We start from the raw sequence: 57173 nt of genomic DNA, 5'->3' as shown, positions 1-57173 counted from the left end.
CTTGCGGATGTCGGGCACCAGGCGGCCCAGCATTTCGCCGGCCTCCTGAGCGGCTGTCACGGTATCGCTCGACATGGCGCTGATTTCGGCGGCGGCCGACTGGCTGCGTTCGGCAAGCTTGCGCACCTCCGAGGCCACCACCGCAAAACCCTTGCCGTGTTCGCCGGCGCGTGCTGCTTCCACCGCCGCATTAAGGGCAAGCAGATCGGTCTGACGGGCGATTTCCTGCACGATGCCGATCTTCTGGGCGATCGTGCGCATGGCGTCGACGGCGCGCGTCACCGCCTCGCCGCTGGCTTCCGCATCCTTTGCAGACTGCCGGGCGATCTTTTCCGTCTGCGCGGCATTGTCGGCATTCTGCTTGATGTTCGAGGCCATCTCTTCCATCGAGGCCGACGCCTCTTCGGCCGACGCGGCCTGCTCGGTGGCGCCTTGCGACACCTGTTCGGAACTTGCCGAAAGCTCCTGGCTGCCGGCCGAAACATTTTCGGCGGCCGAAATCGCGTCTGCGACCACGCCGCGCAACCGCTCAACCATCTGCTCCAGCGCAAGGCCCAGTGCATCCTTGTCGGAGAGCGGCTTCGGAGACACAGTGAGATCGCCATTGGCGATCTGGTTGGCAATCCCCGCCGTGGTCCTCAGATTGGCGATCATGCTCTGCATCGCAATCCCGAGCGCGTCCTTGTCCGAGAGAGGCTTGGCATCGGTGGTCAGATCGCCCATGGCGATCTGGTCGGCAAGGGCGGCGGTCGATCGCAGATTGGCGGTCATGGTGTTGACCGTATCGATGAGGTCCTTGATCTCGTCATTGGTCCTGACGTCGACTTTCTGATTGAGATCGCCGATTGCCACGGCGTTTGCGACGCTCGTGATCTTCCTCAGACCATTGTTGATGCCGAGCGTGATCCACAATGCGGCGCCGAGGGCCATAAGCACGGCGATTCCGGATGCTGTGGTGAGGATGAGCTTGGTCGAATTGTAAAGATCGCTGTTCGACTGATCGGTCGCTTGCATGCCTTTGCGCTGGATCTCCGTGAGGGCGGCAATCGCATCGCCCATGTCCCCGGTCATCGCCCGGAGATCGCCAAGTGAAAGCGCGAGCGCGGATGCCTTATCACCCCTGGCATCGAGTTGCTGCAGCTCGGCGGACTTCTCGCGGAATTTCCCGCCAACGCTCCGCAGCTTCTCCCAATGCGGCTTGCCTTCCGGAGAGGCGATGGCCAAGCCGGCGTCGACAGCGTCGAACATGGCCTGCAGGTTCTGGTCGGCCTCTTTGTAGAAGCCGGCGGCCGTGTCCGGATCGGTGGAAAGCAGCGCGTTCTTCTGAGCCCGAATGGCGTTGACTTCGGCGATGTTGGCGTTCAGCGCCAGTTCCAGCCGGCGCATCGGGCCGTCGATCATGTTGCCGCTCGCCTCGTTCAATGTGCCGAGGCTAAAGCTTCCATAAACTGCAATGCCGATCAGCAGCAGCGTCATGATCCCGAAAGCGAGACCCAATTTCAGTTTGATAGTGAAACGCATGTGATACCCCGTTTTATGCGCCAAAACGATTGGATAGAGAGACGTTCCGGTCTGGGAACGCCGAACTTCAGAGTGATGTGTCTGAAAGAGGGAAAGCGACTGCATTCACTTCCCGGCAGCCGGACATCGATCGGTCGCAGCGCCAACGCCTACACGCGTTGGGGATATTTCCACCTCGGGCCACGGGAGTGGCCCGAGATATCCGATGAGGGCGAAGGCGCTCAGGTGCCTCGCCGGGAACGCTATGCGCGTCCCCAGGAACGCCTACGCGCTTTCCCGAAAATCATCGTCACTGGCGTCCGGACCGCCCATCGACATATCGAGAGCAAAGCCTTTGAGACGCTGCTGCTGAGCCGAAACCGTCTGACCGCGGCCCTGGCTTTGGGCCTGCTGTGCAGGCTTGCGGGCCGGGGCCTTGGCCACCTTGGTTGGGCCTTTCGACGGCATCTTCTGGGCGCCGGGCCGCGTGCTGCCCGTCGTATCGACCTTGAAGAAGGCGATCGACGTCTGCAATTCTTCCGCCTGAGCGGCGAGTTCCTCGGACGTTGCCGACATCTGCTCCGAGGCGCCGGCATTCTGCTGCGTCACCTTGTCGAGCTGCTGGATCGCCTCATTGATCTGAGAGGCGCCGATATCCTGCTCGCGGCAGGCGGCGCTGATCTCGGAAACGAGTTCCGCCGTCTTGCGGATGTCGGGCACCAGGCGGCCGAGCATCTCACCGGCATCGGCGGCGGCCTTGACGGTATCGCTCGACATCGAGCTGATTTCGGCTGCTGCCGACTGGCTACGCTCGGCAAGTTTGCGCACTTCCGAGGCCACGACCGCAAAACCCTTGCCGTGTTCGCCGGCGCGTGCCGCTTCGACGGCGGCATTGAGGGCCAGGAGATCGGTCTGACGGGCGATTTCCTGCACGATGCCGATCTTCTCGGCAATCGTGCGCATGGCGTCGACAGCACGGGTTACCGCTTCGCCGCTGGCTTCCGCATCCTTGGCGGATTGACGGGCGATCTTCTCCGTCTGGGCGGCATTGTCGGCGTTCTGCTTGATATTGGCGGCCATCTCTTCCATTGAGGCGGACGCCTCTTCGGCAGAAGCCGCCTGTTCGCTCGCGCCCTGCGACACCTGTTCGGAACTTGCCGAAAGCTGCTGGCTGCCGGACGAGACGTTCTCGGCGGCCGAGATCGCGTCGGCGACGACGCCCCGCAGGCGTTCGATCATGACGTTGACATTACCCAGAAGCTCGCCGATTTCGTCATGGCTCGTAATATCGGCCATTTTCGTCAGGTCGCCTTCAGACACTTCGCGAACCACGGTGTTGGCGCGGCTGAGGCCCTTGCTGATCGTGCTGGCGATCCAGAAGGCGGTTATCGCGGCAATCAGTAGTGCCACGGCAGCGACGGCGACCATCGTCGTGCGTGTCGTCTCATACTGCGCGTCGGCACCAGCGTCGGCGGCCTTCATGCGCTGCTTCTCAAGCGCCAGAATTTCGGCGAGCGTCGAGTCGATCCCGTTGGCGGCAGCGCGCGCGGTCGTGATCGAGACGGTGTTTGCACCTTCCACGTTGCCGGTCTTCACGTAGTCACGGATCTGGTCGTCAGCTGCGTTGAAGGACTTCGAAAACTCGGCAATACGAGCCCAACGCGCCTTGCCTTCCTCCGTGGCAAGCGCCAACGCTTGATTGAAGGCATCACTGAAGTCCTTGCGGGCCTGATTGCCCTTGTCGATCGCCGCGGCCGCTTCATCGGCGCCACGGGCATTAAGCAGGTTCTTCTGCTGGCGGATCGCTTCGAGCTGCGCGATGTTGATCTGCTGCGCAAGATCGAGGCGGGCTGCCGGGCCGGCGAGGAGATTGCCAATCGTATCATTCAGCGACCCGAGGCTGAAGATACCGTAAGCGGCGGTGCCCAAGAGCATGAGGATGATGAAGGTGAACGCGGTCACCAGCTTCGTCTTGATTGTCAGTCGCATCGGTTTAACCCCAAGTTGAATCCATCTGCGTCAATTGCCGGCTCCCGCCGCATCATGCCTGGATGAAAAAATCGCCTGCAGATTCGGGAGAATGATGAACTCTCCGCCCCTCTTCACCAGGCAGTTGATGTAGTCGGCGCGCCAGCGCATCCCGACGCTCGGCGGCGCCTCGCTCGCGTTTTTTGCGAGCGTCGTCACCTCGTTCACTTTATCGGTTCTGAGGCCGACGAGCGTCGGCTCGCCCTGGAGATCGATCTCGATGACGATGAAACGGCTATCGATCGTTGCCTCCTCCGCCTCCATCCCGAAGGCGAGACGCAGGTCGGCGAGCGGTATGACCTTGCCGCGGAAGTTGATGACGCTGGCGACGAAGGGCTGACTGCCCGGCACCGCGGTCTCCGGAAGCAGGTCCAGGATTTCCTGGACGATGACCGCTTCCAGCGCGAAGGTCTCGCCGTTGAGATCGAATGTCAGGACCTCGACTTCCTCGGCATAGCTCCAATGATTGTCGAAACGTTCGGCTGCTGCTGTTGCACTCATCCTGCTACCCGCAATTGCGCCTCCTGTTGCTGACCCGCGGCAACCAGGTGCCCGACGTCGAGAATGAGTGCGACGCTGCCGTCGCCGAGAATGGTGGCGCCCGAAAAGGTCGCCACGTCATTGTGCAGTTTCGACATCGACTTGATGACCGTCTGGTGGTCGCCGATGATCTGGTCGACGACGAGGCCGACGCGCTCGGTTCCGGTCGAGATGACCACGACTTTCTGGTGCACATCGGGTTTCGTGCCGGTGCGGAAAAGATCGCGTAGGCGTAGGAACGGCACCAGGCTGTCGCGCAACGAGATGAAGCTACGGCCGCGCGAGCGCAGATCCTCCTCGAGCGACAGTTCGAGGCATTCCTCGACGGCCGAAAGCGGGATGACGTAACGGCCCGAGCCGACACGCACCAGCAGGCCGTCGATAATGGCAAGCGTCAGCGGAATGCGCAGCGACACTTCCGAACCCTGTCCGGGCACACTGACGATATCGATTGCGCCGCGAAGCTCTTCAACCGTCTTCTTGACCACGTCCATGCCGACGCCGCGGCCGGACAGATTGGTGATCGCGGTGGCCGTCGAAAAGCCGGGAGCAAAGATCAGTTGCAAGAGCTCGGGGTCCGAAAGCGGTTGGCCCGGATGGATGAGGCCGGAGGATTCCGCCTTGGCGCGGACCCGTTCACGGTTGATTCCGCGGCCGTCGTCCTTGATCGAGATGATCACCTCGCCACCGGCCTGACGGGCCGAAAGCGTGATCGTGCCGGCCTTGGCCTTGCCGGCCGCAAGGCGGTCGGCGGGTACTTCGAGGCCGTGATCGATCGAGTTGCGCACCAGGTGCACCAGCGGATCGGCCAGCCGCTCGATCACCGTTTTGTCGACCTCGGTGCTCTCGCCCTCCATCACCAGCTCGATCACCTTGCCGGTCTCGCGGGCAAGATCGTGCACAAGGCGGCGGAAGCGGGAGAAGAGGGTCGCAACGGGCACCATGCGCAGCACCATCATCGTGTCGCGCAATTCGCCGGACAGACGTTCGATTTCTTCCGAGACGGAGCGCAATGCGATATCGGTGCTGGCGCTGGCGAGCTGGCTGAGGCGCGATTGCGCGATCACGAGCTCACCGACACGGTCCATCAGTTCGTCCAAGCGCTCTGCCGGGACGCGCACGTTCTCGGCAGCCTTCGCCTGGCTGACGGCAGCGGGCCCCTCACGCCTGACGGGAACCGCTTCGACGGGACGGAATTCCGGCACACCAGCCGCCGGGACAGGGGGTGGCGATACTGAGGCGGCAGCGGCAGGCGCCGGCCTTGCTACAGCCGGAGCGGCCGTTGCCGCTGCTGCACTGCCGATCTCCTCGACGCTGAGTTCCATGTCGTCGAGCACGAAGATGAAGACATCGTCGATCGCCGAACGGTCCTGTTCGCTCATCAGCGTCACATCCCAGGAAATGTAGAGTTCCGTCGAAGTGAGCTCGTCGAGAGGCGGAATGGCCGAAGTGTCGGCGCGTACGGTACATTCGCCGAGATCGCGCAGTTCGTCCAGCAGACCGAGCGGATTGGTGCCGTTGGCCATCGCATTGGCCGGCAGGCTGAATCGGATGCGCCAGCTGTTCTTCGTCTTGTTCGCCGACGCTCCTTGCACGGGCGCTGCGACGGCGGCTGTCGCTGTGGCGGGCGCCGCAGCCTCGGCGCCGACCGCGGACTGCAGTTGTGCCAGAAGCTTATGCCCGGTATCGCCGTAATCGGCGTCGGGCTGGTCGACGAGGGCACGCATATGGTCCTGGGCGGCGAGAACGGCGGCGACAAGTTCGCTGGTCGCCGCGACCTCGCCTTTTCGGACGCGGTCGAAAGCGGTTTCACAATGGTGGGTGAAGGCCGCCAGCGCCTCGAAACCGAACATCGCGCCCGATCCCTTGAGCGTGTGAAGCCCGCGGAATACCGCGTCGACGAGATCCTTATTGTCGAGTTGGTGAGTGAGGTCGAGAAGACCGGCCTCGATCGCTTCGAGGCATTCGGCAGCCTCCATGCGGAATACGGCGACGGGGTCGAGCGTACTCATCTGCCGAGGACCTTCTTCACGATCTTCACGAGACTTTCCGGGTCGAACGGCTTGGTCAGCCAGCCGGTCGCGCCGGCGGCCTTGGCACGTGCCTTGAGATCGGCGTCAGATTCCGTCGTTAGAAAGATAATCGGAACACCGGCCTGCGCCGGCAGCTTGCGCAGTTCTTCGATCATCGTCAGCCCGTCCATAACAGGCATGTTGAGATCGGTTACGATCAGATCGAAGCTGCTGGCCTTGGCCGCCATAAGACCTTCAGCCCCGTTCACCGCTTCGGTGACGCTGTAACCGGCATTGGTCAGGGTGACCTTTGTTGTCAGACGGATGCTGGCGGAATCGTCTACCGTCAGAATGTTGGCACTCATAATGTCACCTCTTTATGCAACCAGAACTTTAAGTCTTCTTGATCGAAGGATTCGATGAAACCGGCACGCTCAAGTACGTTCAGCACTGAGCCGCTGGCGGGAGAAAAAAGTCTGAACGTCTTTCCGTCAGACTTTGCTTGGCGACGTGCGGCCTCGATAAGCTGTATGAAACTGAGGTCAGCTTCAGCATCAGCGATAACGCTAACGACAATGTCGTCTTTACTGTTAAACTCATCACTAAGCTTCGAATGTAGCTCGGCCACATGGCGGATGCTTAGCACACCCGGTAAATTTATAGATTCACAATATTGGCTCTGAGTATCCAATGCAGCCTCCTGGGCCCGAGAAATACTTGTGACCCTAAGAGGACTCTCACGACAGCGTTAATGCAGCGTAAACAGGGGTTGTATAAAACCGACGTACAACGCGGTCCGCGACTCCCAATTCTTATCCAGGATAAGTTGTACCGCTCTCTCAATGTTTAGAGATAAATTAAGTAAAAACAGAACCTTAAATGATCTCTTTCGGCATGCGGTGCACCGGCCGCCCCGTCTCACACCTTTCATTAATCACAACGCAGGCGAGTCTGGGGCGTTTACCGGACATTTCCATCCTGCCCGTAGAAATAGAGTCAAATGGCCTGCGTTTTAAGAAAAGGTAATAAATGTGGCACACGCTCTGGTAACATCCAACGCTGCAGCCTACACATCGGGGCGGGAGATCAGTCAGATCCTGGAATCCGCCCGCAGCCAAGTCGAGGAGCGATTTCTCGCGGGCGGGGCGGTGCTGCTGTCGGTGATGGATGTCCTCAACCGTCTGCTGAACTCGCTCGAAAGTGTCGCCAAGGTACTCGATGACAAGGAGGCGAGCGATACCGGCGCCGATCTCCGCGCCACCGTGGAAATCCTGACTGCATTGCCGGTCACCGAAGAAAATCGCCAGCAGGCGCTCATCTCGCTGGCGCACACCGGCAGGGATCTGCGCAAACACGTCGCCGACATGCAGGAGACGATGCGCTATCTCAGAACCTTTGCCGTGACTGTCAAGATCACTGGCGCCGGCCTCGCCGAATTCGCCGGCTTTGCTCAGGAGATTCTGGAACGAATCTATTCGGGCACCGATGAGGTCAATCGTTTCGCCGCCCATCTCGACAGCCTTGAGAAAGAGGTCAAATTCGCCGCCTCCTTCGGAGCCAACGTTTCCAGGAGCTACGCCGATACCGTTCCGGCCGTCGCCGGAGCCCTGCGCGACGATGCCGCCAAGATCGCCGAACACCGCAAAAACCTCGGTGTCCTCGCCCGCGAGGTCGGCGCGATCGCACGCGGCGTCCAGAGCAAGGTCAGCTCGACTCTATCGGCCCTGCAGATCGGCGACATCACCCGTCAGCGCATCGAACATGTACAGGCAACCTTTTCGATGCTTGAAGATTTCCTCGCGGGCGAAGATGGCGCCAGGCTCGATGCCGGTGCGCGCCAGCGTCTTCAGAATGTCGTTCACCATCTGACCGCGGCGCAGATCAACGACATGTGGATCAATTTCCAGCGGGATTCGGAAAACGTCGTCAAGACGATTGCGAGTTTCGACCATGACATGCGGGAAATCCTCAAACTGCGCGATCAAATGGGCACCGAAAGCGGCGAAGCCGGCGGCAATTTCATGCGCGCGCTGGAATCCAGCGTTTCCGCCGCCCACGAGATCGTCAAGCAGGTTAACACGGCAAGCCGGCAGGCTGACCAGGTAAGCCATTCGACGATCGGCACGGCCGCCAAGCTTTCCGAAGCCATCGTCAACATCCGCGTTGTCAGGACCGACATCCATTACATGGCTCTGAACACCAATCTGCGCTGCAGCCGGCTTGGCGAGGAAGGCAAGTCGATCAATGTCGTCACCGCCGAGCTGCGCATCTTCGCCGGCAAGCTCGATGAATCCGCCGACGCCATCGTCAACGGCCTGCCGGCGCTCGAAGCCGCTGCCGGGCGCGTGGCTCCCGCCACGGACGCTGCGGCCGGCGGACTGGACGAGAGCCTGACCTCGGCTGTCGGCAACATCCGTTCCGCGGCCAATGTCATGGAAAACGAGCTGAAGGTGCTCGCCGAAAACGGCCGCGAGGTTGCCGCCAAGATCGGCCTGCTGATCGGCAAGCTCGACTTCCAGCACGAACTCGGCGATGTCCTTGCCCGCTGCGCCGATGTGCTCAAAGGCGTCGCCGGCATCGATGTCGCCGATATTTCTGATCTCGCGGAGGCCATCGCACCGCTCGACCGCAAGATCTTCAAGCTCTACACGATGGTCCAGGAGCGAAACATTCATCGCGACATCATCCCGGCAAGCAATGAAAACATTCCAGCGCCCGCGGAGACCGCCAAAACCGAAAATGACGAGGATCTTTTCGCCGACGCGCTTTTCTAGCGCATGTCTCGCAAAACTGTGCATCGGTTTGCGATAAAGACATGCGGAAAACCAAAGACCGAGAGCATGATAAGCGAATCTGAAGGACCGCGACATGCTTTAGAGAATGAAACACGCGGCGGCTATCGCCGCCGGAATTTGTTGGCGGCATCGATCGCCGCCTTCTGCTGATCGTCCTCGATCCCGAGATAAAAATCTTCCAGCGCTGGATCGGCAAGCCCGGCACGGCGCGACAGCACATACCACTTCGCCGCCTCGATCGGATTCGGCGGCGTGCCGATGGCGTTGATGTAGAGATGGGCAAGCTTGTTCTGGGCAACGACATTGCCGCCATTGGCGGCAAGTTTCAGCCATTCGAAACCCTTGACGTAATCCCTGGGACCACCGACGCCGTTGACGAGCCAGATGCCGAGATCGAGCTCGGCTGTGTCGAAGCCGGCGCGCGCGGCGCGCGCCATCCACTCGCGGGCGAGCTGCTTCTTTTCCTCCGGCAGATCCTTCAGCGTCGCATAGATCTGCGCCACGGCATATTGCGAATCCGCAATGCCCTGCTCGGCCGATTTCTCGTAAAACGGTAGCGCGAGCTTCAGCCCCTTTTCGCCGGGATTGTCGGCGACAACAATCTGCGCCCAGTTGAATTCGGCCGAAGGATTGCCGGCTTCGGCCGCCTTGCGCATATAGTCGTCGGCTTTGACCTTGTCGCGCGGCACACCTTGGCCTTCCATCAGCATGAGCGCATATTTGAACATCGCCGCAGGATCGCCGCCTTCGGCCGCCTTGCCGTACCAGAAGGCAGCGCCTTTCACGTCCTTCTTGACGCCGAGGCCTTGCGAGAGGATTTCGCCGATCAGCGTCTGCGCCGCCGGATCGCCGAGCTGGGCGCGCGGCAGCGCCTTGTCCATCGCCGCCAGATAATAGCCGCGCTGATAGGCGCCGTACGCCTCGTCGATCGGACCTTTGTAATCTTTCTCGGGCGGGAGGTCGGGCAGCTTCGCGCCCATGCGATCGAAAACGCCGACACCGTCCGAGGGCTTCACATCCCCGTTGGTGTGCCGGTCGGTACGAAAGCTTGACGCCGGCGCAGCGCCGGGCTGGCTGATGACGCTGTCCGGTGCCTGCGCCACAGCGATATCAGACCCGCCCGCAGTGAGGGCGACTATGCTGGCAAGCAGATATTTCAAAGGGCGGGCGGGCAGGATCGGCATGAGCGGGATTTCAATCCTCAAACCGTGGCGCTTTTTCGTCAAGCAGAGCATTGATCTCGGCAACGATGGATGGCGCTCGGCCGGGCTCCCCGAACACCGCCAGCCGCAGCGCCACGAACTCTGCTCCGGTCTCGGCAACGGCAAGAGCCGACGCGGGATCGGTGCCGCCCATGACGATGCAGGGGATTTCGATCATTGAGGCCCACCATTCGCCGAGCGCGAGGTTCTTGGGATGCGCCTCCGGCTTGATATCCCCATCAAGCTTGCCGAAGAAGATATAATCCGGCCTGACTTCGCCGATCTCCAGCGCATTGTGCCGGTCGCTGGCATTGCCGCCGCCGACGATCAGCTTCGGAGCGTGTTTGTCGATCGCCTCCGACAGTGCCTGCGCGTTGCTGGTTATATGCAGGCCATCGGCTTTCGCCCGTCCCGCCACGCGGCTGTCGCCTGCAATCAGCGCGGCGGCCCCCGCATCCTGAATCACTGGCACCAGCTTTTCGGCATGTTTCTGGAAGGCGCCGTCGTCGAGCCCGTATTGCGGCACGATGACGGAGGCGACATCGCCGCCCTTCAGCGCATCGGTGACGATCCTTGCCTGTTCATCGGCGTCGGCAATATCAGGGACGATGAGCACCAGGCGACAGCGGTTTTCGGGTTCGGTCATGAGGTCTTTCCGTTTCCTGCGAATTCCCTTCTCGAAAAGACGGATCCGCACTCGTTTTGTGTGAGTAGTTCCGTTAGAGGAGGCTTGCAAGAGGAGGACGTCGAAAGCATGCCGCAGGACTTGTCATTCTACTACGCCGCCGTGCCCGCGGTTCTGCTTGTTGGTCTCGCAAAAGGCGGCATGGGCGACGCTTTGTCGCTGATCGGCCTGCCCTTCCTCGCCCTGGTCGTCTCGCCGCTCGAGGCGGCGGCAATCCTGCTGCCGATCCTGGTCTTCATGGACATGATCTCGCTTGTCATCTGGCGCAGGCATGGCGATTGGGCGACGCTGAAGATCATGCTGCCGGGCGCAATTCTCGGCATTGCCCTCGGCTGGGCGACCTCGGCGCTTGTTCCCGGCAATGTCCTGCGCGTCGTCATCGGCGCGGTGACGATCCTCTTCTGCCTGCGCTATTTCTGGAACAATTTCGGCCCCGGCGCCAGCAAGACGATCCCCCCGCACGGACAGCGGCCGGTCGCTGCCGCCCTCTGGGGAACGTTTTCCGGATATGGCAGCTTCGTCGCCCATGCCGGCGGCGCGCCGTTTCAGATCTATGCCCTGCCGCTCAAACTGGAGCCGCGCGAATATACCGGCACCAGCGTGCGCTTCTTCGCAATCCTCAACGCCATCAAGCTCATTCCCTACTTTGCCCTCGGCCAGCTCGACACGCAGAACCTTGCGACCTCCGCCACGCTCTTGCCTTTCGCGCCGCTCGCCACCCTTGCCGGGGCCTGGTGCGTGCGCCGCATGAAGCCGCAGATCTTTTATCCTTTCATGTATGCGATGGCGCTGATCGCGGCCTTTCTGATCATACGCGAGGGCCTCGGCTGGTAAGGGCGGCAGTACGCTGCAATGCACAATTTCCTTGCTGCAACGGCCGGTTTGACGTAGCGTTTCTGCCATGTCGAACACGGACCCCTTCTCTGCGATTGCCGACCCGAACCGGCGCTTTCTGCTGGAGGAATTGCGGCGCGCGCCGCGCACGGTCAACGAGCTTGCCGAGGGCCTGCCGATCAGTCGGCCCGCTGTCTCGCAGCACCTGAAGGCACTGCTCGACAGCAATCTTGTCTCCGTGACCTCGGAAGGTACGAAACGCATCTACGCGGTCAACAACCGCGGCTTTGACAAGCTCAATCTGTGGCTGGATCAGTTCTGGGCCTGACCGCACCTCCGATCACACCCCTGACGCATCATAAAAACGCCCTTTTGCTGCAAGCAGACGCAAATGCGCCAGCCGCGACGTCACAAGCATCGGGCTGGCGCAATTCTGGTGTGATCACCGGTTCTTGCAAATTTTAGGCGGAATGGATGGATTTACCTCTTGCGCAAGATGATCGCCCGGCGACCCTTGGGAAGATTAATGGACGGATGACTTGAGACGCTGAATCTCGTCCTTGATGCGCAGCTTGCGGCGCTTGCATTCGGCAATTTCTGTATCGGAGATAGAAGGAGCTGTTCTGAGTGCATGCAACTCCTCCTCGAGAGCAACATGCTTTTTCTGGAGTGATTCAAGATGAGCTTCAACTGTCATTTGACCCTTCCTTCCTCTTACCCTCCCCGACCATCGTCGTCGGGGATCAAGGTGTCAACGGGCGGACTGTGACATATTTTTGAAGGCTTGTCGAAGGCCAAAAGATGAAGATGCGATGGCAAATTCATGATCACGACTAACTAGCCGTTACCCGTATTTGGTGATAGGAGCTTGCGGAAATCATCGGCAGATCGGACAAGGTCCGTGGACGATAACGGGGAATGCATATGGCCGATCAGGAACAGGCGGAAATCAGGCTCATGGTGGCGCGTCTGCGCCAGGAGCACGAGGATTTCGACGCTGCGATCAACGCCATGATCGAGACCGGATGCGACGCTCTGCGAATCCAGCGCATGAAGAAGAAGAAGCTCGTCATCAAGGACAAGCTCTCCAAGCTGGAAGACCAGATCGTTCCCGACATCATTGCCTGAAAGGAACCGCCGCAGGATGACAGATAGACCACTCGTCGCCATCATCATGGGCAGCCAATCCGATTGGGAGACCATGAAGAACGCGGCCGACACGCTGGAAGCGCTGGAAATCGCTTATGATGCGCGCATCATCTCAGCGCACCGTACGCCCGAGCGTATGATGAATTTCGCCAAGGGCGCCCGTGCGGAAGGCTTCAAGGTCATCATCGCCGGTGCTGGCGGTGCGGCGCATCTGCCGGGCATGACCGCATCGATGACGCCGTTGCCGGTCTTCGGCGTGCCGGTCCAGTCGAAGACCATGTCCGGCCAGGACAGCCTTCTTTCCATCGTGCAGATGCCGGCCGGCATTCCGGTTGGGACCCTCGCCATAGGCAAGGCGGGTGCGGTCAACGCCGCTCTTCTCGCCGCCGCCGTGCTGGCCCTTTCCGACGAAGAGATTGCCGACAGGCTCGACGAATGGCGCGAGCGCCAGAGTGCTGCCGTCGCCGAATATCCAATGGACAACCAATGACCATAGGAACAATCGGCATAGTCGGCGGCGGCCAGCTCGGCCGCATGCTGGCCATCGCCGCCGCCAGATTGAATTTCCGCACTGTCATCCTCGAGCCGCAGCTCGACTGCCCCGCCGCCCAACTGGCGAACCGGCAGATCGTTGCCGCCTATGACGATCCGGCGGCACTGGCCGAACTGGCAGACGCCTGCGACGTCGTCACCTACGAATTCGAAAACGTGCCCGTCGCAGCCGCCGAAGCGCTCTCGGCAAGCATCGCCGTCTATCCGCCTGCCAAGGCGCTTGAGGCCGCCCAGGATCGGCTCGTCGAAAAACGCTTCCTCAACGGCTGCGGCATCTCAACCGCTCGCTTTCATGCGGTCGACAGCCAGGCAGATCTCGAAACCGCGCTGAAAGATTTCGACGGCCAGGGCGTGCTGAAGACCCGCCGCCTCGGTTATGACGGCAAGGGGCAGAAGGTTTTCCGCTCGCCCGCCGACAATCCTGACGGTGCCTATGCCGCGCTCGGGGCCGTGCCGCTCATCCTCGAAAGCTTCGTCGCCTTCGAGCGCGAGGTCTCGATCATCGCCGCGCGTGCCGCGGATGGGACGGTCGTCTGCTTCGATCCCGCCGAGAATGTCCACCGCAACGGCATCCTCCATACCTCGACCGTTCCGGCCGCAATCTCGGCGACGACAGCGGAGGCCGCTCGTCGATCGGCCGAAAAGATTCTCGCCGCGTTGAACTATGTCGGCGTGATCGGCATCGAATTCTTCGTGCTTGCCGATGGCGGCCTGATCGCCAACGAGATGGCGCCGCGCGTCCACAATTCCGGTCATTGGACGGAAGCCGCCTGCGTCGTCAGCCAGTTCGAGCAACATATCCGCGCTGTCGCCGGCCTGCCGCTCGGCAATGGCGAGCGCCACTCCGACTGCGTCATGCAGAATTTGGTCGGTGACGATATCCTTGCCGTCCGCGACTGGCTGCAACGTCCCGACACGCTGGTTCACCTCTATGGCAAGAGCGAGTGGCGCCCCGGCCGCAAGATGGGTCATGTCACGACATTGGCGCCGAAATTGCCGGTTTCGCGGTGAGAAACGGTCCTGCGGCTTGGGAAAAACACCGTCACGTGGTTGACACGCTGGAGGTGACGAGGTATCTGCACCCCCACCTAAAGAGCGCGCCCCGACGGCGCGCTTTTGATTGTTAAAGTTACGGGCGAATGTGAATTCCCCCATAGAGATCGCGGATCAGAAAAATGAAGATCAAGAATTCGCTCAAGTCGCTCAAGGCTCGTCACCGTGACAACCGTCTGGTTCGTCGCAAGGGCCGCATCTACATCATCAACAAGCTGAACCCGCGCTACAAGGCTCGTCAGGGCTGATTGCGCGAATCCGGATTGTGCGCCGCGCAGATTGCGCCGACGGACATCCGGTGGGTCGCTGCGGTGATCACGTCTAATTTGTTTGATCTTCGGCGCTGGCGGGCTAATATGTCCGCCATGCGCTTTTTTGCTTTGACGTCAGCGGTGCTGCCGCTCGCCTTCATCCTCTCCACCTCCCCGTTCCCGGCCACCGCGGCGGAAAACAACGTCATTGTCGAGCGGAGGGATGCCAATAGTTCGCCGAAGCAGCGTCTCGACCAGCTCTTCAGCCAGCTGAAGCGCGAGCGTGATCCTGACAAGGCCAGCAGCATTGCCAACGAAATTCGTCTGGAATGGAATGATTCCGGCAGCGCGACCGTGAACCTACTGATGCAATGGGCCGACAAGGCGATTGAGGAAAAGCGCAATCCCGCCGCTCTCGATTTCCTCGACGAGGCGATTGCCCTCAAGCCCGATTATGCCGAGAGCTGGAATCGCCGCGCCACGCTGAATTTCGTCATGGGCAATTACCGCAAGTCGATGTCCGACATCGAGCATGTGCTGGATATCGAGCCGCGCCATTTCGGCGCGCTCTCCGGCATGGCCGCGATCCTCAGCAATTCCGGCAACGATCAATTGACCCTGAAGGCCTGGGAACGGTTCCTCGATATCTATCCCGCCGATCGCACTGCGCAGGAGCAGGTCAACATGCTTGCGGAAAAACTCGCCGGCAATCGCACCTGAAGCCGGCCGATCAAGCTTGACCTTCGGCCGGAGCGCGCAATTTTAGAACCTGTCGAGGGCAATTTGACGCGACCGCCGCCCCTCGCAAAATCCATCGACTGTCGCCGTTAAGATCATGCTTGCCGAAGTTTCCGCCCTTCTTGCCCCGCTCGCCGCCGCCATCGGTTACTCTTCTTATAAGGCGCGGCAATTCGAACGGACCTATCCGAATATCGGTGAATTGACGGATGTCGGCGGCTACCGCATGAACGCCGTCCATGTCGAACGTCCCCAAAATGCGGATCTGCCGGCGCTCGTCTTCATTCACGGCGCTAGCGGCAATCTGCTCGATCAGTTCGTCGCCTTTCGCGCCCCGCTCGAAGGCCGGGCGGAAATGCTGTTCGTCGATCGTCCCGGTCACGGCTATTCCGAGCGCGGCGGCCCTGAGAACGCCGTACCCTCGGGCCAGGCCGATGCAATCGCTCGACTGATGGAAAAGCGCGGCATCGAGAAGGCGATCATTGTTGGCCATTCCTTCGGAGGCGCGATCACCGCCGCCTTCGGACTGCGCCATCCGGATAAGACCGCTGGTCTGCTCTTCCTCGCACCCGCCACCCATCCGTGGCCCGGCGGCATCGACTGGTATTACCACGTGGCGACCGTGCCGGTCATCGGTTGGCTCTTCAACCACGCCATCGTCGTTCCGCTTGGACTGAGCCGGCTGGAGCGCGGCACATTGAACGTTTTCCGTCCCAATCCACGCCCTGCCGACTACATCGAAAAAACCGGCCCGTCGCTGGTGCTGCGCCCGCGCACCTTCCACAACAATGCCGCCGATTTCAAAAGACTGCTCGCCTATGTGAAGGAGCAGTCGCCGCTCTACTCGCAGATCACCGCGCCGACCGTTATCATCACGGGCGACCGCGACAAGATCGTCTGGGAACACCTGCATTCGCGCGGCCTCGCCCGCGATATACCAGGTTCCGAACTCGTTACGGTCGGCGGCGTCGGCCATAAGCCGGATTATCTGGCCACCGACGTCGCTATCGCCGCCATGGAAAAGATCGCCGGCGAGCCCCGCGACCTCCAGGCGGCCGCCCGCCGTGCCGAAGAGCGGCTCGCCGCCTCTCTCCGCGATCAAGCGATCCAAATCCAGCCGTCGCGGATGCCGGGCGCTCTCCACGGCGTTTGATCTCTCCGGCGGTGTCCCTGTCGGACATTCGGCCGGCTTCCTCGCACAAAGCCTGCTCCTCGCATTGCCGCGGACCGCAGCAGCCCCATATGTCTTTCCGTTGTTGTCCATAGGAGGGGAAATCATGGGCCGCCTGCATATCGGGACGATCTCCGTCATATCGGCCTTGTCGCTAACTCTGACGACGGCTTTCGCGGCGTCGCCCGCACCGGTTGAAGCCGAACACGGGATGGTCGTCACCGCCCAGCATCTGGCGACCGATGTCGGCGTCGAGGTGCTGAAGAGCGGCGGCAACGCCGTCGATGCGGCGGTCGCCGTCGGTTATGCACTGGCGGTCGTCTATCCCTCGGCCGGCAATCTCGGCGGCGGCGGCTTCATGACCATTCGCCTGAAAGACGGCAGCAAGACCTTCCTCGATTTCCGCGAGCGCGCGCCACTCGCCGCGACAAAGACCATGTATCTCGATAGCAAGGGCGATATCGTGCCGCGCGCCAGCCTTGACGGCTACCTCGCCGTCGGCGTTCCCGGTTCGGTCAAGGGCTTCGAGACGGCGCGGGAGAAATACGGCACCCGCTCACGCCAGGATCTGATCGCGCCGGCGCTCCGCTTCGCCAAGGAAGGCTACACGCTGGAACAGGGCGATGCCGCGATTCTCGCCGGCGGCGCCAAGCGCCTTGCCAAGGACGAGACGGCGGCGAAGATTTTCCTGAAACAGGACGGCAAGCCCTATGCGTCCGGCGAAAAGCTTGCGCAGCCCGACCTCGCCGCGGTTCTGGCAGCCATCTCGGAAAAAGGACCCGACGCCTTCTACAAGGCCGCCCCCGCCGAGGCGATCGTCAAAGCGAGCCAGGCCAAGGGCGGTATCCTTGCCAAGGAGGATTTCGAGCAATACACCGTGCGCGAACTGAAGCCAATCGAGTGCAATTACCGCGGATACGACATCATCTCCTCACCGCCACCTTCCTCCGGCGGCGTCATCATCTGCGAGATCCTCAACGTCCTCGAAGGTTATCCGCTCTCCTATCTCGGCTACGCCTCGGCTGAAACCGTGCACGTGATGGTCGAGGCGATGCGCTACGCCTATGTCGACCGCAACGCGGCGCTCGGCGATCCCGATTTCGTCGAGAACCCGGTCGAGAAAATGCTCGACAAGAGCTACGCCAAGGAGATCGCAGCAAAGATCGATCCCTACAGGGCCGGGACTTCGGCCAACCTGAAACCCCTCGGCGGCAAGGAAAGCAACGAGACGACCCATTATTCGATCATTGACGACGAGGGTAATGCGGTTGCCGTCACCTATACGCTGAACGGCTCCTTCGGCGCGGCGGTCGTCGCGCCCGGCACCGGCGTTCTGCTCAACAACGAAATGGACGATTTCACCTCCAAGCCGGGTGTGCCGAACCTTTATGGCCTCGTTCAGGGCGAAGCCAATGCCATTGCTCCGAAGAAGACGCCTCTCTCCTCGATGAGCCCGACGATCGTCACCCGCGACGGTAAGCCCTTCATGGTGATCGGCAGCCCCGGCGGCTCGCGCATCATCACCATCACGCTGGAAACGATTTTGAATGTCATCGACTTCGGCATGGATATCAGCCAGGCGGTCAACGCGCCGCGGGTTCATCACCAATGGCAGCCCGACAAGGTCTATTTCGAGCCCTATGCGCTTTCGCCCGATACGGAAAGGACGCTTGCGGCGATGGGCTATAGCTTCGACGGCGGCAACGACGCCCCGCTCTGGGGCCAGGCCGCTGGTATCCTCGTCGGCGGCAAAAGCCTTGCCGCCATCGAAAAAGGCAGTGGCGCTCGTTACAACGGCGCCATGGACGCCCGCGCGACGGAAGGCTCAGCAGGCGGCTATTGACGGTCGGCGAGCCGCCGGGCATAGGCGCAATGGTCATTCATGTCACGGTGACAAAGTCACCGTTCACAAACCGTTTGCCCCGTCTTATGCATGAGCGACTCCCGCAAGCAGGACGATTCCCGAATGGTCAGCATTGAAATGATTGTTGCCGCCCGCGCTCGACTGCGCGGTCGCGCGCGCCGCACGCCGCTTCTCTCCTCCCCCTTCCTGAACGAGATCGCCGGCCGGCGGCTGTTCGTGAAGGCGGAATGCCTGCAGCATTCGGGTTCCTTCAAGTTTCGCGGCGGCTGGTCTGCGGTTTCCGGCCTTGACCCGGCCGTACGCACGCGCGGCGTCATCGCCTTCTCCTCGGGCAACCATGCGCAGGGCGTCGCCCTTGCCGCCAAGCTGCACGGCGTGCCCGCCGTCATCATCATGCCGAGCGATGCGCCGAAGCTGAAGATCGCCAACACCCGCGCCTTCGGCGCCGAAGTCGTGCTCTACGACCGCGCCAACGAGGATCGCGATGAAATCGGCGCACGGCTCTCCGCCGATCGCGGCCTGACGCTGATCAAGCCTTTCGACGAACCGCTTGTCATCGCCGGCCAGGGCACGACTGGCCTCGAAATCTCCGAACAGGCGGAAGAAGAAGGTGTGACGGAAGCCGAGGTGCTCGTTCCCTGCGGCGGCGGCGGACTGACGTCAGGCATCGCGCTCGCCCTCGAGGCCAGCGCCCCCGGCTTTCGCGTCCGTCCCTGCGAGCCGGAGAATTTCGACGACACCACCCGATCGCTCGCCTCCGGCAGGATCGAACGCAATGCCGCGATGTCGGGTTCGATCTGCGATGCGATCGTCACACCGGAGCCGGGCAAGATCACCTTCCCGATCTTGAAGCGCCTCGCCGGCGCTGGCATCGTCGTCACCGACGAGGAGGCGCTCCGCGCCATGGCGCTCGCCTTCGTCAGATTGAAGATCGTCGTTGAGCCGGGCGGCGCCGTGGCGCTGGCTGCCGCTCTTTTCCATGGTGAGGCGCTGGAAAGCGATACAGTCGTCGCCGTCACCTCCGGCGGCAATGTCGATACCGACATCTTCGCTATGGCGTTGGAACGCTTCGGCTGAGACAGACCGGCGGCTTGATCAAGCCGCCCTGTAACGTTGGGCCGGCGCCGTACGCGAAAGGTTCGGCATCAATGCCTGGCGCGCCTGTTCGTAGGCGGCCAGCAAGCCGGCGTCCTCAAGCGCGGGAATGGTTGCGAATTCCCCTTGCTTGAGGCCCGCGAGCGAGGCATCGACCATATCTTCCGCCGACATCACGATCTCATTGGGCAGGTGCTCGACGTGCGTGCCGGCGATGCCCCAGAATTCAGTCGCGGTGGCGCCGGGCAGCACGGCCTGGATACGGATGTTCTTCTCCGCCAGCTCATGTTTCAGCGACTGGCTGAAGGCAAGCACGAAGGCTTTCGTGCCGCCATAGACGCCGTTCAACAGTTCCGGCGCGATTGCGACGATCGAAGCGATGTTAATGATCGTGCCGCCGCCGCGCGAGACGAAACCGGGAACGGCGGCATAGGTTAGCCGCATCAGCGCTGTCACATTGAGTTCGATCATTTCCTGCATTTTGTTTACATCGGCAGAAAGCAGCGGCGCCGTTCCCCCAAAGCCGGCATTGTTGACGAGAAGGGTGATGCTCCGGTCTTGCTTCAGCACGCCCTCGACGCGCGCTAAGTCCACCTTGCTGCCCAGATCGGCGACGAGGGTCTCCACAGTCCTGCCGGTCTCGGTCGTCAGCCGGCTTGCCAGCGCCTTCAGCCGCTCCCCATTGCGGGCGACGATGATCAGATCGTAACCCTGCTGCGCCAGCCGATGCGCATAAATCGCGCCGATGCCCGAGGATGCGCCGGTAACGAGCGCCGTACCCTTATGTTCCTGTGACATGCTCCGTCTCCTTTGTTGCACTGGCCCTTGCCCCGCGCTTGAAGAGAACGATACGTCGAATTGCCAAAGTCCTGAATGTCATATACACCACCTTTTAGGACACAGGAGGTTCAGCCATGCAGCATGTCGCTTTCCTGCTCTATCCCGGCTTTCAGATCATGAGCCTGGCCGCTGTCTCGGTCTTCGAGTTCACCAATCTCGAACTCGGCCGGAAGGCTTATGACATCACCTACATCTCCGAAGCGGGCGGAACATTGCGCACCTCGCTCGGTATGTCGGTCGAGACCGAGCCTTTCGGCGATCCGGTCTTCGACACGCTGGTCGTCGTCGGTGCACCTGACCTCATCTTCCCGAAGCCTGGCGAAAGCGCCTTCATTCGCGCCGCACTAGGTGCCTCCCGCCGCGTCGCTTCGATCTGCACCGGCGCCTTCTTCCTCGCCGAAGCCGGTATTCTCGACGGTCGCCGCGCGACGACGCATTGGTGCCTCGCCCGCGAGATGAAGGCGCGTTATCCGAAGATCAGGGTGGAAGAGGATCGCATCTTCATCATCGACGGTTCGGTCTGGACATCCGCCGGCATGACCGCCGGGATCGACCTTGCACTGGCGATGGTTGAGAAGGACCACGGCATCGAAGTCGCCCGCGCCATTGCGCGAATGCTCGTCGTCTATCACCGCCGCGCCGGCGGTCAGTCGCAATTTTCCGCGCTGCTGGAACTCGAGCCGAAATCGGACCGCATTCGGAAGGCGCTGGACTTTGCCCGCAGCAATCTGAAATCTCAGCTTTCGGTGGAAGAACTGGCGGAAGCCGCTCATCTCAGCCCCCGCCAGTTCAGCCGCGCCTTCCGCGCCGAAACGGGCCAGTCGCCGGCCAAGGCCGTCGAGAACTTGAGGCTCGAAGCCGCCAGGCTGATGATGGAGCAAAGCCGCCATCCGATCGACGTGGTTGCCGACGAAACTGGCTTTGCCGATCGCGAACGCATGCGCCGCGCCTTTTTGCGCGCCTTCGGTCAGCCGCCGCAGGCGATCCGCCGCAACGCCCAGTTGGAACGGCAGATGTGAGTACCCAGTCGGCGACCACCGGGTGCCCCTTCTCGCTACGACAGGTGAAGCGCCCGGCGGATCGCGGGATCGACCGGCGAATAGACGCCGTCCTGCTGTTCGAGCCGAAGAGGCTCAGAACGTGCAAGGCCGGGCTGCGCCATGAAGCGCCTTTCCGACGGGGTCAATGAGATATCAGGCCATCACTCGCTGGCAGGGCGCCCCGCACCGACTGTTGCACGAGCTCGGCAAGCCGGGCCGCGGCCGGTTGCAGTTCGGCCTCGGCCCGATGCAGGACCAGCCCGAGCTTCGGCAAACCAGGCAGGCCGACGGCCTCCGGCTGAAGCGTCCGGACCTTTGCCGGTAAGCCGACCGGGGTACGAATGGTAAAACCGAGGCCCGCCGCCGTCGCGGCCCAGAGGCCGCCGAGACTGGGGCTGACAAAGGCGAGCCGCCAGGAAATGCCAGCCTCGTCAAGCGCCCGGGTCGCCGCATAGCGCAACAGGCACGGCGCCTCCAGCGAGGCAAGCGGCATTGGCTCGCCACTCGCAGCATGCCAGACTGGCTGCCCTTCTGCAGGCCCGATCCAACACATCGGCACCTCGCCGATCGCCTCACAATGTGCCGTCAACGTCCCATCGCTCCAGGCCAGCGCCAGGTCGAGCTTGCCTGAGGTGACCCGATCGAGCAGTTCGGCATTGCGCACCACTCGAGCCTCAATGCGTACCTTTGGATGGGCGCGAGCGAAACGGCCGAGCACCTCGGGCAACAGGGTCTCGCCGAAATCCTCCTGCAGGCCGAGCCGCACCCAGCCTTCCAGCTCGACGCTGTGCACGGCCGCCGCCGCCTCATCGTTGAGCTCCAGCAGCCGTCTGGCGTAACCGAGCATCGTTTCGCCGGCATCGGTCAGCGCCAGTCCGCGGCCCGCCTTGCGGAAGATCGGCGTGCCCGCCTGTTCCTCCAGCTTCTTCAACTGCGCACTGATCGCTGACGTCGAACGCCCGAGCTTTTCTGCCGCTTTGGCGAAATTGCCGAGCTCCATGCCGGTCGAAAAGGTCCGAAGCACATCGAGATCAAAGATCGTCCGTCGCATCATATAGTCCTGGTTTTTGGGATCATTAATCCATAAAATTCTGATTTTCAGCATCATCGTGCTGTGAGATGGTTTCATTGTCAAGGCCGGGGAACCGGCCAGAACCATGGAGAACCCCAATGCCCTTCGTTCGAATTTCCCTTCGCAAAGGCAAGTCGCCAGACTATCTCGCGGCGCTCGCGGACAATATTCAGCGCGCGCTAGTCGAGACTTTCGACGTGCCCGAAAACGACCGCTTCCAGGCCATCCACCAGCATGACGAGAACGAGCTGATCTTCGATCGCAGCTATCTCGCAGGTCCGCGCTCCGGCGATTTCGTCTACATCTCGATCACCATCGGCAGACCCCGCACGGCCGAGATGAAGGCCGCACTCTACCGGCGGCTCGCGGATCTCCTGGCAGTGTCGCCCGGCCTTCGGCCCGAGGACATCATGATCGTCATCAGCACCAGCGCGCCTGATGACTGGTCCTTCGGCAACGGCATCGCCCAGATGACCGATCCGGACTGGCGACTGCGGGTAGCAGGAGGCCGGTAATGAGCGCTTCGAACCCGAAAACGATGACCGTCAGCCGTCCCGGCAAGGTGGTCCGCTCGCCCGAAGGCGTGGCAACCGCGCCCTTCTGGGTCGAGATGCTGCTCGAAGGCGCCGACGGTGAAAACACTGCGATGCGCGCAACCCTCGATCCCGGCACTATCACCCGCTGGCACACCCATCCCAGGGGGCAGTTGCTCTATGTCCTTTCGGGACAAGGCCTGGCTCAGAACGAGGGCGGCCCGGTCGAAGAATTGCGTGCCGGGGATGCGGTCTGGTTTGCGCCCGGCGAACGCCACTGGCATGGCGCTGCCGATGACAGCCCGTTCAGCTATATCAGCATCCAGCCGGCGGACAATGGCAGCTTCGTCGAATGGCTGGATCCGGTGGACGCACGGCCATGATCGGCATGCAATACAGCTTCACCCTGCCGGCCGACTACGACATGTCGATCATCGACCGCCGCATCCGCGAAAAGGGACCATTACTCGACGGCTTCCCCAATCTCGGCTTCAAGGCCTATCTCAGCGCACGCAGGAACGAATTCGGCGGCCGCGACAACCTCTACGCACCCTTCTATCTCTGGCAGAAGCCCGAGGGAGCAAACGAGTTCCTCTGCGGGCCGGGCTTCGAAGCGCTCACCGGCGCCTTCGGCTGGCCTCAGGTGAGGACATGGATTGTCTGGCAGGCGGCCGTCTCTCCCGATATCGCAGCAGCGGCCTTTGCCACCCGCGATATCATGCAGACGGAACCCTACTCGCCGCTCGCCGATACCCGCCGGGCCGAAAGCGCAGAAGCCGTAGCCGATCTGGAAGCAGGCGCGCTCGCCTCCGTCTCCGGCTTCGAACCGACGACCTGGACGCGCGTGCGCTTCAGGCTATGGAAAGAGATGCCCGAGATCGGTGGGCACACGCAAGCCTTTCGTGTCGGCCACCTGTCCCTGCCTCGCTGAGATCAAGTTGTTGCCCGGCGATAGAAGGCAAGCGACCCGGCAAGGGCGAGCAGCGCTCCGCCGCATGCCCGCTCCAGCCATAAGGCGCCAGAGGTCTTCAGAAAGCGTACCGCCTGCGAGCCGAAGAAGGCGTAGCCGAACATGATAATAAAATCGATCGCGGCAAAAATGAGCGCCAGAAGCGCATACTGCCCCGGCTGTGGCTGGGTGGGATCGATGAACTGCGGCAGGAAGGCCGAGAAGAACAGGTAGCCTTTCGGATTGGTCGCCGCGACCATGAAGCTCTTCAGGCCGATCGAAAAGGCCGATCGCCCGCCTGGCGCCTCGCCAGATTTCAACGCCGCATCGATGGTGCCTTTCGAGCGCAGCAGCATGATGCCGAGAAAGGCGAGATAGGCCGCACCCGCCCATTTCAGCATCGAGAACCAGAATTCCGATGCCGCAAGCAGCGCCCCGAGCCCGACCGCCACGGCGCCGATCAGCACGAAATCGGAAAGCACCGCGCCGATCATGCCGGCGACCGCGCGGCGCAGGCCATGCCTTGAACCGTTGGTCAGCGCCAGCAGCACCGTTGGCCCCGGTGTCGCGATGCCGACGAAGGAAACGGCTGCAAAAGCGATAAGCGTGACGACATCCATTGTGATCCCTCCAAACCTGGACCGAGACTTGCACGCGCCGCAACCCTTGGCAATGCCGGACCCAGCAACAAAAAAGCCCGCCGCCTCGTCAGGCAGCGGGCTTCATCAGGGATGCGATCGGATCAGATGCCGCTTTGGCCGTCCGATCCGATATAGGCAATGCGCAGCATGTTGGTGGCGCCGGGCGTGCCGAGCGGCACGCCGGCCGAGATGATGATGCGATCGCCTGGCTTGCCGAACCCTTCGTCGGCGACGATGCGGCAGGCGCGGTTGACCATGTCGTCGAGATCGGTCGCATCATGGGTGACGACGCAATGCAGGCCCCAGACGACGGCAAGCCGGCGCGCCGTCTTGATGATCGGCGACAATGCCAGGATCGGCACCTGCGGGCGCTCGCGCGAGGCGCGCAGGCCCGTCGTGCCGGAGGAGGTGTAGCAGACGATCGCCGACAGCTTCAGCGTCTCGGCGATCTGGCGGGCGGCAAGCGAGATCGCATCGGCGCCGGTCGCTTCCGGCTGGGCGCGCTGGGCATAGATGATGCCGGGATAATGCGGCTCGCGCTCGATGGCGCCGGCAATTGACGCCATGGTCGAGACGGCCTCGACGGGATAGTCGCCCGAGGCCGATTCGGCCGAGAGCATGACGGCATCGGCGCCTTCGAAGACGGCGGTCGCGACGTCGGAAACTTCGGCGCGCGTCGGAACCGGCGCCGAGATCATCGATTCCAGCATCTGCGTGGCGACGACCACCGGCTTGCCCGACCGGCGGCAGGCGCGGATCAGCTGCTTCTGAATGCCGGGAACCGATTCGAGCGGCATTTCGACGCCGAGATCGCCGCGGGCGACCATCAAGGCATCGGAAAGCTCGATGATCTCTTCGATCCGCTCGAGAGCCTGCGGTTTTTCGATCTTCGACATCAGACCAACGCGGCCGCGGGCGATCTTGCGCACCTCGGCAAGATCGTCCGGGCGCTGGACGAAGGAAAGCGCCACCCAGTCGACATCGTCGGTGGCGAGCACGGCATCGAGATCGGAACGGTCCTTGTCGGTCAGCGCACCGACGCCAAGCAGCGTGTCGGGAAGGCTGACTCCCTTGCGGTCGGAAATGCGCGTGCCGGAGATCACCGTCGTGACGATGCTCTTGCCGTCGCATTTTTCTGCGCGCAGGGCGAGCTTGCCGTCGTCTATCAGCAGACGGTGGCCAGGCTGCACCGATTCCAGGATCTCGGGATGCGGCAGGTAGACGCGCGTGGCGTCGCCAAGCGCTTCATTGTTGTCGAGCGTGAAGGTCTGGCCGGGTTTCAGGTCGACCTTGCTGTCGGTAAACTTGCCGACGCGCAGCTTCGGTCCCTGCAGATCGGCGAGAATGCCGATCGGCCGGCCAGAGCGCGCCTCGACCGAGCGGATGCGCTGGATGAGCGTTCGCATCAGGTCGTGGCTCGCATGGCTCATATTGATGCGGAAGACGTCGGCACCGGCCTGGTGCAGCTTCTCGATCATCGATTCCTCGGCGGAGGCGGGCCCGAGGGTGGCGAGGATTTTAACTTTGCGATTACGCTTCATCAATTCTGACTTTCTTGCGTCCCTGGGGTGTCGGAGAGTTGAACCATCCAGCTGCCCTGGCGGCCCGTGTCATATTCCTTGAATCCCATCTTCTGGTAACCCCGGGCATAACAATCTTGCACGCCCGAAATCTTGAATTCGTTTTCCGCCACGCACATCTGCACGTCCCCCGTCCACCGTCCTCCCCGGGCGGCGTCCTCTGCGTAGAGGTAATAATAGCGCGACTGCAATTCTCCCTCGATCAGCGTGGCGCAGGTCGTTGCCGGCACCTGCCACCAACCCTCCGTGATCCAGCCGTCCTTGGCCCTGTATCCGATTGCCACCCCGACCAGATTTTGCGTTCCGTTGCAGACGCGAAAATCGGCGCGTGCGGCATCTGCGATGAAGAACGGCATGGCGGCTGCAAGAGCAAACAGGGCGAGTCGGACCAACGGTCCGGACCGCGTGAGGAAACTTGGCGCGGCTTGAATCAACACGGCTCCCAAATAGCTCCACGGTTATTCGTATCCGTGTCTTCTTGCGCCGCCCTCATCCGAAAGTCAACGCAATGCTAATCGATTATATTCCCTTTCATAGCTGGCTGCGGAGGTTCATATCCGCTCTCGCCGCCTGTCACGCTTGAACCGGTCGCGGGCGCATGCAATCACTGGGCACGACTGCGCAATGATCAACGGCAATTCCTTCATGGACGACTTTCAATCCTTCGAAATTCTACCCGGAAAACGTGATAAAGGCATGGTGATCATCGCCGATCACGCGATGAACCGTCTTCCCGCCCGGTATGAGAGGCTCGGCCTGCCTGGGTCGGCCTTTGCCCGCCACATTGCCTACGACATCGGCATCGAGGGCCTGACGCGACAGCTTTCAGCGAAGCTCGGCGTACCGGCAGTGCTCGGCGGTTTCTCGCGCCTGCTGATCGACCCGAACCGCGGGGAGGACGACCCGACGCTGATCATGAAGATCTCGGACGGCGCCGTGATATCAGGCAATCACCCAATCACGCCGCAGGAATGGAATTACCGGATCGAAGCCTTTCATCGGCCCTACCACGATGCCGTGGCAGGCACGATCGACACCGTGGCGAATAGCACCGGCAAGGCACCGCTGGTACTGTCGCTGCACTCTTTCACGCCAGCGTGGAAGAGCATTCCCCGACCCTGGCACGCCGCCGTTCTCTGGGACAGTGACCGGCGCGCCGTCGGCCCGCTGCTCGATATGCTTCGCGCCGATCCCGATCTCGTCGTCGGCGACAACGAACCCTATGACGGCGCTTTGAAGGGCGATACCATGTACCGCCATTGCATGGTGACAGGCATTCCGCATGCCCTGCTCGAAGTGCGTCAGGATTTGATCGCTGATGAAGCCGGCATATCGGCATGGGCCGAGCGCCTGGCGCCGATTTTTGCGGCGATGAATGCCGATCCGGCCCTGCACGAATACGACGTCCACCAGTCGCGCACCGGCCCCTATTGAGGGCCCATGGAATGAAAGGAGAGCGAGATGACCGCGCTCAGCAAGGAACAACAGACCGAATTCGAAGCCGCCGCCTTCCGCCGTCTGATCGCACATCTTCGTGACCGCAGCGACGTCCAGAACATCGATCTGATGAACCTGGCCGGCTTCTGCCGCAACTGCCTGTCGAACTGGTATCGCGAGGCCGCCGGGGCCCAAGGTGTTCCGATCAGCCGGGACGAATCGCGCGAGATGATCTACGGCATGCCCTATGAGGACTGGAAGAACCTCCACCAGAAGGAGGCCTCACCTGTGCAAAAGGCGGCATTTGAGCTGAACAAGCCACACAAATAGTCCGCTTGGCCTTTAACGGGCTTGACCGTGACGCCGCTTCGCGGCAGTCACGTGCATCCAAAATTGATCACCGAAAAATCAGGAGAACACGATGTCTGATGCTCATGGCGTCGCCCGCGATCAGCTTCGCGCTTTCATCGAGCGCATTGAACGGCTGGAAGAAGAAAAGAAGACCATCGCCGACGACATCAAGGACGTCTATGGCGAGGCCAAGGGAATGGGCTTCGATACCAAGATTCTGAAGAAGGTCGTGGCGCTGCGCAAAAAGGACGAGCAGGAGCGCATGGAGGAGGAAGCAATCCTCGACACCTATCTGCATGCGCTCGGCATGATCGAAGCGCCGCCGGAAGGCTGATTTCGCCGACATCGCTGCTATCGAAAGCCGCCGCCTCCGGCGGCTTTTCTTTTGCGCCGGATCCTGCTGCCGACCAACTGTTCAAACGTTCGAACAGTCAGAAGAAAAACCGCCGGATCACTCTGCCGGTTTTTCGGTCTGACGAGATCGGCGGGCTCAGTTCGTGTTGAACTTGCGCACTTCCATGAAGTTGACGGCCGTGCCGCTGAAACGGGCCGGATCGACCGAGGCGGTCTTGACGTTGAAGCCCTCGGCATAGACAGCGGTCGGCTGGGCGCGCATCGTCTGGCTGACGAAGCGCGGCGCCTTGACCTGCTTGGACGCCATTTCGAGACGGGCATTGGTCAGCGCCCACTGCGAGATCATCTTCTGCGTCAGCTTCGGCTCGGTACGCACCGTCGCGCGGCTGGCATCGGCTGCGGCGGCTTCTTTCTGCGTCGGACGGCCGCCTTTGACCGGGAGGGGCTGCGGCGCGGGGCTCTCGGCAGCCGGCGCGTCGAAAGCATCACCGAAGCTTGCCGATTTGGTCGCCGGCGCCAAGGCAGCGAGCTGCAATGACGGCTTTTCGGCGGGCGCCTTTTGCGGCATCGCGGCGGCGATTGCCTGCTCCACGCTCATGCCGGGCTCATGCGAGGCGACTTGGCTTTCCGTATCCTTATTCTGCTGCTCGAGCGCGTCGGCGATGGCAGGAGACAGGCCGCCATCCTGATCGGCTTCGTCTGCCTCCGCTTCCGGATCAGCATCCGCCGCAGCAAGCAGATTTTCGGCAACGGCAGGGCGCTCGACCGGAGTGGGAACCGGCAGTCCGTTCTGCATGTTCGGATCGACCGACGCGACCTCGGCGTCACCAGGCGCGCGGCGCTGACCGAGAAGCGAGGGAACGGGAATGCTGTAGGCGCTGAGATCGGCGAATTGCTGCGGCTGGGCCTGATCGGCAGGAAGCGCCGCGGCAAGGGCCTGCTGCGCGGCGTTACCCGAAGACGGCGCCACCAGCGCGCTGGCCATTTCGCTGCCGGCCGGCTGGTTGCTGAAGGCCGGGCGAACCTGCGGCACCGGCGCGTTCAGGGCTGCGACCTCCGTCTGCTGCGGCTCGGCAGGAGCAGGCTCGACCTTCGGCGGCGTCGCCTTGGCGACAGCAACGGGAGCCGAATCGTCTGTGTCATCTTCCTGTTCATCCGCCCCGCCGCCAAACAGCGCTGCAAACAGCGTCTTGTGTTTCGGCGCCGATTCGGACGCACTGGCGATCTCGATCTGCGTGCCGTTGACGCGGCGCTTGTAATCGGCCATCGCCTGCTGATAGCCGGGCAGCGGCTTGCCGTCGGCCGGAATGTGAATGGTGTTGCCGTTCGGGAAAAGCCGGACAAGCTCGTCGCGGCTCATGCGCGGCCAGGCGCGAACCCCGCCGACATCCATATGCACGAAGGGTGAACCGGATTTCGGATAGAAGCCGACGCCGCCGATCTGCATCTTCATGCCGATGGCCCGCAGCGCCGCAAGCTTGACGTCGGGAATGAAGAAGTCCATCGCCTTGCCGAGCATGTGCTGGCTCTTTTCGGCGACGCCGGAATTGCGCGAGCGACCGCGCAGCATCTCGTTGGTCGCCGGCGAACGGAAACCGCAGACGACGTTGATGTAGTCCCGCGAACCGCTCTGGCGGTAGACTTCCCAGATCAGGTCGAACAGGCGCGGATCCATCTTCGTCGGCTGGTTCTTGCGCCAGTCGCGCAGGAAGCGGTTCAGCTGCTCCAGACCCTTCGGGTCGAACTTGCCGTTACGCTTGTAGGTAATGACGGCTTTTTCGCCGGTATGGATGAAATAGAGCTTGAGGCTGCGGGTTTCGCCCGCTGCCTGAGAAGGTGTACTGACGAATACCGGTGAGGAAACCGCAAGCGCAAGAAGGGCGGCCGCCGCCGTCCTCACTGCCTTTCCGCAGATGTCGGCGCACAAAGAACGCCAGCTCAAGCGCGAAGGCTTGGAATTCCCATTCAGATTCGGCAACTCGATCCCCGTCAGACAGACAATGTCCCGTACTGTCTCAGATGACTGTCAAATGCGGTCACACGATGGCAAAAATGCCACACATGATCAACCTTTTCTTTACATAGTGAACGAGCCACTAACAAGTGGTTTATGATCAGTAACAAATCGTGGTTGCCCGAGTCTTAATAAATGGGGCTTAAGCCGCATCTTTCTGGGGATTATCGGGATCTATGCCGTAATCTTTGAGCTTGCGATAAAGTGTGGACCGGCCGATGCCAAGTTTGCGCGCTACTTGACTCATCTGCCCACGATAGAATTTGAGTGCGAATCGGATGAGTTCCTCCTCGACGTCGGCGAGTTTGCGCACGTCTCCGGAGGGATTGACGCTGGCAATGGCGTTTTCGGAAGTCTCCGGCAGGCGGTGGTGCACCTCACCCGGCATCGGCGCCCGGTATTCCTCGCCGTAGGCTTCATCCGGGTCGAGGCCGGTATTGTCGGCAACGAGCGCCAGGTGGTCCACCACTTCATATTCCGGAAGCTGGGCGGCGATCTGCGGGAAATCCGCCTCCGTCAGCTCCGGCCCTTCGGCGAGAACGACCGCACGGAAGATCGCATTTTCGAGCTGGCGAATATTGCCTGGCCAATCATAGGCGGTCAGCAGTGCCAGCGCGCCTGAATTGACAGTCATGCGGCGGCCGTTCTTCTGCTCGCTGGAGAAGCGGTCGGTAAAGACGCGCACCAGGTGCGGGATGTCTTCCTTGCGCTTGCGTAGCGCCGGAATGGTGATCGGGAAGACGTTGAGGCGATAATAGAGGTCCTCGCGGAAATGGCCGTTCTTGACCTCTTCGATCAAATCCTTGTTGGTCGCCGAGATCAGCCGGACATTGACCTTGTGCGCGGTGCGCGCGCCGACCGTCTCGATTTCGCCCTGCTGCACGGCGCGCAGGAGTTTCACCTGCACCTCGAGCGGCAAGTCGCCGATCTCGTCGAGGAAGATGGTGCCGCCATCGGCTTCCATGAATTTGCCGATGTGACGTTCGGTCGCGCCGGTAAACGCGCCCTTCTCGTGACCGAAGAGAATGCTCTCGACAAGATTATGCGGGATCGCCCCGCAATTGACGGTGACGAACGGCTTGTTCGAGCGGTCGCCGCCGGACTGGATAGCGCGCGCCACCAGCTCCTTGCCGACGCCGGATTCGCCTTCGAGCACGACGGGAATGTTGGACTGAGCCGCCCGCTGGGCGAGATCGATGACGCGGATCATCGCCGGGCTGGCCGAAACGATATCGTCGAAGCCGACCGAGCCCGAGCGCGACCGGCGTCCCGCCCGCGCCTTCACCTCGCGCTGGTCCAGCTTCATCGCATTCGCGATCGAGGTGGCGATCCGTTCGGGTGAGACCGGCTTGACGACGAAATCGAAGGCGCCGGCGCGCATCGCCTGCACCACGGTCTCGATACCGCCCTGGCCCGTCTGCACGATAACCGGGATCTGCGTGCCGAATTCGTGAAGCGCGTCGAGAAATTCGAGGCCGGTCATCTCGGGCATCATCAGGTCGAGCACGATGACATTGAAAAGGCCGCTGTCGCGTTTGACCATTTCCAGGCCGATGCGGCCGTTTTCTGCCTGGTGCACGACATGGCCGTGACGCTCGATTGCGTTCTTGAGCAGACGGCGCTGCACCGGGTCGTCCTCGACCACGAGGATTTGCCCTGCTCCCTTGAGCTCATTGTAACCGGTCATTGTCGCTCCACTTCATGCGAAACCATGAAGCGCACTCTGGCAGAAAGGCTTGAACATCCAGTTTTGAGAAATAATTGCATTTTAACGATTGCGAAGACCCGATTTCGTGCCGAAGCGAGGCCTTTTATGCGCCGAAAGGCCCTTGATGCGGTGCCTTCTCGCGCTTATTCAAACAGACCTGTTATAAAGTGGAGAGGAATTGCGCCCATGAAAATCGAGCCCCTGCACGCCGGCTTTTTTTTCTCGCCAGCAACGCCAGCCGGGGCGGCGGCCGATCCGGCGCTCGGCGACCTGCCGGTCTGGAAACTGCAGGATCTTTATCCCTCCGCCACGTCCACCGCCTTCGTCGCCGACATGGAAAAGGCCGGCAAGGCCGCGATCGCTTTCGAAGAAAAGTGGAAGGGCAAACTCGCCGAAGCAGCAGTGAAGACCGGCACCGAAGGCATCGGCGCGGCGCTGAAGGAATATGAGGCGCTTGACGATATCATGGGCCGCCTCGGCTCCTTTGCCGGCCTCACCTATTTCTCCGACACCACCAATCCGGCCAACGGCAAGCTCTACGGCGACGTCCAGGCCAAGGTCACCGAATTCTCCGGCCATCTCCTGTTCTTCGCGCTCGAGCTGAACCGGATCGACGACGCCGTCATCGACGCTTGCATGGCGAAGGACCCCGATGCCGGCCATTATCGCCCCTGGCTGATCGACCTGCGTAAAGATAAGCCCTATCAGCTCGACGACAGGCTGGAGCAGCTCTTCCTTGAGAAGTCGATGACATCGGCCTCCGCCTTCAATCGCCTCTTCGACGAAACCATGGCGGAACTTCGTTATGAGATCGATGGCGAGAAAGTGCCGCTCGAGGTGGCGCTGAACATGCTGCAGGAGAAGGATCCGGAAGTGCGCCGCAAGGCGGCCATGGCTCTCGCCGAAACCTTCAAGGCGAATATCCGCATCTTCACGCTGATCACGAATACGCTTGCTAAGGACAAGGATATCTCCGACCGCTGGCGCGGCTTCGAGGATATCGCCGACTCCAGACATCTGGCAAACCGCGTCGAGCGCGAGGTTGTCGACGCCTTGGCCGCAGCCGTCCGGGAAGCCTATCCCCGCCTTTCGCACCGCTATTATAAGATGAAGGCGAAATGGCTCGGCATGGAGCAGATGAATTTCTGGGACCGCAACGCGCCCCTTCCGGAAACGTCGAGCGCCGTGATCTCCTGGGCGGACGCGAAGGACACGGTGCTCTCGGCTTACGGCAATTTCGCCCCCGAGATGGCCGATATCGCCAGACGCTTCTTCGACGAGCAATGGATCGATGCCCCGGTTCGCCCAGGCAAGGCGCCCGGCGCCTTCGCTCATCCGACGGTTCCCTCGGCTCACCCCTACGTGCTCGTCAATTATATGGGCAAGCCGCGCGACGTTATGACGCTTGCCCACGAACTCGGCCACGGCGTCCATCAGGTTCTTGCCGGCGCGCAGGGCGCGCTGATGTGCCAGACGCCGCTGACACTGGCCGAGACCGCATCCGTCTTCGGCGAGATGCTGACCTTCCGCGCGCTCCTGGAAAAGACCACCGACAAGCGCGAGCGCAAGGCGATGCTTGCCCAAAAGGTCGAGGACATGATTAACACGGTCGTGCGCCAGATCGCCTTCTACGAATTCGAGCGCAAGCTGCACACCGCCCGCAAGGCAGGCGAACTCACCGCCGACGACATCGGCGAGCTCTGGCTCTCCGTCCAGTCGGAAAGCCTCGGGCCGGCGATCAATATTTCAGAGGGCTACGAGACTTATTGGGCCTATATCCCCCACTTCGTCCATTCGCCCTTCTATGTCTACGCCTATGCCTTCGGCGACTGCCTGGTCAATTCGCTTTATGCCGTCTACCGGAAGGCCGAGAAGGGCTTCCAGGAGAAGTATTTCGAACTCTTGAAGGCCGGCGGCACCAAGCATCATTCCGAGCTCTTGAAGCCTTTCGGCCTCGACGCAACCGATCCGTCGTTCTGGAGCCAGGGCCTGTCGATGATCGAAGGGCTGATTGACGAGCTGGAAGCGCTAGATAGGGCGTAAGTCTCGGCTAAGGCCAGAAAGAGCGAACCTCATGGCGGGCTATTGATCAGCCAGCCGCATTCTGCAACGTCCACGAGGAACCATGACGGCACCCCCCTCTCCCTCATTCCTGTGCTCGTCACAGGAATCCAGCGCGCCCAAGTCCTTGGACGCGGGAGACTCTTCAGGTGCCGGAATTGTGTCATTCACGGCGCAGACGCGCCGTGGCTGGATTCCTGTGACGAGCACAGGAATGAGGGTGGATGTAGCCGCGGTCCCGGCCTACCGCAGCAAGACCATCGCCAGCGTCGGGTGACCAAGCAAGATGCGGCGCAACCATGCCTGATCGCTATATTCTCTTCCGCGACGACACTTCAGGCCAAGTGATGCTTTTCGCCGAGCCCGCCGAGATCATCCTTGCCAGGACGCGCGCCGAATTCTTCGCAGGTCTCGCCCGCATGGAAGAGGCCAAGGCCAAGGGCAAATGGCTTGCGGGCTACATGGCATACGAGGCCGGATATCTCTTCGAAGAAAAACTCGCTTCCTTTGCCGGAGAAGGTCGCGAAACGCCGCTCCTCTGTTTCGGCGTCTTCGACGCACCGCAGCCGGACACGCATCCACTTGCCCAGCCGAAACAGCGTCTCGAAAACGAGGAATTCCTCACCGCCCCGAAGGCCGCCTGGGATTTCCCTATATATAAAGAGCGTTTCGACCGTCTTCACCAGCACCTGCGGCTCGGCGACGCCTATCAGGCGAACCTCACCATGCCGGTTGAAGCTCGCTGGAGCGGCGATCCCCGTGCCGCCTTCTGGTCGCTGATCGGACGCCAGCCGGTGAAATACGGCGCACTGGTCGATCTCGGCGGTCCGCTCATCCTGTCGCGTTCACCCGAACTCTTCTTCCGCACGGATGAGCAAGGCTGGATCGAAACCCACCCGATGAAGGGCACGGCAAAACGCGGCACGACTGCCGCCGAGGATGCCGAAATCATCGCGGCCATGCGGGCAGATATCAAGACCCAGGCCGAAAACCGCATGATCGTCGACCTCCTGCGCAACGACATCTCCCGCATCACCGAGGTCGGCACGCTCAATGTCCCGAAGCTCTTCGACGTCGAGACCTATCCGACCGTCCACCAGATGGTCAGCCATGTGCAGGCCAGACTTCGACCCGGACTATCGATCCGCGACATCTTTGCCGCCCTCTTCCCCTGTGGGTCGATCACCGGCGCACCGAAGATCCGGGCGATGGAGATTCTCCACGTGCTCGAAGATACCCCGCGTGACGCCTATTGCGGCGCAATCGGCATGATCTCGCCGACCGGCGCCATGCGTTTTTCCGTCGCCATCCGCACCGTCACGCTTTTCGACGGCGGCAAAGCTATCTTCAATGTCGGCGGCGGCATCGTCTTCGATTCCACCGCCGAGGCCGAATATGAGGAATGCCTGCTCAAGGCCCGCTTCGCGGTCGGCGACCAGTGGATCGCGCGATGACCGATTTTTCGCTGATCGAGACGCTGCGCTGGCAGCCCGGCGAAGGCTTCATCCGTCTGCGCCTGCATCTGGCCCGGCTTTCCCGCTCCGCCCGTCGCCTCGGTTTTCCGCCGCCGACCGATGCGCAAACAAAGCTCGAAGCAGCCGTTGCCGGCGCTGGCGGCCCGCTGCGCGTCCGCCTGACCTTCGACCCGCAAGGCGAGATCGAGGTGACGAGCGCGCCCTTCATCCCGCTGGCGCCACAGTCCGTTTGGAGTGTCCGTATCGCCAAGACCCGCCTCCACTCCGCCGACAGCCTGCTGCGCGTCAAGACCACACGGCGCACCGTCTACGAGACCGCCCGCGCCGAATATGCTCAGGCGGAAGCCGACGAGGTCATCCTCTTGAACGAGCACGACGAAGTCTGCGAGGGCACCATCACCTCCATCTTTCTCGACGACGGAAGCGGCATTCTGCGCACCCCGCCGATCTCCTGCGGCCTGCTCGCCGGCGTGCTGCGCACCGAACTCATCTGCGGGCGCAAGGCCCGCGTCGGCCGTCTCACACTTGCCGATCTTGACGCCGGCACGCTGTATGTCGGCAACTCGCTGCGCGGACTGATCCGCGCAAACCTTCTCAGGAAATGATCATGTTCATCCTCTCCCTTACCTATCGCAAATCCAACGACGAGGCCGACAGGCACATGGAGCCGCACATGGCCTGGGTGAAGGAGGGTTACGCCAAAGGCTGGTTTCTCGCCTCCGGCCGCAAGGTGCCGCGCACCGGCGGCGCGATCCTCGCCATCGGCGACCGTGCCGCAATCGAAGCCTATGTCGCCGCCGATCCCTTCACTATCCACGACGTCGCCGAATACGAAATCACCGAACTTGCGATAACGACGGCGGTTGAAGGACTGGAAATCCTGAAGCGATGATTTTCGGTCAGATGATCTCGTCGCCCCGATATTTGCCCTTTCCCCGTCAACGCTCTTTATTGTGACGGCGTTTTGTGGTTAGAGCCGGTCACTTCGCAATTTCTGCGGCAATCTCACAAGAATTCTTCAGGCTGAACGCCTTCGTCCCCTTCCACAGGAGAAAAGAATGACGGAACAGAACTATCCGGTATATGCCGAAATTACCGGTCCGATCGTGATGATCGGCTTTGGCTCCATCGGCCGCGGCACCCTGCCCCTGATCGAGCGCCACTTCAAATTCGACAAGAGCCGGATGGTCGTCATCGACCCGCGTGAAGAACCCTCCGACATGGAGATCCTGAAGAAACACGGCGTTCGCCACATTCAGGAATATGTCACCAAGGACAATTACAAGGAGCTGCTGAAGCCCCTGCTGACGAAAGGCGAAGGCCAGGGCTTCTGCGTCAACCTCTCGGTCGACACCTCCTCGCTCGACATCATCAAGCTCTGCCGCAAGCTCGATGTTCTCTATATCGATACGGTTGTCGAGCCCTGGCTCGGCTTCTATTTCGACAAGGGCATGAGCAATGCCGACCGCACCAACTATGCGCTGCGCGAGACGGTGCGCAGGGAAAAGGCGAAAAACCCCGGCGGCGCCACCGCCGTCTCCACATGCGGCGCCAATCCGGGCATGGTCTCCTGGTTCGTCAAGCAGGCGCTCGTCAACCTCGCCAATGATATCGGCGTTAAATTCGAGGAACCGGACCAGCACGATCGCGAAGGCTGGGCCAAGCTGATGAAGAAGGTCGGCGTCAAGGGCGTCCACATCGCCGAGCGCGACACCCAGCGCACCAAGCATCCGAAGCCGCTCAACGTCTTCTGGAACACCTGGTCCGTCGAAGGCTTCATCTCCGAAGGCATGCAGCCGGCCGAACTCGGCTGGGGCACGCACGAGCAGTGGATGCCGAAGAACGCCAAGAAGCACAAGAAGGGCAACAAGGCGGCGATCTACCTGGAGCAGCCGGGCGCCAACACCCGCGTGCGCACATGGTGCCCGACCCCCGGCCCTCAATACGGCTTCCTCGTAACCCATAACGAGTCGATCTCGATCGCCGATTATTTCACGGTCCGCGACAAGGACGGCGAAGTCACATTCCGTCCGACCTGCCACTATGCCTACCATCCGGCCAACGACGCCGTGCTCTCGCTGCATGAGATGTTCGGCAACGGCGGCACCCCGCAGCCGGTCCACCACGTACTCGACGAGGACGAGCTGGAGAACGGCATCGACGAGCTCGGCGTCCTGCTCTACGGCCATGAGAAGAATGCCTACTGGTATGGTTCGCGCCTGTCGCTGGAAGAAACCCGCCGCATAGCGCCCTACCAGAACGCCACCGGCCTGCAGGTGACCTCTGCCGTTCTCGCCGGCATGGTCTGGGCGCTGGAAAACCCGAAGGCCGGCATCGTCGAAGCGGATGAGATCGATTACAAGCGCTGCCTCGACGTGCAGATGCCCTATCTCGGCCCGGTCGAAGGACACTACACCGACTGGACCCCGCTCGACGGTCGTCCCGGTCTCTTCCCCGAGGACATCGACACCAAGGACCCGTGGCAATTCAGGAACGTCCTCGTTCGCTGAAAATCGCCCTCACAGGATTTTGACAATGCCCGCCGCAAGGCGGGCATTTTTGTAACGCTGGCTGTATAAATGGCTCCGCCGCCGCTCCAAGCCTTGCCATCATGGCGAGCGCACGTCATGTTTTGCCCGAACTTGGCGGGTGACCGCCACGCCGAATCGCCGGGAGAAGCCTTATGAAAATCAGAACTGGTCTTGTTCTTGTCGGTGCAGCGGCCACTCTTGCCGCCTGCGTTTCATCAGGACCGCAACAGCGACCGATCGCAGTCGCGCCGCCTGCAACAAATTCTGTTGAAGGCGAATGGACGGATGCCAACGGCTTGACCTCCGCCTTCACGAATGGACAATTCGTAACCCGCACCAGCGACGGAACGAACACGCAGATGGCATCCGGAACATATACAACAACCCCCGATGGGATCATTCAGATAAACCTTTACTCGAATGTTAAGCGGACGACTTCCCTGGTTAATTGCGCCATGAGCGGCACGAGCCAGCTGAATTGTACGACTGCAACGAATTCGCAGTTCACGCTTACACGTCGTTTGTAATGCTTCAATATCACCCTGCAAAAGCTCCCATTCGGGAGCTTTTTTGTTTTGCGGCATCTTGGAAAGCGCCGCCGCAAACCCAGCTTCACTCTTGCGACTAGGCGTCGTTTGTTGAAACATCGGCACGCGGGAAACCGCCTGACACCATTATAGGGATCGGCGAGGATCAGGGGGATCTCTCGCCTCAATCAGGAGAACAAGGATGACGAAGTCTTTCAGCTTCGGTCTTTTGACCGCGTCCATGCTGGCGCTGAGCGCGGGCGCCGCCTTTGCCGATTACGAACTCAATATTCTTCACATCAACGATTTCCATTCACGCATCGAATCGATCAACAAGTTCGATTCCACCTGCTCGGCCGAGGAGGAAGGCAAGAAGGAATGCTTCGGCGGCGCCGCCCGCCTGAAGACCGCGATCGACCAGCGCCGCCAGGCGTTATCGGGCAAGAATGTGCTTCTCCTGAATGCCGGCGACAATTTCCAGGGTTCGCTCTTCTACACCACCTATAAGGGCGCGGCCGAAGCCGAATTCCTGAACCTGATGAAGTTCGACGCCATGACCGTCGGCAATCATGAATTTGACGACAGCGAGGACGGGCTTGCGACCTTCCTCGACAAGGTGCAATTCCCCGTCGTGACGGCGAATGTCAAGGCGAGCGCCGCCTCCAAGCTCGGCGACCGCATCAAGCCCTCGCTGGTGCTCGATGTCGGCGGCCAGAAGATCGGCATCGTCGGCGCCGTCACCAACGATACGCCAGAGCTCTCCTCCCCCGGCCCGAATGTCACGATCGAAGATGACGTTCAGACGATCACATCAGCCGTGCAGGACCTGAAAAGCCAGGGGGTCAACAAAATCATCGCGCTGACCCATGTCGGTTATCCCCGCGACCTGGCTTTCATCGCCAAGATCCCGGACGTCGATGTCGTCGTCGGCGGCCACTCCCACAGCCTGCTTTCCAACACCGACCCGAAGGCTGAAGGCCCGTATCCGACGATGGTCGACAATCCGGGCGGCTACAAGGTGCCGGTCGTCCAGGCCGCCTCCTACAGCAAATATCTCGGCGACGTCGTCGTCAATTTCGACGATAACGGCGTCGTCAAGGAAGCCAAGGGCGATCCGATCCTGATCGACGCGTCCTTCACACCCGATCCGGCCGTCGTCACCCGCGTCGCCGAATTGGCAAAACCGATCGAGGAACTGCGCAAAAAGGTGATTGGCTCCTCCGAAAGCCCAATCGAGGGCGACCGGAAGGTCTGCCGCGTCAAGGAATGCTCGATGGGCAATCTAGTGGCCGATGCCATTCTCGATCGCACCAAGAACCAGGGCGTCACCATCGCCTTCCAGAACGGCGGCGGCCTGCGCGCCTCGATCGACGGCGGCGATATCACCCAGGGCGAAGTCATCACTGTCCTGCCCTTCCAGAATACCCTCGCCACTTTTGAAGCAACCGGCGCGGACGTCGTCAAGGCGCTCGAAAACGGCGTCAGCCAGGCCGATCAGGGCGCCGGCCGATTCCCGCAGGTCGCCGGCCTGAAATTCTCGTTCGACCAGTCGAAGCCAGTCGGCAGCCGCGTCAGCGATGTCCAGGTGAAGGAGGGCGACAACTTCGCGCCGATCAACCCGGCCAAGACCTACAAGATCGCCACCAACAACTTCATGCGAGCCGGCGGCGACGGCTATTCGATCTTCAAGCAAGGCAAGAACGCCTATGATTACGGCCCGGATCTCGCCGACGTGACCGCCGACTACGTCGCCGCGCATTCGCCCTATAAGCCCTATACCGATGGCCGCGTCACCGAAATCGGCGCGACCGTGGCACAGGCGCCAGCTGCCGAACCGGCGGCTCCCGCGCCGGCGGCACCTGCGCCGGCCACTGAGCCCGCTCCTGCCCCTGCGGCCCCGGCCGCACCCGCACCAGCCATCGAGCCTGCCCCGGCCGCGCCAGCCCCGGCAACACCGGCAGCTCCCGCGCCCGCGGCGGAACCAGCTCCGGCGGCCTCCGCCCCCGCCGCAACAACGCCTTCCACCCACGTTATCGCGGCCGGCGACACCTTTTGGGATCTCGCCGTCAGCTTCTATGGCGATGGGACGCTGTGGCGGAAGCTTTCGGAGGCCAACGGCAAGCCGAATCCGCACCACCTGACGGTTGGCAAGGAGATCCAGGTTCCTGCAAAATAAGACGATTTGTCTCGACACCATCGGCCGGCTCGGGGTTTCCCGGGCCGGCTTTTCTTTCTATAGGGTGAACCATGTTCTCGAAGCTGCGTATCAGCCGATGAGACAACGAGCGTTGGGGCTAGAATGACAGCAGATATTTCACTTCGCCCGGCGGACCATCCGGCCGTCAATTCAGGCAAGATCGGCGTGCTGCTGGTCAATCTCGGCACGCCCGACGGCACCGACTACACCTCGATGCGCCGCTATCTCAAGGAATTCCTGACCGATCGCCGCGTCATCGAATGGTCGCCCTGGAAGTGGTATCCGATCCTCTTTGGTATCGTGCTCAACAGACGCCCGCAGAAGGTCGGCAAGGCCTACGAGCTGATCTGGAACAAGGAGAAGAACGAAAGTTATCTCCGCACCTACACGCGCAACCAGTCGGAACTGATGACCGAGCGCCTACGGGATCTCGACAATGTCAAGGTCGACTGGGCGATGCGCTACGGCACGCCGTCGATCGCTTCGCGCATCGATGCGCTGAAGCAAGAAGGCTGCGATCGTATCGTGCTCTTCCCGCTCTACCCTCAATATGCGGCGGCAACGACCGCAACCGTCAACGACAAGGCCTTCCAGAAGCTGCTCACGATGCGCTGGCAACCGGCTCTGCGCACCGTGCCCGATTATCACGATAACGAGACCTACATCGAAGCCCTCGCCCAATCCGTCGAAAGACATATTTCCACGCTCGACTGGAAGCCGGAGATGCTGCTCGCCTCCTTCCATGGCATTCCGATGTCCTATTTCAAGCAGGGCGATCCCTATTACTGTCAATGTCAAAAGACCGGCCGCTTGTTGCGCGAGCGGCTCGGGCTCACCAAGGAAAACTTCATGGTCACCTTCCAGTCCCGCTTCGGGCCGGAAGAATGGCTGCAGCCCTATACAGACAAGACGGTGGAGAAGCTTGCCCAGGACGGCGTCAAGCGCATCGCCGTCATCAATCCCGGCTTCGTCTCCGACTGCCTGGAAACGCTGGAAGAAATCGCCGAACAAGCCGCGCATTCGTTCCACGAGAACGGCGGCGACAAGTTCACCCATATTCCCTGCCTCAACGACAGCGAAGACGGCATGAAGGTGCTGGAAAAGGTGGTCCGCCGCGAATTGCAGGGTTGGGTCTGAGAAGAAGATAAAGACCTTTCCTAGAGCCTCCTTTTCAGCTGGAGGTGGTGCATCCGCGTGTCATTTCTTCCTCGCAAAGAACATGCTAATTCACCACATCAGTTGTGAGGCGCTTGCGCATGCGCCGATGGGAGGAAATTTTCATGCTGTTCGGCGGCTTCGACATCGTCGTAATCGTGCTGGTCATCTTCGTCATTCTGGTCCTCTTTGCCGGGATCAAGACCGTACCGCAGGGCTATCGCTACACTATTGAGCGCTTTGGCCGTTATACCCGCACGCTGGAGCCGGGCCTCAACCTCATCACTCCCTTCATCGAGCGCGTCGGAGCGCGGATGAACGTGATGGAGCAGGTGCTGAACGTGCCGACCCAGGAAGTGATTACCAAAGACAATGCCTCGGTTTCAGCCGATGCCGTCGCATTCTTTCAGGTTCTGAATGCTGCCCAGGCCGCCTACCAGGTTTCCCACCTCGAAAATGCCATCCTCAATCTCACCATGACAAACATCCGCTCGGTCATGGGCTCCATGGATCTCGACGAACTGCTTTCCAACCGCGACGCGATCAATGACCGGCTGCTGCGCGTCGTCGACGAGGCGGTGCAGCCATGGGGCATCAAGGTCACCCGCGTCGAAATCAAGGACATCCAGCCGCCGCGCGACCTCGTCGATGCGATGGCCCGCCAGATGAAGGCCGAGCGCGAGAAGCGCGCCCAGGTGCTCGAGGCCGAAGGCGCGCGCAATGCGCAGATCCTCAGGGCCGAAGGCGCCAAGCAATCCGCGATCCTCCAGGCCGAAGGCCAGCGCGAAGCCGCCTTCCGCAACGCCGAAGCCCGCGAGCGACTGGCCGAGGCCGAAGCCAAGGCGACGAAGATGGTCTCCGAGGCGATTGCCGCCGGTGACGTTCAGGCGATCAACTATTTCGTCGCCCAGAAATACACCGAAGCGCTCGCCTCGGTCGGCTCGGCGCCCAATTCCAAGATCGTGCTGATGCCGATGGAAGCCTCTTCCATCCTGAGCTCGCTCGGCGGCATTGGCGCCATCGCCCGCGAAGTCTTCGGTGACGCCGGCAATCCGCCGCCGCCGCCCCCGCCGCGTCCGCGTCCCGCGCCGATCCGCTCTACGCCGCCGATCAATCCGCCGGCCCCCAATCCCTTCAATCCGGATCCGGAGCGATAAGCCATGCTGGCGAAGATCATCGCGGAACTCGGTCCATGGAACTGGTGGGTTGCAGGCCTCGTGCTGCTCGCCGCCGAAATGATCGTGCCCGGTTTCTTCCTGGTCTGGATCGGCCTCGCGGCCTTGATCGTCGGCGCACTGTCGCTGCTCTTCTGGGACAGCGCCTTCTGGGTCTGGGAACTGCAAGCGATCCTTTTTGCGCTTCTGGCCGTCGCCACGACCTTTGCCGGCCGCCGGCTGACGCTGCGCAACGCCGAGACCGACGAGCCCTTCCTCAATCAGCGCGGAGCAAGCCTCGTTGGCCGTACGGCGACGCTGCAGGAACCGATCCGCGAAGGCCGCGGCCGAATCCGCCTCGACGATACGCTATGGCAGGTAATGGGGCCTGATTTGCCTGTGGGAACACAGGTGAAGGTGATCTCGTGTCACGGCCGCGACCTGCGGGTCGAACCGGTCTGATCAGGCGACGCCGATCCGCAGCAGGTCATGGAAGTGCACCAGCCCGATCGGCCGGCTGTCCTCGTCGATGACGATCAGGGCCCCGATGTGGTGCTGGTTGAGCAGCGCCAGGGCGGCCGTCGCAAGCATCGTCGGTTTCACCGTCTTCGGCGTCTTCGTCATGATGTCGTCGACGGCAAGCTCGGCAAGGTTGCGGCTCAGATTCCGAGCCATGTCGCCTTCGGTGACGATGCCGCAGAGCCGCCCATCCCGGTCGAGCACGCCGACGCAGCCGAAATGCTTGCGCGACAGCACGGTGATCGCCTCCGGCATCGGCGTGCCCTTGGTAACGAGCGGCAGCTTCTCGCCGGTATGCATGATATCGGCGACATGCATCAAGCTCGCACCCAGCTTGCCGCCGGGATGAAAAACGTGGAAATCGGTGGCGGTAAAGCCCCGCGCCTCCAGGAGTGCGACCGCCAGGGCATCGCCGAGTGCAAGCTGCATCAGCGTCGAGGTCGTCGGCGCCAGCCCATTGGGGCAGGCTTCCTGTTCGTTCGGCACCAGAAGCACGATGTCGGCGGCCGTCGCAAGCGAGGAAGCTTCGCTGCAAGTAATCGCGATCAAGGGGATCGAGAAGCGCCGCGTGAAGGAAATGATACTCTTGAGTTCGGCGCTCTCGCCGCCTTTGGAAATCGCCAAGACGACGTCATCGCGCGCTATCATGCCGAGATCGCCATGATTGGCTTCGGCCGCATGCACGAAAAAGGCTGGGGTGCCGGTCGAGGCGAATGTCGCCGCGAGCTTGGTACCGATATGGCCGCTCTTGCCGACGCCGGTAACGATGACCCGGCCGGAGATGTCGCCGATGATCTCGACGGCGCGGGTGAAAGGACCGGCCAGTCCGTTGTCAAAGGCCCGTTCGAGCGCTTCAAGACCGCGTTTCTCGGTCTCTATCGTGCGTTTTGCCGATTCGAGCACGCTGTTTTCAACGAGTTTGATCGCTCTTCTGTTCATGGAGATGCGTTAGACCTTTTCACTTTCCAAGTCCACCCCGCACCATTTCCGAATTGTGAACAGCGCCCGCCGGCGGCAACGAATGATTAACCACAACGCTTTACCTTTGAGTAAGAACCGAAAGCATGTCAGGCGATTGAATGGGGCAGCCAAAACAGACGAGCAGTGTGACGCCGCTCCGCGCGATGAGGCGTGTCGTCTGCTTTACTGCGTTCGGCACCCTGCTGGTCGGCCAGACTGCGGCATTCCCACAGTCCATCTCGCAGCAGCCTGGCGCTAGCCACGCCGCCGGCCAGGACAGTCGCACCACGAACAATGCCGCGGCCGGTTTCGGTGATGAAATCGACGTTTCTACCGCTCCTGTGGCAACGGGTGCGGCGGGAAACCCGGACGACGCCCAGCAGAGGCCCGTCACACCGGACGCGCAACCCGGTGACGAGATTACCGGCTCAATCCTCGATGAGGACATGCGCCGACTGAACACCCGTGAAGCGCGGATCGACGAGACACCGCCGGTCCGCAGGGCTGGCGAAAGTGCCTCGATGGCAGAAACACCCGGTATTCCGATCGGCACCTTCGTGCTCCGTCCGAGCGTGACCCAAAGCATCAACACCGAGACCACCAAGGACGGCAATACCAGGCAACGGCGCGCCTTCCTCGAAACGGATGCAGCCGCGACGCTCACCTCCGACTGGGGACGGCACCAGCTGACCGTCACGTCGGAAGGCGCCTGGCAACGAAATATCAGCGGCGAAGGCGAGGAGCAGCCGTCTTTCAAAGTCAATAGCGATCTCCGCCTGGATCTTGCCGACGACACGGTGGCGCACCTCACGGCCGGTTATAATTTCTACCGCGAGGATACGGACGATCCCGACGCCATCGCCGATGCCACACAGCAGTCAGATGTGCAGGAGTTCACTGCCGGCGCCTCCGTCCAACGCGATTTCGGCATCCTGCGCGGCACGACGGCGCTGGCGCTGAGCCGTTCGATCTATTCCGACGCCACGCTTGCGAACGGCACGACCGTGGAGTTGAACGATCGCAACCAGACGACCGGTACGCTGCGCGGTCGCGTCGGCTACGAGCTGTCGCCCGCGCTCATCCCCTTCATCGAGGCCACGATCGGCCGTACCCTCTATGACGAAACACGCGACTCCGCCGGTTACGAGCGCTCAGGCCATAGCTATGGCGCCAAGGCCGGCGTCGAGGTCGACCTCGGCGAAAAGCTGAAGGGTGAAGTCGGGGTAGGCTACGAAAGGGCGGATTTCGAGGACAGCCGGCTCGCCTCGATCGATACAGCCACGCTCGATGCGAGCCTGCTTTGGTCGCCGATCCGCGGCACCGACGTCAATCTAGACCTGCAGACTAGCATCCAGCCCTCGACCACCGCCGGCGAGAGCGGCTACGTTTCGCATGCGCTGACGACGACGGTCACCCACCAGCTGCGCGACAACCTGGTCGGAACCATGATCGGCGGCGTCATATGGCGCGACTATCCCACCGACAGCACAATCAACGACGAGCTCGTCTATACTGCGGCGACCGGCCTGACCTGGAACATCAACCGCTATCTCGATCTCACCAGCACGCTCGGCTACGAGCTGACGACGCGCAAGGACGGCGATGACTCGCAGCAATGGCGCGCCGGCGTCGGCCTGAAGCTGAAACGCTAAACGCCGCGCCTCCGGTGCGAGGCGCGGCGCTTGATCATTCATAGCTGTGCGCAAACCTTAATTCAGGCCGGCAAGCAGTTCCTTGAAACCGCCTTCGACCGACGGACGGATATCGGTGCGTTCGAGGGCGTAGGCGACGTTGGCCAGGATGAAGCCATCCTTGGCGCCGCAGTCGTAGGTCGTGCCACGGAAGTGGTAGCCGGCGAAATCCTGTTCCTTCAGCAGCTTCAGCATGCCGTCAGTGAGCTGGATTTCATTGCCGGCGCCGCGCTCCTGGGTTTCGAGGATCTTGAAGATCTCCGGCTGCAGGATGTAGCGGCCGTTGATGAAGAAATTCGAGGGCGCCGTTCCCTTGGCAGGCTTTTCCACCATGCCGGTGATGCGGAAGCCTTCGCCGATCGCTTCGCCGACGCCGACGATGCCGTATTTATGGGCCTGATCGGGGGCACATTCCTCAACGGCGATAATGTTGCCGCCGCTCTGGCCGTAGAGCTCGATCATGCCCTTCATGCAGCCCTTGTCGCCCTTCATGATCATATCAGGCAGCAGCAGCGCGAAAGGTTCGTCGCCGACGATTTCGCGGGCGCACCAGACGGCATGACCGAGACCGAGCGGTTCCTGCTGACGGGTGAAGCTTACCGTTCCGGCCTTTGGCAGTTGCTCGGCAAGAAGGGTTATCTCGGCCTCCTTGGCGCGTTCGCGCAGCGTCTGTTCCAGCTCGAAATGAATGTCGAAATAGTCTTCGATAATGTGCTTGTTGCGTCCGGTGACGAAGACCAGATGCTCGATCCCTGCTTCCAACGCCTCATCGACGACGTATTGAATGATAGGCTTGTCGACAACGGTCAACATTTCCTTCGGAACAGCCTTCGTTGCCGGCAGGAAACGCGTTCCCAACCCTGCCACCGGAAAAACTGCCTTACGAACTTTATTGTGATGCGCCACACAGGCCTCCTGCTTTGACTAAATCGCCTTTTAAATAAAGCCGTTCACGTCTGACTAGTATAGAATTGCGACTGTTTTGCAATGGTGACCGCCGCGGGTCGCCATGGTAAAGAATTTGTTGACTCCGTTCCTGTAGTCTCGGGTCTGGGCGGACATGATGCCCCCTGCTGCACCGAAAACTGAAGATGACGGATACGACTGTCGATGATCCAGAATCACAAAAACTCCCTTCGTGGTCTTGCTCTCGCCCTCGTTGTCGCCGCCCAGGTAGGGCTGGCCCCCGACAACGCGAAAGCCGATTCCCGGTTCCAGAAATGGATCGCGGACTTTTACCAAACAGCCGCTGAGAGTGGCATCAGTAAGGCAACCTATCAAAAGGCCTTTTCCGGGGTGAGCGAACCCGACCCGACGGTGCTCGAAAAGGCGGCCTATCAACCGGAATTCACCTCGAAGATTTGGGACTACATTGATTCCCGCGTTAACCCCTACACGGTCAGGATCGGCCGCGAGATGGCCGTCAAGCATGCGCGGACGCTCAATGCGATCGAGCAGCGCTTCGGCGTCGACAAGACGATTCTGCTCGCGATCTGGTCGATGGAATCGAATTACGGCGCGATTCTCGACAAGGACGACCGGCTGCACTATGTGCCGCGCGCACTGGCAACCCTTGCTTACGCCGATCCGAGTCGGGCCAAATTCGCCAAGAAGCAACTGGTTGCCGCGTTGAAAATCCTGCAGAATGGGGATGTGCCGGCACGTCAGATGACCGGCTCCTGGGCGGGCGCCATGGGCCACACTCAGTTCATCCCGACAAGCTACCTGCTCTACGCTGTCGATGCCGACGGCAACGGCCATCGCGATATCTGGAATTCGGTGCCGGACGCGCTGGCGACCTCGGCCAATCTGCTAATGAAGAACGGCTGGGATGCCGGCAAGACCTGGGGCTACGAGGTCGTCGTTCCCGCCGCAGCCGCCAAGCAGGCCGGCAAGACCCATACGCTCGCCCAATGGGCGGAGCTCGGCCTGAAACGGCCGAACGGCAAGGCCTTCCGCGACGGCGGCACCAAAGCCGTGCTGAAAATGCCTGCCGGAGCCGGCGGTCCCGGCTTCCTGATGACGGCAAACTTCTTCACCATCAAGAACTACAATGCGTCGGACAGCTACGCGCTCGCCGTTGGCCTGCTGGCCGACCAGATCGCCGGCTATGGCGGCATTCAGCAGCGCTGGCCGCGCCCCGACGGCGCGCTCGACATCACCGAGAAATTCGAGCTGCAAACCCGTCTCAAGACGCTCGGCTATTACAATGGTGAGGTTGACGGCAATTTCGGCTCGGGTTCGAAAGCGGCGATATCGGCGGTGCAGGAGCGCATCGGCATGCAGCCCGACGGCGAGCCCTCGCTGCCGCTTTTGAACGCACTTCGCCGCTAGAAGTGGCCCTACGATGACCTACATAAAGCGGGAGTAGACGCTGGCCTGCCACCAGTGCAAGATGCCGGCAGATGCGGAACTGCCCATGATGAAGAAAACTCACCGGACCCCTCAAATCCGCTGGCTCATGCTCGCCTTGATGGCGGCTTCGGTGTGCCTTGGCGCTCTTGCGCCCGTGGCTGTCGCCCAAGCCCAGGAGCAGCGCTATCAGCGCCGGTCCATCTTGGATTTCTTCCTCGGCCGGCGCTATCTCGACGACAGCCCACAGGCTCCTGATGTCCCGGAGCCGAGACGCCAGCAGCGCAAGCGCCCGCCGCCGGCGCAGAAAGCCGTGGTCAATCCCCGCACCACGCCGCCGGTCCGCGCTCCGGTACGGGAAGAAGAGCCTGTCGTGCAGAAGCTCCCCGACGCCCGCAAGATCCTGATCGTCGGTGATTTTCTTGCTAGCGGCCTCGGCGACGGCCTGACCGCCGCCTTCGAGACATCGCCGGGCGTCATCGTCGAAGCCCGCGGCAATGTTTCCTCGGGTCTTGTCCGCGATGATTATTATGACTGGCCGGAACAGTTACCGAAGATGATCGACGAGTTGAAGCCGGCAATGGTCGTCGTCATGATCGGCGCCAATGACCGCCAGCAGATGGTGACCGACACTGCCAAGGAGAAGTTCCGCACCGACGGCTGGTTTGCCGAATATCGCCGCCGTGTCCTTTCTTTCGGCAAGGAAGTCACCAGCCGCAAGATACCGCTGCTCTGGGTCGGTCTTCCCGCCTTCGAATCCGATCAGATGACGGCCGATGCCGTCCAGATGAACCAGCTCTATCGTAACCAGGTCGAGAGCATCGGCGGTGAATTCGTCGATATCTGGGATGGTTTTGTCGATGAAAACGGCACCTTCATCGTCACCGGTTCCGACGTGAAGGGGCAGCAGGTGCGCTTGCGCACCTCCGACGGCATCAACCTCACGCAGGCCGGCCGGCGCAAACTTGCCTTCTATGTGGAAAAGCCCGCCCGCCGGATTCTCGGCACCCAGGCAAGCCCTGATCTGGTGCGCCTCGATGAAAGCAATTTGCCGGATCTCGGCCTTCCCACCAATCCGGTCGAGCACACCGTGCCGATCAGCCTCTCCGATCCCAGTCTCGATGGCGGCGCCGAGCTCCTTGGCGCAAGACCGCCACCGGTGACGCTGACGAAATCGCCGCGCGATCTCCTGGTCGAGCAGGGCGAGATGACGCCGGCACCTGTCGGTCGCGTCGATGACTACCGCATGCCGGCGGCCAAGACGCCGGCCGAAGTCTCGGTGAAATGAAAAAGGTTACGCGAGGCGGCTTTCTTACGCCGCCTTTGGCCAACTCAGATAATAGTAGTTCGAGCCGATCAGCCCGAAGAAGGCATTGCTGTCGTTCGTCTGATCGACATAGCTGCCGTTCTCCTTGACAAAGGCGCCGTCGGAGCCGCGCTCCAGATGCGCATCGAGGAAATCGCTCCAGCCGCTGACATTGATCGCCTTGCCGGCCTCGCTTTCCGTGTCGGCCTCATCCGGATCATCGACGTCCCAGGCGCGGATCGACACGCCCTGCTTCGGATCGGAGATGGAGAGCGTGCCTGTTTCGAGCGCAGCCAGCATGTCATGAGCCTTGCCGCTTTCGCCTTCGGCCGCGGCCGCTTCCTGCAACTGGTGCTTCAGCATCGACATGAAGGAGGCGCTGGTCACATCGGCGCGGTCGTCGGTCGTGTCGGTCTCGTCGGAAGTATCGCTGTTGGAGGAAAGCGTGTCGAGCAGCCCCGACAGCGCCTGATTGGAAAGAAGCGACGCTGAGCTCGAATCGAGTCCGTAGCTGCTCAGAATGCTGGCGGCCGACGAACTCCGCGTATCCTCCGAGCTTTCATCGGAGCTCCGAAGATTCTTCAAGGCGTATTGAGCCGAAACCATCCTGGTATTATCGAGTGCAGAAACCATTTGAATAATCCTTGTCGATCATTCGCGGCGGCTCCTCCTGAGCCCGCGTCCGGCTTAAGCTTCACCCTCCGGCATTGCTCAAGGCTTGCGTCGCATTCCGCCGCGTCAAGCGGTCGCACCGGCAAAGGAGGTCCCGCCGGACGCGCCGCGCACAATAAAAAACTCCGCCGGAAGGGGCGGAGTTCGTCTCTTCATCAGCTATCTGAGGCGCGATCAGTTCGGCAGGACGGTCGAGCCCATCAACGCCTCGTCGATGGCGCGTGCCGCCTGGCGACCTTCGCGGATCGCCCAGACCACCAGCGACTGGCCACGGCGCACATCGCCCGCCGTCCAGAGCTTGTCGACCGAGGTCTTGTAGTCGCGGTCGTTGGCGACGACATTGGTCGAGCCGCGCTTGTCGGTGTTCAGCGTCAGCTTGCCTTCGAGCTCCTTCAGCACGCTTGTCGTGAACGGGCCGCGGAAACCGATGGCGATGAAGGCGAGATCGGCGCGGATGACGAATTCCGTGCCGGCAACCGGCCGCCGGCGCTCGTCGACCTCGCAGCACTTGACGCCCGTCAGCACGCCGTCTTCGCCGATGAATTCGAGCGTCGCGACCTGGAACTCGCGCACGGCGCCCTCGGCCTGCGAGGAGGAGGTGCGCATCTTCGTCGCCCAGAAGGGCCAGACAGCGAGCTTGTCTTCCTTTTCCGGCGGCTGCGGCCGAATGTCGAGCTGGGTGACCTTGACCGCCCCCTGGCGGAAGGCCGTGCCGACACAATCCGAAGCCGTATCGCCACCGCCGACGACGACAACATGTTTGGCGCCGGCCAGGATCGGGTCCGACGGCCAGCCGACACTGTCGATATTCTCGCGCCCGACACGGCGGTTCTGCTGCACCAGATAGGGCATCGCATCATGCACGCCTGCGAGGTCGGCGCCCGGAATGCCCGCCTCGCGCGGCGTCTCGGAGCCGCCGCAATAAAGGACGGCCTCGTGGTCGGCCAGCAACTGTTCGACCTTGACGTCGACGCCGACATTGACGCCGCAATGGAAGGTCACGCCCTCGCCCTTCATCTGCTCGACGCGGCGGTCGATGAAGTTCTTCTCCATCTTGAAATCGGGAATGCCGTAGCGCAGCAGGCCGCCCGGCTTGGTCTCGCGCTCATAGACATGCACCTCGTGGCCGGCGCGGCCGAGCTGCTGGGCAGCCGCCATGCCGGCGGGGCCGGAGCCGACGACGGCGACCTTCTTGCCGGTATGGACCGTGGCCGGCTGCGGCCTGATGAAGCCGAGTTCATAGGCCTTGTCGGCGACCGCCTGCTCGACCGTCTTGATGGCGACCGGCGCATCCTCGAGATTCAAAGTGCAGGCTTCCTCGCAGGGAGCCGGGCAGACGCGGCCGGTGAATTCCGGGAAGTTGTTGGTCGAATGCAGGTTCTGGATCGCCGCTTCCCAGTTGTTGTTGTAGACGAGGTCGTTCCAATCCGGAATCTGGTTGTGAACCGGGCAGCCGGTCGGCCCGTGACAATAGGGAATGCCACAGTCCATGCAGCGCGCGGCCTGTTTTTGCACTTCCGGGTCCGACATCGGGATCGTGAACTCGCGGAAATGCCGGATGCGATCCGACGCCGGCTGGTACTTCGCCACCTGCCGGTCGATTTCCAGAAATCCTGTAACCTTACCCATTTCCTTCGTCCCTTACCCTCATGACCGCCTCACTGCGGCCAGTTGTCTGTCGTCAGTCCCCGGCAATCCGGGCGGGTTGCTTCTCTTGACCGTCATTGGAACAGATCTCCTGAAGGACGCCGCGCGATCCGGACGGCTTTCCGCCGTCGTCATGATCATCACGAGTCATCGAGATGTTTCCGTCATCCGCCACCTGCGATCGGCAGGTGGCGGATGCTCCGGTTCAAATCATTCCGCGGCGATGCCCATCCGGCTGCGCTCCATTTCCTCGAGCGCACGACGGTATTCGACCGGCATGACCTTGCGGAACTTCGGGCGGTAGTCGGCCCAGCTGTCGAGGATCTGCTTGGCGCGGGCGGAGCCCGTATAGTGCAGATGATTGGAGATCAGCTGGTAGAGCCGCTCCTCATCGTGGCGCGTCATGTCACCTGAGACGTCGACACGTCCCTTGTGCATGAGATCGCCGCCGTGATGATGCAGCTTCTCCAGCATGTCGTCCTCCTCCGGCACTGGCTCGAGTTCGACCATCGCCATGTTGCAGCGGCTGGCGAAATCGCCGGCTTCATCGAGCACATAGGCGACGCCGCCGGACATGCCGGCCGCAAAGTTGCGGCCCGTGGCGCCGAGCACGACGACAACGCCGCCGGTCATGTATTCGCAGCCATGGTCGCCGACCCCCTCGACAATGGCGATCGCACCGGAGTTGCGCACGGCAAAACGCTCGCCGGCGACGCCGCGGAAATAGCATTCGCCCTCGGTCGCGCCATAAAGCACGGTGTTGCCGACGATGATCGAATTTTCGGCGACGATCCGCGAGTTCTCCGGCGGCCGAATGATGATCTTGCCGCCCGAAAGTCCCTTGCCGACATAGTCGTTGCCGTCGCCGATCAGGTTGAAGGTGACGCCGCGCGCCAGGAAGGCGCCGAAGCTCTGCCCCGCCGTACCGCGAAGCGTCACGTTGATCGTATCTTCCTTCAGCCCGCGATGGCGGTAACGCTTGGCGACTTCGCCCGACAGCATCGCGCCCGCCGAACGGTCGACGTTCTTGATGCCGACCTCGAAGGCGACGGGCGTCTTGTCCGTCAGCGCCGGCTGTGCCTGGTCGATCAGAACGCGGTCGAGAATATCGTCGATCGGATGCTGTTGCCGGCTCGTCCAGAAAGTCTCTTCCTTGGCGGCATCGACCTTGTGGAAGATGCGGCTAAAATCGAGGCCCCTGGCCTTCCAGTGCGCCAGCATCTCATCCTTCTCCAGCAGCTCGGATGCGCCGATGATGTCGTCAACCCGGGTGAACCCGAGCGAGGCGAGAATTTCGCGCACTTCGTTGGCGACGAAGAAGAAGTAGTTGATGACGTGCTCCGGCGTGCCCTTGAAGCGCTTGCGCAGCACCGGATCCTGCGTCGCTACGCCGACCGGACAGGTGTTGAGATGGCACTTGCGCATCATGATGCAGCCGGCCGCGATCAGCGGCGCGGTGGCGAAACCGAACTCGTCTGCGCCGAGCAGCGCCCCGACGATGACGTCGCGGCCGGTCTTGAGGCCGCCGTCCACCTGCAGTGCGACACGCGACCGCAGGCCGTTCAGCACCAGCGTCTGCTGGGTTTCGGCAAGGCCGATCTCCCAGGGGCTGCCGGCATGCTTGAGCGAGGTCAGCGGCGAGGCACCGGTGCCGCCGTCGAAGCCGGCGACGGTGATGTGGTCGGCGCGCGCCTTGGCGACACCCGCCGCAACCGTGCCGACACCGACTTCGGAGACCAGCTTGACCGACACGTCGGACGTCGGATTGACGTTCTTCAGATCGTAGATCAGCTGCGCCAGATCCTCGATTGAATAGATGTCGTGATGCGGCGGCGGTGAGATCAGGCCCACACCCGGCGTCGAATGACGGGTCTTGGCGACCGTCGCGTCGACCTTGTGGCCCGGCAGCTGACCGCCTTCGCCGGGCTTGGCGCCCTGCGCCACCTTGATCTGCAGCACGTCGGCATTGACCAGATATTCGGTGGTGACGCCGAAGCGGCCCGAGGCGATCTGCTTGATCGCCGAACGCTCCGGGTTCATCGAACCATCGGAGAGCGGCATGTAGCGGTCGGACTCCTCGCCGCCCTCGCCGGTGTTCGACTTGCCGCCGATCCGGTTCATGGCTATCGCCAGCGTCGTATGCGCCTCGCGGGAGATCGAGCCGAAGGACATTGCCCCCGTCGAGAACCGCTTGACGATATCGGCGGCCGGCTCGACCTCATCGATCGAGACCGGCTTACGGCCGAGCGCCTCGGCGCTCTTGATCCTGAAGAGCCCGCGGATCGTGTTCATGCGCAGCGCCGAATTGTTGACCATCTCGGCGAATTCGCGGTAGCGATCCTCGGCATTGCCGCGCACGGCATGCTGAAGAGCTGCAACCGCATCCGGCGTCCAGGCATGGCTTTCGCCGCGCATGCGGTAGGCATATTCGCCGCCGATATCGAGCGTTGTCGCCAGCAACGGATCCTTGCCGAAGGCTGCGGTATGGCGCGCGACGGTCTCTTCGGCGATCGCTTCGAGGCCGATGCCTTCGATCATCGTCGCCGTTCCGAAGAAATACTTGTCGACCAGGTCGGACGAGAGGCCGATGGCGTCGAAGATCTGCGCGCCGCAATAGGACTGGTAAGTCGAGATGCCCATCTTCGACATGACCTTGAGGATGCCTTTGCCGACCGCCTTGATGTAGCGGTAGACGATTTCGGAGGCATCCACTTCCTTCGGGAACTCGCCCTTGGCATGCATGTCGAGCAGCGTGTCGAAGGCGAGATAGGGGTTGATCGCCTCGGCGCCGTAGCCGGCGAGCAGGCAGAAATGATGCACTTCGCGCGGCTCACCGGTTTCGACGACGAGGCCGACCGACGTGCGAAGCCCCTTGCGGATCAGGTGATGGTGGACGGCAGCCGTTGCGAGCAGCGCCGGAATGGCGATTCTATCAGGTCCGATCTGGCGATCGGAAAGCACGATGATGTTGTAGCCGCCCTTGACGGCCGCTTCCGCGCGTTCGCAGAGTCGGTCGAGCATCTCCGGCATGCCGGCAGCGCCGCGTTCGATATCATAGGTGAAATCGAGCGTCTTGGTATCGAAACGGTCTTCCGTATGGCCGATCGAGCGGATCTTTTCGAGATCGCCATTGGTCAGGATCGGCTGACGCACTTCCAGGCGCTTGGCATTCGCCATACCCTCATGGTCGAGAATGTTCGGACGCGGGCCGATGAAGGAGACGAGGCTCATGACGAGCTCTTCGCGGATCGGATCGATCGGCGGGTTCGTCACTTGCGCAAAGTTCTGCTTGAAATAGGTGTATAGCAGCTTGGGCTTTTCTGACATCGCCGAGATCGGCGTATCGGTGCCCATCGAACCGATCGCTTCCTGACCGGTCGTCGCCATCGGCGACATCAGGATCTTGGTATCCTCGGTCGTATAGCCAAAGGCCTGCTGGCGGTCGAGCAGCGATACATCGCGGCGCAGCGCCCGCGGTTCCACCGGCTTCAGGTCTTCGAGGATGAGTTGGGTGCGGTCGAGCCAGCTGCGATAGGGATGCGCCGTCGCAAGCTGCGACTTCACCTCGTCATCGGAGATGATGCGGCCCTCTTCCATGTCGATCAGCAGCATCTTGCCCGGCTGCAGGCGCCACTTCTGGATGATCTTTTCTTCCGGAACCGGCAGCACGCCGGCCTCGGACGCCATGATGACACGGTCGTCATCGGTGACGAGGTAGCGCGCCGGCCTGAGGCCGTTGCGGTCAAGCGTGGCGCCGATCTGCCGGCCGTCGGTGAAGGCGACCGCCGCCGGTCCGTCCCACGGCTCCATCAGCGCGGCGTGATATTCGTAAAATGCCTTGCGTTCGGCCGCCATCGACTGGTTGCCGGCCCAAGCTTCCGGGATCAGCATCATGACGGCATGGGCGAGCGAGTAGCCGCCGCGCACCAGGAATTCCAGCGCATTGTCGAAACAGGCCGTGTCCGACTGTCCCTCGTAGGAAATCGGCCAGAGCTTGGAGATGTCCTCGCCGAACAGCGGCGAAGAGACCGAGGCCTGGCGCGCCGCCATCCAGTTGACGTTGCCGCGCAGCGTGTTGATCTCGCCGTTATGGGCGACCATACGATAGGGGTGGGCGAGCTTCCACGACGGGAAGGTGTTGGTCGAGAAGCGCTGATGCACGAGAGCGACCGCGCTTTCGAAACGCGGATCCGACAGGTCCTTATAATAGGCGCCGACCTGATAGGCCAGGAACATGCCCTTGTATACCACCGTCGCCGACGACAGCGACACCGGGTAGAAATTGCTCTCCTCACCCTCGAACTCGTCATAGATCCGGTTGGAGATGACCTTTCGCAGCGTGAACAGCCGCCGTTCGAATTCATCGTTGTTTTCGGCATCTTCCCCAGCGCCGATGAAGACCTGCACATGATGCGGCTCGGTCGCGGCAATATCAGGCGCCTTGGAAAGCGAGGAATTGTCGACCGGCACGTCGCGGAAGCCGATGAAGACCTGGCCTTCCTCGACGATGACGTCCTTGATCACCTTCTTGAAGTGCTCGATCTGCTTTTGGTCGCGCGGCATGAAGATATGGCCGACGCCATATTCGCCAACCGGCGGCAAGGTAATGCCCTGCGCCGCCATCTCCTCGCGGAAGAAACGGTCGGGGATCTGCACCAGGATGCCGGCGCCGTCGCCCATCAGGGGATCGGCGCCGACGGCGCCGCGATGCGTCAGGTTTTCGAGGATGAACAGGCCGTCCTTGACGATCTGGTGCGACTTCTCGCCCTTCAGATGGGCGACGAAGCCAACGCCGCAAGCGTCATGCTCGTTGGCAGGATCGTAAAGCCCCTGCTTCTTCGGCAGGCCGGACGCGGATTTGGACGTCTTGGCCGTCGCGCGCACCTCTGCAGCAGCAAACCGGTCAAATTCCATGGATGGCGTCTTCGTCATCGTCTT

At 61.7% G+C, this 57173-nt stretch carries 51 protein-coding genes and 3 pseudogenes (1 of these 54 cut by a window edge); 31 read left to right on the top strand and 23 right to left on the bottom strand.

Going from position 1 to position 57173, the window contains the following annotated elements:
• The 7 genes and pseudogenes from HJB91_RS10020 to HJB91_RS09995 form a co-directional block, all read right to left on the bottom strand.
• Positions 1-915 (bottom strand): annotated as a pseudogene (locus HJB91_RS10020) (methyl-accepting chemotaxis protein) (its annotated part extends 405 nt beyond the left edge of the window); the annotation flags it as partial.
• Between the two features lie 75 nt (positions 916-990).
• A pseudogene (locus HJB91_RS31235) lies at positions 991-1521 on the bottom strand (MCP four helix bundle domain-containing protein); the annotation flags it as partial.
• A 264-nt stretch (positions 1522-1785) separates the two neighbouring features.
• The gene (locus tag HJB91_RS10015; protein WP_221154586.1) at positions 1786-3489 is read right to left on the bottom strand and encodes a methyl-accepting chemotaxis protein; all 1704 of its coding nucleotides are present in this window, start codon (positions 3487-3489) and stop codon (positions 1786-1788) included.
• Positions 3490-3519: 30 nt separating this feature from the next.
• The gene (locus tag HJB91_RS10010) at positions 3520-4029 is read right to left on the bottom strand and encodes a chemotaxis protein CheW (protein ID WP_210629893.1); all 510 of its coding nucleotides are present in this window, start codon (positions 4027-4029) and stop codon (positions 3520-3522) included.
• Positions 4026-6080, bottom strand: a complete 2055-nt coding sequence (locus tag HJB91_RS10005; RefSeq protein ID WP_221154581.1) for a chemotaxis protein CheA — start codon at positions 6078-6080, stop codon at positions 4026-4028. Before HJB91_RS10005 ends, HJB91_RS10010 begins: the two co-directional genes overlap by 4 nt.
• Positions 6077-6445, bottom strand: a complete 369-nt coding sequence (locus HJB91_RS10000; protein WP_210629891.1) for a response regulator — start codon at positions 6443-6445, stop codon at positions 6077-6079. The genes HJB91_RS10005 and HJB91_RS10000 overlap by 4 nt, the downstream gene beginning before the upstream one ends.
• Positions 6442-6771 (bottom strand): STAS domain-containing protein, encoded by a 330-nt coding sequence (locus HJB91_RS09995; protein ID WP_210629890.1) that lies wholly within the window; start codon positions 6769-6771, stop codon positions 6442-6444. The genes HJB91_RS10000 and HJB91_RS09995 overlap by 4 nt, the downstream gene beginning before the upstream one ends.
• 340 nt (positions 6772-7111) lie before the next feature.
• On the opposite strand from HJB91_RS09995, the gene HJB91_RS09990 reads away from it, so the two are divergent.
• A complete protein-coding gene (locus HJB91_RS09990; protein ID WP_221154579.1) occupies positions 7112-8854 on the top strand; it encodes a chemotaxis protein in 1743 nt (580 codons plus the stop codon).
• Between the two features lie 122 nt (positions 8855-8976).
• Here the strand turns inward: HJB91_RS09990 and HJB91_RS09985 are convergent, their stop codons facing one another.
• Positions 8977-10059, bottom strand: a complete 1083-nt coding sequence (locus tag HJB91_RS09985) for a tetratricopeptide repeat protein (protein WP_210629888.1) — start codon at positions 10057-10059, stop codon at positions 8977-8979.
• A gap of 10 nt (positions 10060-10069) precedes the next feature.
• The gene (locus HJB91_RS09980) at positions 10070-10723 is read right to left on the bottom strand and encodes a thiamine phosphate synthase (RefSeq protein ID WP_221154578.1); all 654 of its coding nucleotides are present in this window, start codon (positions 10721-10723) and stop codon (positions 10070-10072) included.
• A gap of 108 nt (positions 10724-10831) precedes the next feature.
• Here HJB91_RS09980 and HJB91_RS09975 point away from each other — a divergent pair, with 108 nt between their 5' ends.
• Both HJB91_RS09975 and HJB91_RS09970 read left to right on the top strand, forming a co-directional pair.
• Positions 10832-11596 carry a sulfite exporter TauE/SafE family protein gene (locus HJB91_RS09975; RefSeq protein ID WP_210629886.1) on the top strand — a complete coding sequence of 255 codons (765 nt, stop codon included), beginning with the start codon at positions 10832-10834 and terminating at the stop codon, positions 11594-11596.
• A 67-nt stretch (positions 11597-11663) separates the two neighbouring features.
• Positions 11664-11924, top strand: coding sequence for a helix-turn-helix transcriptional regulator (locus tag HJB91_RS09970; protein ID WP_003552646.1), 261 nt, complete (start codon positions 11664-11666; stop codon positions 11922-11924).
• Between the two features lie 195 nt (positions 11925-12119).
• Here HJB91_RS09970 and HJB91_RS09965 read toward each other — a convergent pair whose 3' ends face one another.
• Positions 12120-12293 (bottom strand): YdcH family protein, encoded by a 174-nt coding sequence (locus HJB91_RS09965; protein ID WP_008533139.1) that lies wholly within the window; start codon positions 12291-12293, stop codon positions 12120-12122.
• Between the two features lie 227 nt (positions 12294-12520).
• On the opposite strand from HJB91_RS09965, the gene HJB91_RS09960 reads away from it, so the two are divergent.
• From HJB91_RS09960 to HJB91_RS09925, 8 genes are all read left to right on the top strand, one after another.
• Positions 12521-12724 carry a YdcH family protein gene (locus HJB91_RS09960; protein WP_010028538.1) on the top strand — a complete coding sequence of 68 codons (204 nt, stop codon included), beginning with the start codon at positions 12521-12523 and terminating at the stop codon, positions 12722-12724.
• A gap of 16 nt (positions 12725-12740) precedes the next feature.
• Positions 12741-13235, top strand: coding sequence for a 5-(carboxyamino)imidazole ribonucleotide mutase (gene purE / locus HJB91_RS09955; protein WP_210629885.1), 495 nt, complete (start codon positions 12741-12743; stop codon positions 13233-13235).
• The gene (locus HJB91_RS09950) at positions 13232-14308 is read left to right on the top strand and encodes a 5-(carboxyamino)imidazole ribonucleotide synthase (protein ID WP_210629884.1); all 1077 of its coding nucleotides are present in this window, start codon (positions 13232-13234) and stop codon (positions 14306-14308) included. Before purE ends, HJB91_RS09950 begins: the two co-directional genes overlap by 4 nt.
• 164 nt (positions 14309-14472) lie before the next feature.
• Positions 14473-14598: a type B 50S ribosomal protein L36 gene (ykgO, locus tag HJB91_RS09945; RefSeq protein WP_003582204.1), complete on the top strand. Its 126-nt coding sequence runs from the start codon at positions 14473-14475 to the stop codon at positions 14596-14598.
• Positions 14599-14706: 108 nt separating this feature from the next.
• On the top strand, positions 14707-15321 hold the full coding sequence (locus HJB91_RS09940; protein WP_221122988.1) for a hypothetical protein: 615 nt from the start codon (positions 14707-14709) through the stop codon (positions 15319-15321).
• A gap of 115 nt (positions 15322-15436) precedes the next feature.
• Positions 15437-16492 carry an alpha/beta fold hydrolase gene (locus tag HJB91_RS09935; RefSeq protein ID WP_221154576.1) on the top strand — a complete coding sequence of 352 codons (1056 nt, stop codon included), beginning with the start codon at positions 15437-15439 and terminating at the stop codon, positions 16490-16492.
• A 124-nt stretch (positions 16493-16616) separates the two neighbouring features.
• Positions 16617-18353 (top strand): gamma-glutamyltransferase, encoded by a 1737-nt coding sequence (gene ggt / locus HJB91_RS09930; protein WP_221154574.1) that lies wholly within the window; start codon positions 16617-16619, stop codon positions 18351-18353.
• A 123-nt stretch (positions 18354-18476) separates the two neighbouring features.
• Complete coding sequence (locus tag HJB91_RS09925) at positions 18477-19451, top strand: threonine/serine dehydratase (RefSeq protein WP_221122985.1); 975 nt, start codon at positions 18477-18479, stop codon at positions 19449-19451.
• Positions 19452-19469: 18 nt separating this feature from the next.
• On the opposite strand, the gene HJB91_RS09920 is transcribed toward HJB91_RS09925, so the two are convergent.
• Entirely contained in the window at positions 19470-20267 is a 798-nt protein-coding gene (locus HJB91_RS09920; protein WP_221122984.1) for an SDR family oxidoreductase, read from the bottom strand.
• Between the two features lie 116 nt (positions 20268-20383).
• On the opposite strand from HJB91_RS09920, the gene HJB91_RS09915 reads away from it, so the two are divergent.
• Positions 20384-21328, top strand: coding sequence for a GlxA family transcriptional regulator (locus HJB91_RS09915; protein WP_221154572.1), 945 nt, complete (start codon positions 20384-20386; stop codon positions 21326-21328).
• 35 nt (positions 21329-21363) lie between these two features.
• On the opposite strand, the pseudogene HJB91_RS30615 reads toward HJB91_RS09915, so the two are convergent.
• Positions 21364-21483 (bottom strand): annotated as a pseudogene (locus HJB91_RS30615) (phytanoyl-CoA dioxygenase); the annotation flags it as partial.
• An 8-nt stretch (positions 21484-21491) separates the two neighbouring features.
• Positions 21492-22400 (bottom strand): LysR substrate-binding domain-containing protein, encoded by a 909-nt coding sequence (locus tag HJB91_RS09910; protein WP_221154570.1) that lies wholly within the window; start codon positions 22398-22400, stop codon positions 21492-21494.
• 119 nt (positions 22401-22519) lie between these two features.
• On the opposite strand from HJB91_RS09910, the gene HJB91_RS09905 reads away from it, so the two are divergent.
• The 3 genes from HJB91_RS09905 to HJB91_RS09895 are packed head-to-tail and all read left to right on the top strand — an operon-like array spanning position 22520 to position 23885.
• Positions 22520-22936 (top strand): tautomerase family protein, encoded by a 417-nt coding sequence (locus HJB91_RS09905; RefSeq protein ID WP_221154568.1) that lies wholly within the window; start codon positions 22520-22522, stop codon positions 22934-22936.
• Positions 22936-23337, top strand: coding sequence for a cupin domain-containing protein (locus HJB91_RS09900; RefSeq protein WP_207243468.1), 402 nt, complete (start codon positions 22936-22938; stop codon positions 23335-23337). Before HJB91_RS09905 ends, HJB91_RS09900 begins: the two co-directional genes overlap by 1 nt.
• Positions 23334-23885 (top strand): DUF4865 family protein, encoded by a 552-nt coding sequence (locus tag HJB91_RS09895; RefSeq protein WP_210629878.1) that lies wholly within the window; start codon positions 23334-23336, stop codon positions 23883-23885. The genes HJB91_RS09900 and HJB91_RS09895 overlap by 4 nt, the downstream gene beginning before the upstream one ends.
• Positions 23886-23887: 2 nt before the next feature.
• Here HJB91_RS09895 and HJB91_RS09890 read toward each other — a convergent pair whose 3' ends face one another.
• The 3 genes from HJB91_RS09890 to HJB91_RS09880 form a co-directional block, all read right to left on the bottom strand.
• Complete coding sequence (locus tag HJB91_RS09890; protein WP_210629877.1) at positions 23888-24523, bottom strand: LysE family translocator; 636 nt, start codon at positions 24521-24523, stop codon at positions 23888-23890.
• Between the two features lie 122 nt (positions 24524-24645).
• Positions 24646-26085 carry a pyruvate kinase gene (gene pyk / locus HJB91_RS09885; RefSeq protein ID WP_210629876.1) on the bottom strand — a complete coding sequence of 480 codons (1440 nt, stop codon included), beginning with the start codon at positions 26083-26085 and terminating at the stop codon, positions 24646-24648.
• Complete coding sequence (locus HJB91_RS09880; protein WP_011426762.1) at positions 26085-26570, bottom strand: DUF1036 domain-containing protein; 486 nt, start codon at positions 26568-26570, stop codon at positions 26085-26087. Before HJB91_RS09880 ends, pyk begins: the two co-directional genes overlap by 1 nt.
• Before the next feature lie 199 nt (positions 26571-26769).
• Here HJB91_RS09880 and HJB91_RS09875 point away from each other — a divergent pair, with 199 nt between their 5' ends.
• The 3 genes from HJB91_RS09875 (at position 26770) to HJB91_RS09865 (ending at position 28246) form a co-directional block, all read left to right on the top strand.
• Positions 26770-27558, top strand: a complete 789-nt coding sequence (locus HJB91_RS09875) for an N-formylglutamate amidohydrolase (RefSeq protein WP_221154694.1) — start codon at positions 26770-26772, stop codon at positions 27556-27558.
• Between the two features lie 27 nt (positions 27559-27585).
• Positions 27586-27891 carry a DUF1244 domain-containing protein gene (locus HJB91_RS09870; RefSeq protein WP_210629875.1) on the top strand — a complete coding sequence of 102 codons (306 nt, stop codon included), beginning with the start codon at positions 27586-27588 and terminating at the stop codon, positions 27889-27891.
• A 91-nt stretch (positions 27892-27982) separates the two neighbouring features.
• Entirely contained in the window at positions 27983-28246 is a 264-nt protein-coding gene (locus tag HJB91_RS09865; protein ID WP_008533181.1) for a DUF2312 domain-containing protein, read from the top strand.
• Positions 28247-28402: 156 nt separating this feature from the next.
• Here the strand turns inward: HJB91_RS09865 and HJB91_RS09860 are convergent, their stop codons facing one another.
• Together HJB91_RS09860 and HJB91_RS09855 are read right to left on the bottom strand one after the other, a co-directional pair.
• Positions 28403-30244 carry a DUF882 domain-containing protein gene (locus tag HJB91_RS09860; RefSeq protein ID WP_221122980.1) on the bottom strand — a complete coding sequence of 614 codons (1842 nt, stop codon included), beginning with the start codon at positions 30242-30244 and terminating at the stop codon, positions 28403-28405.
• 178 nt (positions 30245-30422) lie between these two features.
• Positions 30423-31967, bottom strand: coding sequence for a sigma-54 dependent transcriptional regulator (locus HJB91_RS09855; protein ID WP_221122979.1), 1545 nt, complete (start codon positions 31965-31967; stop codon positions 30423-30425).
• Between the two features lie 207 nt (positions 31968-32174).
• Between HJB91_RS09855 and HJB91_RS09850 the strand changes: the two genes are divergently transcribed.
• The 10 genes from HJB91_RS09850 to HJB91_RS09805 all read left to right on the top strand — a co-directional run bounded on the left by HJB91_RS09850 (position 32175) and on the right by HJB91_RS09805 (position 43550).
• On the top strand, positions 32175-34031 hold the full coding sequence (locus tag HJB91_RS09850; RefSeq protein WP_210629872.1) for a M3 family oligoendopeptidase: 1857 nt from the start codon (positions 32175-32177) through the stop codon (positions 34029-34031).
• 317 nt (positions 34032-34348) lie between these two features.
• Positions 34349-35503 (top strand): aminodeoxychorismate synthase component I, encoded by a 1155-nt coding sequence (locus HJB91_RS09845; protein WP_221154565.1) that lies wholly within the window; start codon positions 34349-34351, stop codon positions 35501-35503.
• Positions 35500-36129, top strand: a complete 630-nt coding sequence (locus HJB91_RS09840; protein WP_221154563.1) for an aminotransferase class IV family protein — start codon at positions 35500-35502, stop codon at positions 36127-36129. The genes HJB91_RS09845 and HJB91_RS09840 overlap by 4 nt, the downstream gene beginning before the upstream one ends.
• A gap of 2 nt (positions 36130-36131) precedes the next feature.
• Entirely contained in the window at positions 36132-36416 is a 285-nt protein-coding gene (locus HJB91_RS09835; protein WP_221122975.1) for a YciI family protein, read from the top strand.
• A 166-nt stretch (positions 36417-36582) separates the two neighbouring features.
• Positions 36583-38034: a homospermidine synthase gene (locus HJB91_RS09830; protein ID WP_210629868.1), complete on the top strand. Its 1452-nt coding sequence runs from the start codon at positions 36583-36585 to the stop codon at positions 38032-38034.
• Positions 38035-38207: 173 nt separating this feature from the next.
• Positions 38208-38582, top strand: a complete 375-nt coding sequence (locus tag HJB91_RS09825) for a hypothetical protein (RefSeq protein ID WP_210629867.1) — start codon at positions 38208-38210, stop codon at positions 38580-38582.
• 202 nt (positions 38583-38784) lie between these two features.
• Positions 38785-40758, top strand: a complete 1974-nt coding sequence (locus tag HJB91_RS09820) for a bifunctional metallophosphatase/5'-nucleotidase (RefSeq protein WP_221154561.1) — start codon at positions 38785-38787, stop codon at positions 40756-40758.
• Positions 40759-40881: 123 nt separating this feature from the next.
• Positions 40882-41916: a ferrochelatase gene (gene hemH, locus HJB91_RS09815; RefSeq protein ID WP_210629865.1), complete on the top strand. Its 1035-nt coding sequence runs from the start codon at positions 40882-40884 to the stop codon at positions 41914-41916.
• Between the two features lie 143 nt (positions 41917-42059).
• Positions 42060-43091: an SPFH domain-containing protein gene (locus HJB91_RS09810; protein ID WP_210629864.1), complete on the top strand. Its 1032-nt coding sequence runs from the start codon at positions 42060-42062 to the stop codon at positions 43089-43091.
• 3 nt (positions 43092-43094) lie between these two features.
• Positions 43095-43550 carry an NfeD family protein gene (locus tag HJB91_RS09805; protein WP_221154558.1) on the top strand — a complete coding sequence of 152 codons (456 nt, stop codon included), beginning with the start codon at positions 43095-43097 and terminating at the stop codon, positions 43548-43550.
• On the opposite strand, the gene HJB91_RS09800 is transcribed toward HJB91_RS09805, so the two are convergent.
• Positions 43551-44546: an SIS domain-containing protein gene (locus tag HJB91_RS09800; protein ID WP_221154556.1), complete on the bottom strand. Its 996-nt coding sequence runs from the start codon at positions 44544-44546 to the stop codon at positions 43551-43553.
• Positions 44547-44686: 140 nt separating this feature from the next.
• Here HJB91_RS09800 and HJB91_RS09795 point away from each other — a divergent pair, with 140 nt between their 5' ends.
• Positions 44687-46219 (top strand): outer membrane beta-barrel protein, encoded by a 1533-nt coding sequence (locus tag HJB91_RS09795; protein ID WP_221154554.1) that lies wholly within the window; start codon positions 44687-44689, stop codon positions 46217-46219.
• A 57-nt stretch (positions 46220-46276) separates the two neighbouring features.
• Here HJB91_RS09795 and galU read toward each other — a convergent pair whose 3' ends face one another.
• Positions 46277-47164, bottom strand: a complete 888-nt coding sequence (gene galU / locus HJB91_RS09790) for a UTP--glucose-1-phosphate uridylyltransferase GalU (protein ID WP_221154552.1) — start codon at positions 47162-47164, stop codon at positions 46277-46279.
• A gap of 204 nt (positions 47165-47368) precedes the next feature.
• On the opposite strand from galU, the gene HJB91_RS09785 reads away from it, so the two are divergent.
• Both HJB91_RS09785 and HJB91_RS09780 read left to right on the top strand, forming a co-directional pair.
• Complete coding sequence (locus tag HJB91_RS09785) at positions 47369-48592, top strand: lytic murein transglycosylase (RefSeq protein WP_210629859.1); 1224 nt, start codon at positions 47369-47371, stop codon at positions 48590-48592.
• Between the two features lie 61 nt (positions 48593-48653).
• Positions 48654-49898, top strand: a complete 1245-nt coding sequence (locus HJB91_RS09780) for an SGNH family hydrolase (RefSeq protein ID WP_221154550.1) — start codon at positions 48654-48656, stop codon at positions 49896-49898.
• A gap of 24 nt (positions 49899-49922) precedes the next feature.
• Here the strand turns inward: HJB91_RS09780 and HJB91_RS09775 are convergent, their stop codons facing one another.
• The 3 genes from HJB91_RS09775 to gltB all read right to left on the bottom strand — a co-directional run bounded on the left by HJB91_RS09775 (position 49923) and on the right by gltB (position 57167).
• On the bottom strand, positions 49923-50549 hold the full coding sequence (locus HJB91_RS09775; protein WP_221154544.1) for a hypothetical protein: 627 nt from the start codon (positions 50547-50549) through the stop codon (positions 49923-49925).
• Positions 50550-50762: 213 nt separating this feature from the next.
• Positions 50763-52217, bottom strand: a complete 1455-nt coding sequence (locus HJB91_RS09770) for a glutamate synthase subunit beta (protein ID WP_210629856.1) — start codon at positions 52215-52217, stop codon at positions 50763-50765.
• 228 nt (positions 52218-52445) lie between these two features.
• Complete coding sequence (gltB, locus tag HJB91_RS09765; protein WP_221154543.1) at positions 52446-57167, bottom strand: glutamate synthase large subunit; 4722 nt, start codon at positions 57165-57167, stop codon at positions 52446-52448.
• Between the last annotated feature and the right edge of the window lie 6 nt (positions 57168-57173).

The sequence above is a fragment of the Rhizobium sp. NLR10b genome, from assembly GCF_019685435.1.
GTDB lineage: Bacteria > Pseudomonadota > Alphaproteobacteria > Rhizobiales > Rhizobiaceae > Rhizobium.
The sequence above is the reverse complement of the archived record's forward strand: the minus strand, read 5'-3'. Positions and strand labels throughout refer to the sequence as shown.

Coding starts and splice junctions, on each gene's coding strand:
- HJB91_RS10015 (WP_221154586.1), bottom strand. CDS start 3,489: ATGCGACTGACAATCAAGACGAAGCTGGTGACCGCGTTCACCTTCATC.
- HJB91_RS10010 (WP_210629893.1), bottom strand. CDS start 4,029: ATGAGTGCAACAGCAGCAGCCGAACGTTTCGACAATCATTGGAGCTAT.
- HJB91_RS10005 (WP_221154581.1), bottom strand. CDS start 6,080: ATGAGTACGCTCGACCCCGTCGCCGTATTCCGCATGGAGGCTGCCGAA.
- HJB91_RS10000 (WP_210629891.1), bottom strand. CDS start 6,445: ATGAGTGCCAACATTCTGACGGTAGACGATTCCGCCAGCATCCGTCTG.
- HJB91_RS09985 (WP_210629888.1), bottom strand. CDS start 10,059: ATGCCGATCCTGCCCGCCCGCCCTTTGAAATATCTGCTTGCCAGCATA.
- HJB91_RS09980 (WP_221154578.1), bottom strand. CDS start 10,723: ATGACCGAACCCGAAAACCGCTGTCGCCTGGTGCTCATCGTCCCTGAT.
- HJB91_RS09975 (WP_210629886.1), top strand. CDS start 10,832: ATGCCGCAGGACTTGTCATTCTACTACGCCGCCGTGCCCGCGGTTCTG.
- HJB91_RS09970 (WP_003552646.1), top strand. CDS start 11,664: ATGTCGAACACGGACCCCTTCTCTGCGATTGCCGACCCGAACCGGCGC.
- HJB91_RS09965 (WP_008533139.1), bottom strand. CDS start 12,293: ATGACAGTTGAAGCTCATCTTGAATCACTCCAGAAAAAGCATGTTGCT.
- HJB91_RS09960 (WP_010028538.1), top strand. CDS start 12,521: ATGGCCGATCAGGAACAGGCGGAAATCAGGCTCATGGTGGCGCGTCTG.
- purE (WP_210629885.1), top strand. CDS start 12,741: ATGACAGATAGACCACTCGTCGCCATCATCATGGGCAGCCAATCCGAT.
- HJB91_RS09950 (WP_210629884.1), top strand. CDS start 13,232: ATGACCATAGGAACAATCGGCATAGTCGGCGGCGGCCAGCTCGGCCGC.
- ykgO (WP_003582204.1), top strand. CDS start 14,473: ATGAAGATCAAGAATTCGCTCAAGTCGCTCAAGGCTCGTCACCGTGAC.
- HJB91_RS09940 (WP_221122988.1), top strand. CDS start 14,707: ATGTCCGCCATGCGCTTTTTTGCTTTGACGTCAGCGGTGCTGCCGCTC.
- HJB91_RS09935 (WP_221154576.1), top strand. CDS start 15,437: ATGCTTGCCGAAGTTTCCGCCCTTCTTGCCCCGCTCGCCGCCGCCATC.
- ggt (WP_221154574.1), top strand. CDS start 16,617: ATGGGCCGCCTGCATATCGGGACGATCTCCGTCATATCGGCCTTGTCG.
- HJB91_RS09925 (WP_221122985.1), top strand. CDS start 18,477: ATGGTCAGCATTGAAATGATTGTTGCCGCCCGCGCTCGACTGCGCGGT.
- HJB91_RS09920 (WP_221122984.1), bottom strand. CDS start 20,267: ATGTCACAGGAACATAAGGGTACGGCGCTCGTTACCGGCGCATCCTCG.
- HJB91_RS09915 (WP_221154572.1), top strand. CDS start 20,384: ATGCAGCATGTCGCTTTCCTGCTCTATCCCGGCTTTCAGATCATGAGC.
- HJB91_RS09910 (WP_221154570.1), bottom strand. CDS start 22,400: ATGCGACGGACGATCTTTGATCTCGATGTGCTTCGGACCTTTTCGACC.
- HJB91_RS09905 (WP_221154568.1), top strand. CDS start 22,520: ATGCCCTTCGTTCGAATTTCCCTTCGCAAAGGCAAGTCGCCAGACTAT.
- HJB91_RS09900 (WP_207243468.1), top strand. CDS start 22,936: ATGAGCGCTTCGAACCCGAAAACGATGACCGTCAGCCGTCCCGGCAAG.
- HJB91_RS09895 (WP_210629878.1), top strand. CDS start 23,334: ATGATCGGCATGCAATACAGCTTCACCCTGCCGGCCGACTACGACATG.
- HJB91_RS09890 (WP_210629877.1), bottom strand. CDS start 24,523: ATGGATGTCGTCACGCTTATCGCTTTTGCAGCCGTTTCCTTCGTCGGC.
- pyk (WP_210629876.1), bottom strand. CDS start 26,085: ATGAAGCGTAATCGCAAAGTTAAAATCCTCGCCACCCTCGGGCCCGCC.
- HJB91_RS09875 (WP_221154694.1), top strand. CDS start 26,770: ATGGACGACTTTCAATCCTTCGAAATTCTACCCGGAAAACGTGATAAA.
- HJB91_RS09870 (WP_210629875.1), top strand. CDS start 27,586: ATGACCGCGCTCAGCAAGGAACAACAGACCGAATTCGAAGCCGCCGCC.
- HJB91_RS09865 (WP_008533181.1), top strand. CDS start 27,983: ATGTCTGATGCTCATGGCGTCGCCCGCGATCAGCTTCGCGCTTTCATC.
- HJB91_RS09855 (WP_221122979.1), bottom strand. CDS start 31,967: ATGACCGGTTACAATGAGCTCAAGGGAGCAGGGCAAATCCTCGTGGTC.
- HJB91_RS09850 (WP_210629872.1), top strand. CDS start 32,175: ATGAAAATCGAGCCCCTGCACGCCGGCTTTTTTTTCTCGCCAGCAACG.
- HJB91_RS09845 (WP_221154565.1), top strand. CDS start 34,349: ATGCCTGATCGCTATATTCTCTTCCGCGACGACACTTCAGGCCAAGTG.
- HJB91_RS09840 (WP_221154563.1), top strand. CDS start 35,500: ATGACCGATTTTTCGCTGATCGAGACGCTGCGCTGGCAGCCCGGCGAA.
- HJB91_RS09835 (WP_221122975.1), top strand. CDS start 36,132: ATGTTCATCCTCTCCCTTACCTATCGCAAATCCAACGACGAGGCCGAC.
- HJB91_RS09830 (WP_210629868.1), top strand. CDS start 36,583: ATGACGGAACAGAACTATCCGGTATATGCCGAAATTACCGGTCCGATC.
- HJB91_RS09825 (WP_210629867.1), top strand. CDS start 38,208: ATGAAAATCAGAACTGGTCTTGTTCTTGTCGGTGCAGCGGCCACTCTT.
- HJB91_RS09820 (WP_221154561.1), top strand. CDS start 38,785: ATGACGAAGTCTTTCAGCTTCGGTCTTTTGACCGCGTCCATGCTGGCG.
- hemH (WP_210629865.1), top strand. CDS start 40,882: ATGACAGCAGATATTTCACTTCGCCCGGCGGACCATCCGGCCGTCAAT.
- HJB91_RS09810 (WP_210629864.1), top strand. CDS start 42,060: ATGCTGTTCGGCGGCTTCGACATCGTCGTAATCGTGCTGGTCATCTTC.
- HJB91_RS09805 (WP_221154558.1), top strand. CDS start 43,095: ATGCTGGCGAAGATCATCGCGGAACTCGGTCCATGGAACTGGTGGGTT.
- HJB91_RS09800 (WP_221154556.1), bottom strand. CDS start 44,546: ATGAACAGAAGAGCGATCAAACTCGTTGAAAACAGCGTGCTCGAATCG.
- HJB91_RS09795 (WP_221154554.1), top strand. CDS start 44,687: ATGGGGCAGCCAAAACAGACGAGCAGTGTGACGCCGCTCCGCGCGATG.
- HJB91_RS09785 (WP_210629859.1), top strand. CDS start 47,369: ATGATCCAGAATCACAAAAACTCCCTTCGTGGTCTTGCTCTCGCCCTC.
- HJB91_RS09780 (WP_221154550.1), top strand. CDS start 48,654: ATGCCGGCAGATGCGGAACTGCCCATGATGAAGAAAACTCACCGGACC.
- HJB91_RS09775 (WP_221154544.1), bottom strand. CDS start 50,549: ATGGTTTCTGCACTCGATAATACCAGGATGGTTTCGGCTCAATACGCC.
- HJB91_RS09770 (WP_210629856.1), bottom strand. CDS start 52,217: ATGGGTAAGGTTACAGGATTTCTGGAAATCGACCGGCAGGTGGCGAAG.
- gltB (WP_221154543.1), bottom strand. CDS start 57,167: ATGACGAAGACGCCATCCATGGAATTTGACCGGTTTGCTGCTGCAGAG.